We start from the raw sequence: 55956 nt of genomic DNA, 5'->3' as shown, positions 1-55956 counted from the left end.
TAGCGGCACGGCGTTTTGATTTGTTGCGTAATCCGCGTGCATGGGCTGCCATCCTAGTGATGTTGCTGATTGTCTCCCCCAACGTGTGGTGGAATTGGCAACACGGTTTTCCGACGTTTCAGCATACCGCTGATATTGCCGCCGGTAGTACGCAAGGTGTTTTGCATTGGGATGAGCTGGGGGAATTTCTCGGTGGGCAGTTCGGCGTATTCGGTTTGCTGTTGTTTCCATTGTCGGTATGGGTGGTGTGGAAAGGACAAGTGGCGCATAAAACGCTGCTATTGAGTTTTGCGTTACCATTTTTGCTGATCATTACGGCGCAAGCATTATTTGGGCGGGCGAATGCGAATTGGGCTGCCCCCACGTATGTGGCGGCAACGTTGCTAATGGCGGCGTGGTTGTATGCAAAGTGGAAAACGCTCGCTGTGGTACTGGTGTTGAATATCGTGCTGGGTTTGTTGGTTTACCACCCCGCACCGTTGAATCAGGTGTTGGGGGGGGATTTGCATAAACGCCTGAAAGGGTGGGATGCTCTCGGTGCGCAATACTTGGCGTTGCAACAACAATACCCTCACGCGCTCTTGTTGGCTGATGGACGAGACGTGCTGAGCGAGTTGGCCTATTACGCTCGTCCTAATGGTTTGCAAGGGGTGAGTTGGAACCCACGGCAGCAGCAGCGCCACCATTATGATTTGATAACAACATTGCATGATAAGGTAGGGCAGGACTTTTTACTGGTAACGGCTAACAGCACCTTGCCGGTTGGGATTGAAGGGTACTTTACAACGGTGCGAGCGCTCGCACCGTTGCACGTTGAGGTTCATTCTACCTATAAGCTGAATTACCATACGTTTTTGCTGGCAGGTTTTAAGGGGCTGGTGTTGCAATGAAATTAGGGGGGCAATACCCACAACTGTGGTTGTGGTTCAATGTTGTGGCTGCGTCTACGCTAGTGTTTTGGTTGTCTGATTGGGATTTAACCGTTGCTGCCCTGTTTCAGCAAGCGGGTTATTGGCTTTTGGATGACTTCCCGCTGTGGAAGGCGTTGTTCTACGATGGTGTGCCCTATATTGCGGGCAGCGTGCTAATCGTTAGTGTGTTGATTATAGTGTCTAGTACCGTCTTGCGGCGTTGGTATCGTATGCGTTTGTATGCGGCGTATGTGATATTGGTCTTTCTGATTGGCCCCGGTTTATTGGTTAATAGTGTGTTTAAGGATAATTGGGGTAGGCCACGTCCTGTGCAAGTCGTGCAGTTAGGAGGGGAAGAGACCTATGTGCCGCCGGGGTATTTCGTGGCGAATGGCAATGGGCGTTCATTTCCCAGTGGGCATAGTTCGATTGGATTTGCGTTTGTGGCGTTCTGGTTTTTGTGGCGTAAACGTAAGCCGCAATGGGCAAGGGTTGCTTTGGTGTTCGCGTTATTGTTAGGTGGCGCTATTGGCGTGACGCGCATGGCAGCGGGGGGGCATTTCCTCTCTGACGTGATGTGGTCAGGGTGGGTGGTGCTATTCGCTGCGTGGTTGTTGTATTACCCTCTCATGCGCATTGCCGAACGTGAGGCGCGTTATTTGGTTTAACTGTTCCCCGGTTGCACATCAATGCGGGTCACTTCACCGTCTGCATCGATTTCAATGGAAAGTTGAATCGGGTTGCAACAGACTTGGCAGTCTTCGATATAGTCTTGGCTACCTGCGATAATGTCAATTTCGATGGGGGATGCGGAATGGCAATAAGGGCAGGTGATGTCAGTGTGTGTTAGAACCTGCGACATGGTGATTAATCCTCCAAAAATAGTTGAATAACCCGATTCAGGAATTGCCAGCCGGTTGCCGTTGGGCGCACATAACCGCCCTCAACGTCTAGCAAACCGCGCTGTAATGCCTGTTCTAGCCCCGCCTTGATATAATCGCTTGCCAGTCCTGTGCGTTCTGTAAACAGAGCGACTGGAAAACCGTCCCGTAAGCGCAATGCATTGAGCATGAATTCAAAACCCAGATCGGCAGCAGCCAAGCGCTCTGTGCCGCTGCGTGCTGTGCCTTGCATCGCTTGCTGCATGTACTCAGCGGGTTGGCGGTAGTTGTGGTAACGGGTAATACTGCCATCAGCGGGGTTGGTCAGTTTGCCATGCGCACCAGCACCAATTGCCACATAATCACCGAATTCCCAGTAGTTCCGGTTATGCCTGCACTCAAAACCTTGTCTGGCATAGGCGGAGACTTCATACTGAGCATAGCATGAACGTTTGATGAAATGTTGCCCGTTTAACTGCATGTCTGCGACTAAATCATCGTCTGGCAGCACAGGCGGTGATTTGTAAAACAGCGTATTGGGTTCAAGGGTAAGCTGATACCAAGACAGGTGGGTGGGGTTGAGCGCGATGGCTTGCTGCAAATCCTGCATCGCTTGTTCTAAGGTTTGTTGCGGTAGACCAAACATCAGGTCAAGGTTGAAATTATCGAATCCGGCAGTACGGGCAATGTCAGCGGCGCGTAACGCTTCCTCACGGTCATGTACCCGTCCCAAGGCTTGCAAATGTTCTGGGTTGAAACTTTGGATACCCATTGACAGGCGGTTAATGCCAGCTTCACGGAAACCCCGAAATTTATCCTGCTCGAATGTGCCGGGGTTGGCTTCGAGGGTGATTTCAATGTTAGGGCGAAACGGCAAGAGGGCACGGATACCGCACAGCAGTTCGTCGATGCTTTCCGCCGAAAACAGGCTGGGTGTGCCGCCGCCGATGAAAATGGATTCGAGTTTGCGTCCCCAAATGTGGGGAAGTTCGTTGCTTAAGTTGGTGAGCAGGGCTTGTGTGTACTGCTTTTCCGGCAAGCCGTTCGAAGCTGCATGAGAATTGAAGTCACAATAGGGGCATTTACGAATGCACCAAGGAATATGGATGTAGAGGGAGAGGGGGATGTGGGTCATACGTTTTCCTGAATACGAGTTACTTGACACAACAACGACTTAAACGGCGGAAACCCACTGATCGGGTCAAGCTGGGTATCGTCTGTCAACTCATTGATATTCGCTTCATTCCACCCGTGGAAACAATGCACCACACCCGGTTTCATCATATCGGTCACTGCTGCCCGAAACGTCACCGCGCCGCGTCGTGAACGGATTTCCACCGCATCCCCCTCCGCAATGCCCCGTGCCGCTGCATCGTCGGGGTGAATTTGTACCCGTGGATACGGGTCATGCGCCAGCATCGCGGGGATATTGTGCTGCTGTGAATGCGTGAAAAATTTCTGCCGCCCACCCGACGTTAGCACCAAGGGATAATCTGCCAGCAATTCCGGCGTAGACAACGGGCTTTCCGCCGGTTCGCGGTAAGTCGGTAAGCCGTCGTAGCCATGCGCTTTCAACTCCACCGAATCGAATTCGATTTTGCCCGTGGCGGTGCGGAAGCCGTTGATGCGCCATTGCCGATCCGCATCCAAAAAGCCCATTTCCACCAATTCTTCGATCACGGGGCTGTAAACGGTTACGCCCGCCGGGTTTTCCCACGCTTCTTTGCGGATGTCGGGCGGCAAGCCTTCGCCCATTTCTTCCCACGATGCCGCAAGGTTGCCGTGCCAGAATTGTTCCGCCATGCCGAGTTTTACGCCGAGTTCGAGGAAAATTTGCCCGTCAGGTTTGGCTTCGCCGCGAGGAGGCAGGGCTTGGTGGCGGTATTTTACTTCGCCCTGATACGCGCAGCCGGGGTAGGCGATCAGCGCGGTGCGTTCCAAACTGGTTGCTGCTGGCAATACGATGTCGGCTTGCAGGGTGGCGGGGTTGTGGAAAAAGTCGGAGACGGCGAAAAATTCCAGTTCGCCCAAGGCGCGTTCCATGCGTTTGGAATTTGCCCACATCGCAGTATTAATGCCCATCGCCAGCAGTGCTTTGAGCGGTTGCGGCTTGCCTTCGAGGATGCAGTCCGGCATCAACATGCTTTGCGCGGCAGGCCAATATTTTGTCCAAATCGGGAAGACTTCATCGCCAATGCGCGGCGGTAATTCGTTTTTGCACACATCGAATAGCTCAATCGGCTTGGGCAATACTTTGTCGTTGAAAAAGCGGTTGCCGCCTTCGCGGTCGATATTGCCCGTGACGGCGGAGAGCAAAATCATGGCGCGGTGATTCTGGAAACCGTTGCTGTGTTGCACGGTGGAGGTAGGTGACATGGCAATTTGTGCGGGGCTGGTGGTGGCGAACATTTCCACCGCTGCGCGTAAATCGGCTTCGCTAATGCCGCAAATCGCCGCCACCCGTGCGGGTGGAAATTCTTGGATGTAGTCGCGGAAAGCGTCCAGCCCGTTTGCCCATTCGTCCAAAAATGCCTGATCTTGCCAGCCATTGGCGAAAATCAGGTGGTGGAAGCCGAGGGCGAGTGCGCCATCTGTACCTGGGCGGATTTGCAGGTGAATATCCGCCAGTTCCGCTGTTTCGGTGCGGCGCGGGTCAACCACGATCATCTTGCGCCCTTTTTTACGGCTGGCAAGGTGGTGGTTTTCAAACGGGGGAATTGAGCCTGTCGCGTTGGTTGACCACACCAACACGCATTGGGTTTTGGGCGATTCGACGGTGGAGGTGGTTTTGAGTTTGTAACCGTAGGTGAGTTTTTCCGCTACCATCGTTGCCGAGAAGCAGCAGCCGGATTCGGTGAGGTAATTCGGGCTGCCGAAAGCGTGCGCAAGGCGTTGCAATTGCGGGCGGGCTTCTTTGGTGTATCCGGCGAAAAACCCCACGGTGGGTGCGCCGTATTGTGCCTTGGTTTTTTGCAGGGCGGCGGTAATGGTGTCGAGGGCTTCTTCCCAACTGATGCGCTCGAATTCGCCAGAGCCTTTGACACCGACGCGCTTGAGCGGGTAGAGGAGGCGGTCGGGGTGGTATTGGCGCTCTAACTGCAATTGTCCGCGTGGGCAATTCGGCAAGCCTTCCACCTTAATGGCGCGACCGCTGGCGTCAATGGTGACATCAAACAGGCAATTGGCATCGCATTCGTAACAGGTGGTGCTTTTGACCACGGTGTCGGTATGGGCTGGGGCTGTCATGCGGGTGAATCTCGTCAGACTAAGAATGCCGCGAGTTTAGCGTATATTGTGCAGTGCGTTTGAATGCCCTATACGCGCAGTAGGGTATTTGTCTGCAAGCGCGTCCTGACACTACTATCCATTTTCACCGAGGAGGAGAGAGATTATGTTGAACTGGAAAATCGTATTGGCATTCGCAGATAACGGCAACCCCGCCCCTGAGCGCACTGTCACCAAAACCGATGCCGAATGGCGCGAACAATTGAATGCCGAGCAATACCACGTCACCCGCAAGCATGGCACGGAACGCCCGTTTAGTTCCGAGATGTGCCATTTGTTCGAGCCGGGGCAATACGCTTGCGTGTGTTGCGACACCTTGCTGTTTGATGCGGCAGAAAAGTTTGATTCCGGCACAGGTTGGCCGTCATTTACCCAGCCGGTGGCGGATAATGCGATTGCCTACCAAGTAGACCGTTCGCACGGCATGACGCGGGTAGAAACCACCTGCAATACCTGTGGCGCACACTTGGGGCATGTGTTCCCCGATGGCCCCGCACCGAGTGGCTTACGTTATTGCATGAATGCGGTGGCATTGCGCAAGGTCAAAGCGTAATATTCCCCGCATGAAAGAACGCATCCAAAAACTCCTCTCTCGCGCTGGTTACGGCTCACGCCGTGAAATCGAGCGCATGGTCAACGCTGGCGAAATTCTGGTGAACGGTCAACGTGCCGCTTCCGGTCAAGCCATCGACGAAAACGATCAAGTGACCTTGCGCGGGCAACGCCTGCACTTGAGTTCCCGCGTCAATGCCACCCACAAAGTGCTGATGTATCACAAGCCTGCGGGCGAAGTGTGTACCTTGAGTGACCCGGAAGGTCGCCCGACGGTCTTTGACAGCCTGCCGAAAATTCGCGCTGGGCGTTGGATTATGGTCGGTCGTCTCGACATCAATACTGACGGCTTATTACTGTTCACTACTGATGGTGAGTTAGCCAACAAACTCATGCACCCATCTTCCGAGATCGAGCGCGAATACGCTTGCCGCGTGTTGGGCGAAGTTAACAATGAAATGCTGATCCGTTTGCAGGAAGGCGTGGAATTGGAAGACGGCAAAGCCAACTTCATGCGCATCAAAGATGCTGGTGGCGAAGGGGTTAACCACTGGTATCACGTCGTGCTTGCCGAAGGTCGCAATCGCGAAGTGCGTCGCTTGTGGGAATCGCAGGGCGTGAAAATCAGCCGTTTGATTCGGGTGCGTTACGGCAACATTATGCTGCCGCGTTACTTGCGCAGTGGGCATCACAAAGAGCTGGAAGTGCGCGAATTACGCAAACTCTACGGCTTGGTGAACATGGCGTTTGAAGATGGTTCGGATTTTACCGCTGAACGCCCGGAACGCCGTTCCGGGGCAAGGCCGGGGATGAAATCGGTGGACAGTGGGCGCACGGCGATTGGTGGGAGTCATCCATCGGCACGGCGTTCGAGTTTGGCACGCCCGGCTCGTCCGAGTGTCGCCAGTCGCCCTAGCGGTGCAGGCAAGCGCCCGCCACCGCGTGGACGTGGCTAAGACGCTTATCTATGTTGCGGGTTCTCCCAGAATTGATGGCGACATTGGCGGCAAAAACAGAGTGTTTTGTTGCCACGCAAGAAGCGCTGCCACCATGTGCTATTCCGTTCGACTAATAGTACGCTACCACAACTAGGGCAGGGGCTTTTTGTCCAATAGGTGGCGTTTGTTTGAGTATGGGGTGAGTACATTCCTTGGTAGGTCAATGGCCTGTTCACGATTTACCTCTTGGACTATCCTTGTCGCTGATGTTGATCATCTCTTGAAGTGTAGATCAGTTTTGCTGTTTTTTGCTGCAAATCAGCCTATGAAAAAGCATGTTTGAGCAATTACGAAAATTGTTACGAAATATTTCTTAAGACAATCCATTTCCGTTATTATCCGTATCTATCAAGACTTCTTTTAGACGTGGGCTAGTGGGCTAAGGAAATCGTTTATAAAATGGCAATCATAAATGTTTGTACATGTTCGCATTGTTTGTCGGCGGCACGGCGCGTCCGTGTTGGTTGGTGGCGTCGCTTGTTTGCAGGAGGGAAGACATATTACCGCTGCTATAACTGTGAAAATCGCTTTTGGACAAGAGGTTAGCGATGGGTCAGCAGCTATTCCGCCGCTGACCCTACGCCTTTCAAATAATCCGGCGGACGTATCGCTACTACGCACACGACCTTGGTACACAGCCGCCCGTTGCTGTCGTGCAAACCGTATTCAAAACTCGGCGTAGCCCGTCCTCGCCGCAGCAATTCCGCCCGAATTTCTGCTTCTTTGTCTGCGGGGAAATCGAAGCGCAATTCCATGTCAGTAATACCGGGGCGAACAAAATCAACGCTCAAATGCCGCGTCCACACATGGTAGTCAGGGAAGACTTTTGAGCAAGCCAACGGCGCAATGGGGTCAGCCAGCGAGGCTTGAAAGCCACCGAACATACTGCCTCCCATATTGCGAGAAGCCCATGTTAACGGTAGCCGGATACGAATATGCCGCCACTCATTTTCTAACGCAAGTACCTTAATGCGCATCATCCACCAGGGTGGGTAGAGTTCCAGCCGCCGACTGTCGGGCAAAAACTTTAGCCAGCGGCGCGAGAATTTGACAATATTAAATGCCATCAGCCGACCAGTGCATCCAGCAATGTTTTGTGCTGCTGGATTTGGGGAGCGAGTTTCAGGCGTGCGCTATAAAAAATACAGGTGAGTTCTGCCAGCGCAGTGTCAAAATCGTCGTTGATGATTAGGTAGTCGTATTCAGGGTAGTGCGACATTTCGCTTCGCGCATCCCGCATCCGCCGTTGGATAGTTTCCTCGCTATCTTGCCCACGCCCATGCAGGCGCTGATTTAAGGCTGCTACACTGGGAGGCAGAATGAAAATGCTGGTGACAGCTTCCGCACATTCACGGACTTGTTGTGCGCCTTGCCAGTCGATTTCGAGGATCACGTCTTTGCCTGCATCGCGTAACGCATCCACTGACAAGCGTGACGTGCCGTAGTAATTGTCGAATACTTGTGCGTATTCCAGAAAGTTACCGTCTGCGACTTGCTGGCGGAATACGTCAATTGGGGTGAAGTGATAGTGCACGCCGTCTTGTTCGCCGGGGCGGGGTTGGCGCGTGGTGTGCGATACTGATACCACTAGATTATCCACGCGCTCAAGCAAGGCATTCAGTAAACTGGATTTGCCAGCACCAGAAGGTGCTGAAACGATGTAAAGCTGACCTGTGCGTGTGTTCATCTGAAAATCCGCCCGATGTGCTGATAAAAATGCGATTATAGAGCAGTATGCACTATAGTCGAGTAGCAGAAATCAAGAGTTAAGGTGGTGTGCCATGATACAAGTAACCCCAGTACCCGCATTTACGGATAATTACATCTGGTTGATTGGTAATACCGATAGCCAAGATGTTGCGATTGTTGACCCCGGTGATGCTGCTCCTGTGCTGGAGGCGCTGCAACGTATGGCAAAGCAGCCCGTGGCTATTCTGATTACACACCACCACCGTGACCATGTGGGTGGTCTTGATAAACTGTTGCAAGCCTACCCCGGTTTACCGGTCTATGGGCCAGCCAATGAAACGATTCCATTCCTCAATCGACCCCTCACGGAAGGTCAAGAAGTGTATCTTGAATCATTGGGTTTGACCTTCCACGTGATGGAGTTGCCGGGGCATACCGCTGGGCACATTGTGTATTACGGCGAAGGCAGCCTGTTTTGTGGGGATACGTTGTTTGCCAATGGTTGTGGGCGGGTGTTCGACGGTACATTGCATGACCTGTACCATTCGTTGCAACGCATTGCCACGCTACCGGCAGCGACCCAAGTGTATTGCACTCATGAATACACCGTGGATAACATCGGTTTTGCCAAGTGGGTTGAGCCAGATAATGCGGCCCTGGATGCACGTTTGGAAGAATCCTGGGCGTTGTTGGATGCAGGACACCCGACTGTGCCTTTTGAATTAGGGCGAGAATTTGAAACTAACCCCTTTTTGCGCACGCATATTCCTGAAGTTATTGCCAAAGCCGAAGAAATTGCAGGGCGTGAAACGCAAACACCGGATGATGTGTTCGCGGTGTTGCGTATTTGGAAAGATACCGAATACGATTAACGCAGGGATTCGTCTGCGGTTATCTCTCGCAGTAATTTGAATAATTCCCGGCTGCTTTTCGGTGGTTTATTTTGCTCTTTTTCTTTGTGAGCGTTGCGAATCAGGCTGCGAAAATGCTGTACGTCGGTTTCGGGGTATTCTTTCAACCACTCACCTAACATGTTTTCATCGTTGATCAAGCGATCACGCCAGCGTTCCAAACGGTGCAAACGCGCCGTTTCGGCTTTGCCACCCCGATCCCATTCGGCAAGTTTGGCCTCGATGGGTTCGAGAATTTCAGTGCGCATCAGTTTGCCGATGAACTGACGTTGGCGGCGAATTGCGCCATTAGCTGTCAAACGTTGTGCCAGCAAAATAGCGTCGTAGAGCTTTTCCGATAAATCCAGTTGATCAAGCTGTTCTTTGCGTAGGGTAATCAGGCGTTCGCCCAAATCTTGCGCGGCTTCTGCTTCACGCTTGAAGTGGCTTTTGCTGATGTAATCATCGTCTTCATCGTCGTTTTGGTAATCAATCACGGGTGTTCTATCCTTTCAACATGCCCAGACCCACGGTCAGGGAGGGGTACTGTAACCGGATGCCTAATTCAGTCAACAGTTTATCATTACGAATACGCCGGGATTCTTGCAAATACGAGAGCATTCCGGCACTCATCGCCGCTTGTGCTTCTGCCATGCTGACTTGTGGGGGGCGGGGGAGTCCGGCGTAATCCGCTACTTGGTTAAAATAGTCGGTCATGGTGGATGGATGCCCATCCGTCGCATTGTAAATCGCACCGGAAGGAGCCATTTCCATCGCCCGCTTGCATACCATGGCTAAATCATCGGCGTGAATCCGGTTTGTCCAAGGGGCTTCGGCTTCATACAACACCGGTTCGCCGCGTTGGAGGCGTTCCAACGGCAGGCGGTCGGGGGCGTAAATACCAGGGACGCGCAAAATCACGCTTTCGCCGCCGAAACGCGCCACCCATTCTTGCACGGCATGTTCCGCATCGACGCGGCGTTTGGCACGGGCGGCAATGGGTTTCAGCGGTTCGGATTCGTCAATCCAGCGCCCGCCGCAATCCCCATACACGCCGGTAGTGCTGATTAATACCACGCGCTGGGGTGCTGCATCCATGCCTTTGAGGAAACGGCGTAAGCGGTCATCGCTTTCCCCGTTCGGTGGCGGTGGCATGAACCAGTACACTAATGCTTCATCCAATGCAAAAATGGAAAAGTAGCTGCCTTTATCCACGTCACCTTTACGCATGGCGATACCTTGTGCCAAGCCTAATTGCAAGGATTCCTCGCTGCGAACCCAACCTATAGCCTTCGTACCCTCGTTTTGGTATAACCGTGCGACACGGCGACCAATGTCGCCACAGCCCATAATCCACACATTTTGGTTAGATGCACTCATGAATAACTCCCGACTCGATGCTGGCAGTATAAACGAAATCAAGCCCGGAAAGATGAAGCGTGTTGACGCAGGCAACGGCAAGCGCATTCTGATCTGTCACGTAGACGGCGAATTTTACGCGGTAGATGATATGTGTACCCACGAAGATGCGTCGTTGTATCTTGGTTGTTTGCACGGGGATCGGGTGCAATGTTCCCTGCATGGTGCGGAATTCAGCGTCAAAACGGGTGAGCCAATGGCTGAGCCTGCTGAGATTCCCTTGAAAACCTATGCGGTTAGTATCGAAGACGGGCGTATTTGGGTAAAGGTGTAAGCACTTTATGCGCCATGTGATGCGGTATTTCGTCTGGCTGTTTTTGTTATGCCTGATTCTTTATCTGGGGTGGGATGGGTATCAGCGTTTTATTAAACCCCCCGCATCCCTGATACCTCCTCCTGTTACGATTATTCCGCCGCCAGTGCTTAAGCCCCCAGTGTCACCACCGCTGCTAGAGCCAAAACCGCCAGCGCATGTCAGGTCGTTGCTGGATTCGGTATACCAACAGGTGAAAGTAACCCGTTCTTATGATCCGGCTTATGTGAATCTGAAATATCCTGGCGGCGATGTGCCGGAATCCACAGGGGTGTGTGCTGACGTGGTGGTACGGGCGTTCCGTGCTCAGGGTATTGATTTGCAACGTGAATTGCATGAGGATATGCGCAAAGCCTTCCATGAATACCCACGTAAATGGGGGATGAAGCGTCCCGATACTAACATTGACCATCGCCGAGTCTATAACCTGATGCGTTTTTTTGAGCGTAGGGGCGCATCCCTGCCGATTACCCAGAATTCAGCCGATTACCAACCGGGTGATGTGGTGGCGTGGGACTTGGGTAAAGGGCAAGCACACATTGGCATTGTGACCCATTATGTCACCCCAGAGGGGCGGCCCTTGATTGGGCATAACGTGGCCTATGGCACAAATATCGAAGATGCCTTGTTCTTCTGGCCGGTCATCGGACATTACCGCTACTTCAACCAGTCAAGACTCCCTGAGGATTTGTAGCCGCACTACTGTTTGCTTTCGTGCAAATCAATATGGTTGGGGTGGTTATGAAAATCGGTGCGGTTATCGGTCAGGTATTATTAATCACTGGCTTATCTGCTTGTGGTGGTGGCGGTACGGGTTTGGGGGGCTATACCGTCGCGAATACAACGAATAATAGTCAAAATACTGCGACGACTAGCTCTGGCAGTGGTGTAACCTTATCCAATATTAGTACGTCAACCAGCACAAGTGGGGGGGTGTCTTTCTTGAATGCCCAAGGATTGTGGCGTGGTAGCAGCGATACCAATCGGGGGGTAATCAGCCTGATTTTGGACAATACCTTTTACTGGGTACTTTATTCCGCAGCAGGTGATAATAACAGCCTGGCCGGTGTTGTTGTTGGTAATAGCGTGTCGACTAATGGGGTGGCTACTTCTAGCAATGGAAAAGATTTTAATTTTGAAACTGGCGATTTATTCCCGCTCACATGGCAGGGTAGTTATGTCGCGGGTTCACGGTTGCAGGCTATTCTAACCTACACCGACATCCCTGGTGCGATTGTGACGTTAAATACGGCATACGATAATCACTACAATGCTGCTCCCAATATTGCCAGTCTTAGTGGTCGCTACACAGGGTCTAGCACTAGCTTGACCAACGGGCGTGTAGACTCAGCATTTACTATTTTTGCGACTGGGCAAATCAGTGGCAGCCGGGTTGATGGTTGTACCTTCAGCGGGGTTATGTCACCACGTACCAGTGGTAATGCTTACACCGTATCGTTGAGTTACGGCACGGGTTGTTCAGAGCGCAATATAGGCTCAAGTTCTGGCAGTACTGGCTCAGCTTACTTTGACCCAAATAATGGGCAACTATATAGCGTTACGTTGAACAGTACTACCAGAGATGTATTGGTGTTTGTGGGTAATAAACAATAAGTACTTATAAAGGTTGATATTTAATGCACGGGTAGACGTGAGCGCAACGCTTCGCGATCGTACCACCATTGGCCTTCTACAATCGCATCAATTACTTGCCCCAAACGTGGCAGAAACACTTTGGGGTCTAGCAAATCTAAGCGATTGAGCCACAAGTTCATCGCTTCTTGCGAATTCACATTGCTGTGGCGTTCGGCAACCTTACCTAGCATGGCACTGGTTAGGAACATCATACTGTCACGTTTTTCACCCTCCAGACGTAAATCGGCAATATAGTGCGCCACGGTGGCGGCTACTGCTGCCCCATCCGCTTTAGGTTGGGTGGCGTCAATCAGATGATTGAGCATCAGAATTGTCACTTCCGGGGCGATTGGGTAAGTGACCGCCAGCCACAAACCATTGCCCAGCGCGGGTACGGAAGCGGGTAGCTCACAACGGTACAGCACATCACAGCAGCGCACGGCATCTTCCCAAGATTCGTGATCACGGTAAATCTCGAACGACTCACGGGTCATGCCCCATGCGGCTTCACGCATTCCTGGTTCATCCAGTTCTAGCATGATTTCGGCAATCTCGTATTGCACGTTAGCACGTTCCAACGGGTCACTGGCAGGGCTGAGTTGCATCAGTTGTGCTTGGCGTTGCGTGAGTTCGGTTTTCAGCAATTGTCGGGAGTCATTGCTGGCGGTAAATTCAACTGGAGTGCTATCGCTCATGGGGAATGCCTAATTATTTAAAATTGTGTAAGCATAATAGCCTAATGACCGCCATACAATAATTCACTGAAACATTAAGGTAACGTTAAAGTAGTCTTGGTTAGGCTGTTTATTATCCAATAATGGGTAGGGTGAGTTATTTGGCAAGGATCAGCTAAAGGTATTTACATTATGATTTATGAGCTTAATAAAATAATGAAATCGCTAATTACTAATTTAATGGATTCATTACTGTTTCTATTAATCGTGTTTTTCTATGGGTTAAGCGTATTGCAATTGCCAATACCGGAACTTGCCCATATGTTTTTACTATTAATAGTATTTTCTTTTGTTATTAATATGATTTTATCATCAAGTGGCAAACACTTCCCTTTATCACGCTAATAGGGATTTCCTGATTACGGTTGTACCATTAATAAGATTTGCCCGTTGTGAGCGCCTTCAGCCGTTTGCAGCTTGAACTCGAATTTATAAGGCTCTTGCACTAATGTATCGGTTTTAATCAAGGTAAGTAGCGCTTCATGCCCCGTACCTTGCTCTACTTTGCTCCCCGCAATGCCTTCTCCCGCATGATTACGCGCATCATATAACCATAATTGATAAAAAGTACCGGCTTTAGGTTTTGGCAAGTCACGGATACGCAAAACACCTTGTTGTTGTGTGTTATTCCAAACAATATCACCTTGCACATCTTTTACGATAGGGTTCAGCGTCCGTAACCAGTTGCCGCTAACACTGGTGGGGTCAGCTAATAAATTTTCACGCAATACGGCTAAATCCGTTGTCGATGCCGTGTCTGCCTGCACCTTACGAAATTGCGGTATGGTGAAAAATAATACGGTTAATAGCGCCACGCTTATAAGCAGGATAATTAACCAATTTGTATGTGAAGTGCCACTCCGTGACATATAAACTCCCTTGTCGCCTGTTTTTATATCGGGACTACAACAAGTTGCCATCATAATATCCCCTGATTATACCGAATAATAAGACGCCTGTTTGTGCAGTGCGCTAAAATGATCCATTAATGTTTGACGAATGATCACCAACCGAGTTCCCCTCATGTCTGCACAAACCTTTATCCCCGGCAAAGATGCCGCACTGGAAGCCTCTATCGCTGCGATGCAAGAGAAGCTACAGCGTATCGGCTTTCACATCGAGGAAGCCTCATGGCTTAACCCGATTGCGAATGTCTGGTCAGTTCACATCCGTGACCGTGATTGCCCCCTGTTATTCACCAATGGCAAAGGCGCGTCGCAGAAAGCCGCGTTGGCGAGTGCGCTGGGTGAATATTTCGAGCGTCTCAGCACCAACTATTTCTGGGCAGATTTCTATCTGGGTGACGCTATCGCTAATAGCCATTTTGTTCACCACCCTGAGGAAAAATGGTTTGCCTTGGATGACACGGGTCAATTGCCAGCAGGTTTATTGGATGAGGCTACCTTGGGTTTTTACGATCCTGAGTCCACCTTGGATGCGACTAAATTGGTCGATTTAAATTCCGGTCATGAGGAACGCGGCATTTGTGCCTTGCCTTATGTACGCCAACAGGATGGGGAAACGGTATGGTTTCCGGTCAATCTCATTGGCAATTTGTATGTTAGTAATGGCATGTCGGCTGGCAATACCAAAACCGAAGCACGTACCCAAGCATTATCGGAAATCTTCGAGCGTCACATCAAATTCCGTATTATTGCGGAAGGAATCTGTCTGCCCGATGTACCGGATGAGGTTATTGCACGTTATCCGCACATTCAGGCGGGTATCGCTGAGCTACGTGAGGCAGGTTTTGGTATTTTGGTGAAGGATGCGTCATTAGGGGGGCAATACCCAGTGATGTGCGTGACCTTGCTGAACCCGGAGGATCAGGGGGTGTATGCCAGTTTCGGGGCGCATCCGCGCTTTGAGGTGGCATTGGAACGCGCCTTGACAGAGTTGTTGCAGGGCAGGGCATTGGATCGTTTGGCGGGCTTTTCCGAACCCAGTTTTGAGCTGGACGACGTTGCCAGCCCACAAAATTTGGAAACGCATTTTATTGATTCGAGTGGGCCAGTTCATTGGGATTTTCTGTGGAATGAGCCTGATTATGAATTCACTGAATGGAATTTTAGTGGTACGACGGAGGCGGAATACCAGTTCTTGCTGGAACAACTTCATGCGGAAGATTTTGATGTTTACATCATGGATTTTGAGCATTTGGGTGTGTATGCCTGCCGTATTATTGTGCCTGAAATGTCGGAGATTTATCAGGTAGAAGATTTGGAGTGGGACAATAACAGCACAGGAAATGCGGTGCGTGAGGCTGTTCTGCATTTGCCGGATTTGGAAGATGAGGAATGTACCGAGTTATTCGACACCATTGAAGAACTCGGCTTGGATGATCATCAACCGGTGGCAGCCTTGATTGGCTTAGCCCCTGACGCGGGTTCGTTGTGGGCAGATTTGCGGGTCGGGGAGTTGAAAACCTTGCTGGCTTTGGTGATGGATGATGAAGATGCGATCCGTGAGGGTTGTCAGTGGATTCGTCATTTCGAGCAAATCAGTGATGAACGCCGCCGTGTGTACCGTTGCATCGAAGCCTTGCTGGATATGGATGATGTGGCGGGTTATGCACCAAATATTGGTTTGCTGTACGGCGAGAAGGCATTGCAACAGGCGCAAGCCTTGCTGGATGGCAGCTTACGGTTCTGGGGAATCGAGGCTCCAACCTTGGAATTAAAAGGGTGCGACACCCACCAGCGTTTGCTGGCGGCTTACCGTAAGGTTTTCCCGGCTTTGGCGACGGCGTAGTTTAGCTCTGAATATAGTGCTCTAACTGAGCAATAATATACTGTTGCTCAGAAATGATTTCTTTCACCAAATCACCGATGGAAACCAGCCCGACCAATCCGCCATCTTGCATCACCGGTAAGTGGCGGATGCGGCGGTCGGTCATGATTGCCATGACTTCATGAATCGACTGGTCGGGTCTGGTGACCACGACCTGCCGGGTCATAATGTCTTGCACCAGCATTTGCTCGGCATTAAGGCAAGTTAGTATGACCTTGCGGGTGTAATCTTGCTCTGAAATAATCCCTTTGAGCTTGCCTGCCTCTAACACGACTAATGCACCGACTTTTTGGTGTGCCATGGCTTTTACAGCATCAATGACGGATGTGGAAGGTGTGATACTAAGCACTTCAGTGCCTTTCTTGGCGAGTATGTCTCTGACCGTTTTCATCATTCTCCTCCTTAGCTTACGTTGCCTGTTCTTATAATGTTAGCTTGTTACCTTGCAACTTTTTGATAAAACAGTAAAGAAGACGTGTTTGTTATGTTAGAAATCCTATACCGCGATGAACATTTGGTGGCAATCAACAAACCCTCAGGCTTGTTGGTGCATCGCAGCCTGATCGACCGCTACGAAACCCGTTTTGCGATTCAGCTCACCCGTGACCAGATCGGGCAAAAAGTTTACCCGGTGCACCGGCTCGACAAACCAACCTCCGGTGTGTTGCTGTTTGCGCTCGATAATGACACGGCTCGTTTGCTGACCGAACAATTCACCGCAGGGCAAGTGCAAAAAACCTATCTGGCAGTCGTGCGCGGGCATACCGCTGAACAGGGGGTGATTGATTACCCTTTAACTGAAGAACTCGACAAGATTGCCGATGCCAATGCGGATCAACATAAACCTGCACAGGCAGCAATTAGCCATTATTGTCGGGTAATGACATTTGAACTGCCTTATGCAGTAGACCGGTATCCCACCAGTCGCTATTCCTTATTAGAGCTATGCCCCAAAACAGGGCGTAAACATCAATTACGCCGCCACTTGAAACACATTTCCCACCATTTGATTGGCGATACGACACACGGTAACGGCAAGCATAACCGTTTTTTCCGTGAACAATGGGATTGCCAGCGCTTGTTGCTGCACGCCGCCAGCGTAGTGTTTACACACCCTTATACCCATGAAGCCATCACGGTGAATGCAATGCCACCGGAAGATTTCAGTAAAGTGGTACGCTTATTGCTACCTTTCCGGCAACCATCAATAAATAGCGTATTACTACCCAGAGGCTTCTATGGAAAGGCATTCACCATTGACAATGGAGCAAATTCTTAATCGTTTAGCGAATGTTATCGGTTATAAGCAGACCGGAACATTTTATATAGCGACGGATCACAACACCTCTTGCCGTTTTGCCGTTAATAATGGAAAACTCACACATTGCACACATCGGCGCGATCAAGGTCAGGCGGCATTGCTCAGTTTACTGGAAACCGGTGGCGGCTCCTGTTCATTTTCGGAAAATCAGTCGATTCCTTTTCGTGCCGATGCGGCGATTGAGCATCAGGCCAGTCTCACGTTATTGGGGATCACCCCGCTTGTGCCACTGAAGCCGGTGGTGAACGCACTACCAGTGAGAATACCGCCGGAAAAATCTAAGCCAGCACCTGTCTCTACAGTTAATAATCGTTTTTACCGAGGCGGTGGTTAGCACCCAACCATGCTGCACCACGCACGCCGCTCGAATCCCCAAAATGGGGCGCAACCAAACGGGTACTAACCTGATCAGAAAATACGTATTTCCCCCAGCGCTGTGGCACGTTAGTATACAGCCGTTGGATATTCGACATTCCTCCGCCTAAAACAATTACCTCTGGGTCAAGGATATTGATGACGTGAGCAAGGCTTTTCGCCATGCGCTCTTCGTAGGCCTGCATGAGTTGTTCCGCTTGAGCATCACCTTGGGTAGCCAATTGCACAATTGTTGCTGCGTTGTGAGAAATCCCGGTCGCTGTGGCATATTCCGCCTCAAAACCGGAGCCGGAAAGCCAAGTTTCGATGCAGCCGTGTTTGCCGCAATAGCAGGGTTTACCCGGTAATTCTGTTGCCTCAGGCCATGGGAGTGGGTTATGCCCCCATTCGCCTGCAATCGCGTTGGCTCCGGTCAAGACCTTGCCATGTACCACGATTCCCGCGCCGGTGCCGGTGCCGACAATGACCGCGAATACCAGGTTTGCTCCGGCAGCGGCTCCGTCAGTGGCTTCGGAAAGTGCCAGACAATTGGCATCATTTTCAATCCGCACTTGACGTTGCAACAGGTGTTCCAAGTCGCTATGCACGGGTTTGCCATTCAATACCACGGAATTGGCATTTTTCATTAAGCCCGTGGCGGGGGAAATCGCGCCGGGTGTGCCGATACCCACGCTGCATGGTTGCCCCGCGTGTTGTTCTGCGTCAGTGACGAGTTGTTTGATGGTTTGCAATATAGCGTCATACTGACCTTGTGGGGTTGGCAGGCGTTTACGAAAGGCTTCTCGCCCTTGCGCATCCACTAACAGTACTTCAATTTTGGTTCCGCCTAAGTCAATGCCGATATGCACACATTCCTCCGTTAATTCCAGAAAGCTGCGTTAAGTCATGACAAGTGTCCGCAAAATAATGTTAAATTACGCGAAACCCGTTGAACATAAACGAAAATGGCAGGCGTTACCATGCAATTTGCAGACATTCTTACCCGCTCCCCCCTGATGGAATCGGTATTGCGTTCCGCACATTTGATCGCGCAAACGGATGCGAGTGTGCTGATTACCGGCGAATCCGGTACGGGCAAGGAATTGGTAGCACAAGCCATGCACGCCATGAGTCCGCGTCGCCAGCAGGCATTTATAACGGTCAACTGTGCCGCTTTGCCGGAAACCTTGGCTGAATCCTTACTGTTTGGGCATCGCAAGGGAGCCTTCACCGGGGCGGATCAGCCCCAAGTCGGGTTAATTGGCGCGGCAGATGGTGGCACGTTGTTTCTGGATGAAATCGGTGAGTTGCCGCTGAATTTGCAAGCCAAGCTGCTACGTTTCCTTGAGTCGGGCGAGATTCAACCCTTAGGTGACACGCAACCCAAACGGGTGAATGTGCGGGTACTGGCTGCAACGCACCGCGATTTGTATAGCATGGCGCAAGCAGGCGCATTTCGTCACGATTTGTTCTACCGCCTCAATATTGTGCCGGTGGAATTACCCGCGTTGCGTGAGCGTAAGGAAGATATCGACTTGCTGAGTAAACATTTTTTGCAACAATTTGCGGCGCAACACAAGTTGCCAGTAGCGACCCTCAACAAAGAAGCACGGGTACAATTACAACGGCATACTTGGCTTGGCAATGTTCGGGAGTTGCGTAATCTGTGCGAACGCTTAAGTATTTTGTTGGCAGGGCGTGAAATTGCGTTGAGCAATTTGCCGTTGGAGGTTCGCTCTGGCAGTGCTGCAACTACTGGCAAGCCGTTCAGTTTGCCTGAAACGGGTGTGAATCTAGAGGCGCTAGAGCGTGATTTGCTGAGCCAAGCCTTGGAACGTACCCAAAATAACAAGACTCATGCCGCCCGTTTGTTGGGCATTAGCCGTGATGCTCTTAACTACCGTTTGAAAAAACAATTACTGGCTTAATGAGAGTATTCCCAAGCGCAGACTAGCGTCTATTTCAAGCCTCCAGTCGGGAATGTTCGGTATATTGCTGTTCGCTGTGCCAAAACCTTTAGGGTGATGAGTGTTTGCGAAGGAGTAATATATGTGGAGTCATAACCAGTTAGCGGTAAAATATGCCGTATTGGGTTCAGCCGTATTAACCATGGCGGGTTGTAGCCTGAACCCACGGGTGGCAGATGTCACCCCGATACCAAGCATCCAACCCGACAAATCTCCAAAACCTCAGGCTACTCAGGCAGTGCGAACCCCGCACACGGTCTCTATTAAACCGCAGCGTGTGGCTACCAACAAATCCAAACCGAGTTCAGCGACGCCATCGCTGGATAAAGTAGCCTTGTGTGCCCTTAAGCAATGCGGTAAAGGTTATTGCTGGGGCGGGAATTCTCCCCTGAAAGGTTTTGATTGTAGCGGTTTGACCCAGTATTCCTTTGGTAAAGGCGCAAGTGTCAACATTCCACGCACTGCTGCGGCTCAGTACAAGGTAGCCATGAAAATTCCACGTGAACAAGCTGGGCGCGGTGATCTGGTGTTTTTTAAAACACGGGGGCAAAAGGTTAGTCATGTGGGAATCTATCTTGGGGAAGATAAGTTTGTTCATGCGCCGCGTACTGGTAAGGCGATTACCATGACGAAGTTGGAAGGTTACTGGAAACGCAAGCTAGTGGGTTTTGGGCGGATTCCGGGAGCAGCGCAGCCTATTATGCCCAAAAGCGTGGTTTAACGCGTTTCAGCGGTAAAAATAGGGGCGCTCTGTAACAGTGCGCCCCGCGAAAAGACAGGCTAAGCGATATTGGGGGAGGTCAGTGGGCTTGTTGGTTCATGCTGCCCATGTGACCACTGCCGCTAGGTGGGGTTACATCCTGAATGGGAGCCTCCACAGTTGTAGTACTGCCATCTTCAAAGGTTAGGGTAAGTTGTGCTGTTTCGCCCACTTTCAGATCTTTTGTCAAGCCGATCAACATCACATGTAAGCCGCCCGGTTTCAATTCGGTACGCCCTTTGGCTGGTACATCAATTTGCGGTACTTGACGCATTTCCATCACACCGTTGTTATTGGTGTGAGTATGCAATTCTACTGTAGTAGCAACTGGGCTGGCAGCCGACTTGATGCTATGGTCACTATCAGAACTGTTGACTAACGTCATGAATGAGGCACTGTTTGGCTGGCCCGGAGGTACGGCGCGAGCAAAGGCGTTTTCCACTTGTACGCTGTCAGCGGCTGTTTTACTGGTGTTTTGTTCAGCAGCTTTATTTTCAGCTTGGCAAGCTGCGGTGACGGAAATGAACAGGCCGAGAATGGCAGCATTTAATAAACGTTTCATGGTGTTTTCCTGTACGAGATCAAAATTCAGTTTCGAGTTTTAGCCATGCAGTACGGCCGACTTCATTAACACGTTCAATCGTACCGTTTAAGTCCAAATTGCGGCGGCTAACGTGTTCAGCATAAGTTTTGTCGAGGAGGTTATCCACCCCGAAGCGTACCTTAGTCGTTTTGTTAAGGCTATAACGTCCGTAAGCATCAATCACGCCGTAACCTGCACTTTCGCCCACTTCGGTTGCACCGACCATTTGGGTGTCAATGCGGTCTTGCCCAGTGGCAAAACGTACCCGTGTGCCACCGCTCCATTTGCCTGCATTGTAGTCCAATTGCACTTTACCGTTGACGGGCGGGGTTTGCGCAATCGGGCGATCATCGGTGGTGTTGGTGCGCTTGACGTAAGCCACATCAGAGGCAAGGCGGAGTTTGTCGGTTAATTTGGTTTCTGCACCCAGTTCTGCACCGAGGATTTCAGCATCGACGTTGCGGTAGATTTGTGCACCGGTTTGTGCGCCCGTGGCTACTTTGTCCCGTAGGATGTAATCGTCTACTTTATCGGCGAAGATGGTGCCTGTCCAACGTACCTTGCCTTGTTGCTGGCTGACGCCGAGGTCAAGTTGGGTGTGTTTTTCGGGGTTGATATTGGGGTTGCCGACCCAACGATCCGGTGCGGTCATGCCCCATTTGCTGATGTAACGTTCGGTTTCATCGGCGGTACGCACGGTGCGGCTGACACCTGCAAACGCGGTGGTGGTTTCATTGAGAGCTTTGTCATAGCGTAGCAAGCCGCTGACATTGGTTTCTGCTTTGTCGGTTGCGCCATAGCCATAAACGGCGGTGTAGTTTTGGTTGGCTGTGCGCCCGCCTGCCACAACATTCGCTTTCGCAGCGCTAGCGTCTACTTGGTCAACCCGCATCCCGTACTTGAGTTTGTCGCCGGTGCTGAATTTGCGCGTGGCTTCGGCGAAAATGCCGGTTTGATCGGTGCTGGCTTCTGGCCACATGAGGTTGGTGGTGGGTGTGCCGGGGGCGGACATGTTTTTCATGGCGGCATTGCGTTCACGGTTTTGCACGTTCAGCCCGTAAGTGATGTCGGTGTCGCCAGTGCTGGAGGTGAGCGCCAGTTTGCCGCCAACGGTATCCGAAGTGGTGGGTACTGCCATTTTGGTGCCGGTTTGCGGGCGCAGGCTGTAATTGTCCATCAAATGATCAACATTGCTGGTGTAGACGTCGGCTTCAATATTGTTGATTTTGCCGTCAAGCTTGTCTTGGTATTTGAGGCGTTGGATGGAGCCGGATTCTTCGGGGCTATCCATGCTTGCGCCGGGGTACAGTGCATCAGAAAAGTCGTTGTTTTCGTAGCTGTATTCGAGCAAACGGTCTTCCGTTGGGGTAAGACCCAGCACGATACCGGCTTGTTTGTGTTGGTAAGAGGCGCGTACTTCGTTGCCATCGCCGTCTTCGTAATTGTCAGCTTCTCTGTCCTGTGTGAAAACACGCGCATAGCCTTGTTGGAAAGCTTTAGTGACATCGGCCGAGACATCGTGTTTCACGCCATTGCTCATGGTGGTGGCGGAGGCTTTGCCACTCCAGCCGTCTTCGGGGTCAAGAATGCTGCGGGTGTCGCGCTCGAATAGCACCGTGCCGCCACTACCGCCGGAACCGTGTTGCAAGGTTTGTACGCCTTTTTCGACTTTGACATTTTCATAGGTTTCCAGAGCTGCCCAACTGGCGGGCGGATCCATGCGATTGGGGCAACCGCCATGCACGTAAGCGCCGTCTAGCAACACATTGAGCTGGGTTTGGGATTGCCCGCGAATGATCGGCTCAATGCCGCGCCCACCAAAGCGACTGCCGGATACACCGTTCAATTGCTTGAGGAAATCGCCACCATCGGCAGGCAATACCGCGCTGCGTTCAGCGGATAGCGGGGTAGCAGCATTGGGGGAAGGAGCCTGTTTCTTGGCCTTGATGTCGATAGTCAAAGTGTCGGCGGCAAAGGGAGTGGCGCTCAAAATCAGTAAAGAGCTGAGCAGTGTCAAGCGGGCTAGGCTGGGTTGCATGGTTAAACCTTTCAAAATCTGTTACTTATGTAGTGGTATAGCAATTAGCGTACCAATTAATAAGCAATTGATTTACAATGTAATTATGTAGTTATTTGCTTATGAATCCGCGTGGAATTACACAACAACTGTGTGATTTCACGCTATCATTCGCGCCAACGTGTAACCGGATACCAATGCCTCATGATGCCTAACCGTACTGAACGCCCTGATACGAACCGCCGTGATTGGCACAACTTGAAATCGGTCTTGCCCTTTCTGTGGGAATACCGAGGGCGGGCGTTGTTTGCGCTTGCCTGTTTGATTGCCTCAAAAGTGGCGAATGTGGGTGTGCCGCTGTTCCTCAAGGATATTGTGGACAGCTTGCAAGGTAAGCCGGAGCAGGTGTTGGTATTGCCGGTGATATTGCTGCTGGGGTACGGGGCGTTGCGGTTGGCGAGTGCGCTGTTCAATGAATTGCGCGATACGGTGTTTGCGCGGGTGCGTTACCACGCGATGCGTAAGATGTCAGTGCGGGTGTTGGAACATTTGCATAATTTGTCGTTGCGCTTTCATCTCGAACGCAAAACCGGCGCGATCAGCCGCGATTTGGAGCGTGGCACGGCGTCGGTCAGTACCTTAATGAATTTCATGGTGTTTAGCATTATTCCGATTGCGGTGGAATTTACCTTGGTGGCGGTGATTTTGCTGGGGAATTATGCGCCTGCGTTTGCGTTGGTGACGTTTGCCACCGTGGCGGTGTACGTGATTTTTACCATCAAAATTACCGAGTGGCGCATGGATCATCGCCATGAAATGAACCGTTTGGATTCGCAATCCAGCAATCAGGCGGTGGACAGTTTGATCAACTACGAAACCGTGAAGTATTTCAATAACGAAAAGCTGGAGTTGGCACGCTACGACGCTACCTTAGGTCAGTGGGAGGACGTGGCGGTAAAAAGCCAAACCTCGATGTCATTGTTGAATTTCGGGCAGTCTTCGATTATTGCGATTGGTGTCACCATCATTATGTTTTTGGCGGCGAATAGCGTAGTGAACGGTACGATGAGTATTGGTGATTTGGTCATGGTGAATGCATTTATGCTGCAATTGTTTTTGCCGTTGGGGACGCTGGGGATTGTCTACCGGCAAGTGAAATACACGCTGGCAGACATGGACATGGTATTTCGTTTGCTGGAAACCCCGCAGGAGGTGCGTGATGTGCCAAACGCGAGCGCATTGCAGGTGACGCTGGGTGAAATCCGTTTTGAGCAAGTCGATTTCGGTTATCAGGCGGAACGCCAAATCTTGCGCGGGGTGAGTTTTCGTGTGCCTGCCGGAACAAAACTTGCGGTAGTGGGGCATAGCGGCGCGGGTAAATCTACTTTGTCACGCTTGATTTACCGTTTTTACGATATCACGGGCGGGAGGGTGCTGATTGATGGGCAAGATATTGCGCAAGTGACGCAAGCCAGTTTGCGCAAGGCGATTGGAATTGTGCCGCAAGATACCGTGCTGTTTAACGATACGATTCGTTACAACCTGCAATACGGCAACCCGCAAGCGACACAGGTGGAGATTGAACGCGCCGCTGACATGGCGCACATCCGCACTTTCATTGAGAGTTTGCCGGATGGTTGGGAAACCGTGGTGGGTGAACGTGGTTTGAAACTATCCGGTGGTGAAAAGCAGCGTGTGGCGATTGCGCGGGCGATTTTGAAACAGCCCCCGATTCTGATTTTCGATGAAGCGACTTCTTCGCTGGACAGTGCTACCGAGCAGGCGATTCAGCAAACCTTGCACGAAGTGGCGGGGCATCACACCACGTTGATGATTGCACACCGGCTTTCGACGATTGTGGATGCTGATCGGATTCTAGTGCTGGATAAAGGGCAAGTGGTGGAGCAGGGGACTCATGCTGAGTTGCTAGCACTGCATGGGCAGTACCAGCGAATGTGGGAATTACAATTGCATGAAAAGGATTAACCAGCCTCAACGGTAGGCGCGTAGTGCCAACAGGTTGTGCGGGGTAGGTTCTTCTTCACCCGCCTCTTTGATCGGTTTCAGGTTGCCAATTTCAGCAAGTTTGGTAACTTCGGCTTCTTGAATGGGGGAGGTGATGTCATTGGCTTCGTCGGTATTGGAGGCATCCAGCGGCTCTTGTACCAGCTTGATTAGGTTAGATTCGTCTTCGTGTTGGGGGGCTGGTGCATCGGTCGTGGGTTGTTTGCTTTCCAAACTAGCCGTTACGTGTTGTACGGCAACTTCCAGCGAGAACAACAGGTCACGGGCATTTTCCATGCCTTTGTGTAAATCGGTCGACATCTGTTCGGTCAGATCCAGCGTTTTGGCAATACGTTCCACGCGAATGTGGTCGATTTGCTCAAATTGCTGATGAATGCGGCGGCTTAGGTCGTTGCTTTGCTCTTCGCGGCGGCGCATGGTTTCAAGGTGCTTACGGCTTTCTTCCATACCAGAGGTTAGCTCGTGGCGTGCCAAGTCAGTGGTTTGGAACAAGGTGCTGAAGTGTTCACTGGCTTGCGATTCCAAGCCTTCCATTTCGGTGTTGAATTTCAAGAACACAGTATCAGCGTCTTGTTGGTAGCGTTGCATTTGTTCCAGTAAATGACTGGATTCTTTGAGCATGGTTTCCAAACGGTTGTGGACTTCGGCGGAAAGGCGGGCATTTTCTTGCTGATTTTGCGATTGTTCGTGGTGATGTTCTATCAGGCGGCGAGTAAAACCTTGCGCCATTTTTTCTTGTTCACGCAAGCGGGTCAGGCTGTCATCAACTTGGGTAAGCCCTTCGTGTAATTTGCTGCGGATACGTTTGACACTTTCCACAGAATCACCGAGTTGTTCATCCCAGTAAGTTTGTAAGTGTTGTAAACGATCGCCTAGTTGGCTGGATATATCACGGATTTCCTGTTCGGCAGTGGTTACCCGTTCGATGATCCGCTCTGCCTGTTCGGCACGTGCTTGGCTAGCTTCGTAGCTACGTGTGGTTTGTTCTACTTGGGATTTGAGTTTGCTTAACAGTGACTCTGCATCTTGTGCGCCATGCTGTGTGATTTCTAGCGCATCAGCCACACGCTTGCGATCCGCTTCAGCTTGTAGACGGATAACCCGAAGCTCTTGGGTTTCCTGGCTGGTAGTTTGTGGCAATAGCAGTAGCACTGCACCGATGGCAGCTAAGAGCGCAACCAAAATGATGATCCAGTCAATATAACCCAACATAAGCAAAAACCCTGTGTCTAAATCAATAATTTATTCTGTTTAGTATAGCTTTGGATGTCAAAATTGCCCGTGCAGTTCAACCCCCTGAAAAAAATTATAGTTCACTGTGTAAAGATAAATAACTCACTTGTGAACTATAAACATTTTTCATCTTGCATGATTTTACTACACTTGTCACGTATCGTTAGTCCCGTTAAGTGTTAGGCTTAGCCGGGTTTACTTACCAGTAAAAAAGTACGATGTAACCCCGATATAGCGTAAGCGGCTGATTCAGCATGATTACCGATACCCATGTATACGTCGAAACGGCCATTACCCTGAATAGCACGCCCATGATCTTGAGCGAAGAGTAGACGCCATTCGGTTTCCCCAGTACGTTGACCTTGTGCATTAACACGCGGTAGTTCTGCTAGCAATACCGACCCATGTGGAATATAGCGGCTATCCACTGCAATCGTATGCCAAGGGACTACTGATGCGCCTGATGCCGTTTTTGGTAAGCCTTTGGTTTCGTGAAAAAAGATGTAGCGCGGATTATGTAACAGCGCTTCACGCATGATCGTGGGGCGCTCATTTAACCAGCGTCCAATATTATCATGGGTAAAGCGACCAACATTGTATCCTTTGGCTTTCAAATAATCGGAAACAGATTGGAATGTTTTACCATTATTACCCGCATAGTCCAATGTACTGACTGTGCCATCAGTAAAATGGATCTGCGCTGAACCTTGCACTTGCGCAATGTATAGCAGATAAGGGTCATCTACCCAAGCGACTTCTAGATTTTTTGATGCTAATGCTCCCTGCGCAATCTGAGCGTGGCTTAGCTGGCTGCTTTTGCCTTTGGGCATACGGTAAACCGGCACATTAAAACGTGCGGTACGTGTGCGGCTGCCCACTAACGTAGGTGTGTAGTAGCCGGTAAAGTCACCGGCCTGTGGGTGTTTCTGTGAGGCAATGGGGATGAGATTAAAGCGTTGTTGTAGGGAGTTGGGTGATAAGTCACCTTGCCAATACAGGAGCTGTGCAACGGTATCTTGCAAGGTTTTATTGGCAATATTAACGCCTAAAGGCGCTTGACGCTCCCAAAGTTTTTTATTTCTAAGCAAGTTGGCTAAGTCACGCAAACCTGCTTGAACGGGGCTGTTGTTGTGAGTGATGGCTGGTGCAGAATACGTCGCTAATTGTATACGTGGTTGCATAAACCCCGTGCGACTAGGTGCAAACTCCCCACGTTGTGTCTGTGGCTGCGCCCAAGATTCCCAGATAGGCACGTCAGCCAATGACGGCGCATTAACGCTGATGAGCACGCTCATGAGAATAGTAGTCGCTAAACGACGTGGTTGCATATTGACACCCTTGATTATTGTTATGGTTATTTGGGTCAGAAGACTGTCAACATTATGGGACTAGTCAACAGGTGCGTGAAGGCGTGAACGGTAGATTCAGATGGGCGGGTGTTAAATGCTAGAATTAACTATGCTTATTAAGTATGATTAATTCCATAAGCTACGTATCAACGTAAACTTGATCAAAAAATAAAGATAAACAATGCTGGGGCTGGTGATGAGAAAACTATGGCGCAATAGACTCAAGTTATTGAGCATCTTGTTGATTACTTTGTGTAATATCACGGCAGTTCAGGCTGCTCCAGCGTATAACCCGAATGCAAGTCCTTCAGAGATAGTGGCAATCTTGGATGGGCCGGGCTTGTCAGTTAGCAATTTCTCCATCACACGTGGTGCTACGCAACAATACGGGGTGTTTACGCAGGGTGGCTCTGTATGGGCAATTGATGTTGGGGTTTTTTTGAATACAGGTAATTTGGGGAGTATCCAAGCGCCTAACAGTGGCTCAGCGTATTCTCACAATACCAAAGGGCAGTATCTTGACCCTGATTTGAGCAGAATCAGTGCTAAAGCCAAATATGACCCTGTTCTTATGGAGTTTGACATTAACCCTCAAGGGGATCGTGTTAACTTTGTCTTCGCATTTGGCTCAGATGAATATCCTGAATATGTGTGTAGCAGTTTCAATGACGCATTTGGCCTGTTTGTGTCAGGGCCGGGGTTGAATGGGGTTAGAAATGCAGCATTTGTGCCGGGTACTGGCGATGCCATTGCGGTGAATAATGTGAATGCAGGCAGTCCTGGCATAAATGCTGACGGTGCCGCTTGTAATTTGAATAATGCTACTTACTTTGTGAACAATGGGAATAGCAGTGCTGCGACACAATTAGATGGCTATACCCGCCCAATGACAGCCTCCTTAGAGGGGTTAATACCGGGTCAGACTTACCACGTTAAGTTGGCTTTGGCGGATGCGGGTGATCCGGCCTATGACTCAGGAGCTTTTTTCAAATGGTTAAGTAGTACGAAATCACAGCCAGTGGATCTTTCGTTAAACATATCCACAAATCAGGTTGCTCCTGCTTGGAACAGTGAAGTGGAAATCAGTTATACAGTTGAGAATACTTCGGCAAATGCGACGAGTTTGGTGCAGGTGGGGTTGGTATGGCCTGCTGGCCTTGTTTGGGTGGGTGATGATTCGGCGGGAAGTTATAATTTAGCAACGGGTATTTGGGATGCTAATGTGATTCCTGCCAATGCGTCCAAGACACTTAAAATACGTGCTCGTGTAGGTACTGCCAGCAATTATCGGCTCGATGGTGAAATTCACTTTGCGTTTAATCAAGACCCTGACTCGACACCGTTTAATCGCAGCAGCCACCCGCATGAAGATGATACTGCTGCGTTGATGCTATACCCTATTGATAAACCGGTTAATAGTGCACCAATGATTACGAGTTATGAGGGGGCAGCAAGTGCGAATATCAGTACACCCGAAAATCAGCAGGCAGTGACTACGATTACTGCGGAAGATGCCGATGGTGATGCTGTTACTTATCGTCTTGGAACGGAGGTCGATGAGCACTTATTTCAGATCAATACCAATAGTGGTAAATTGGCGTTCATCAAGCCTCCCGATTATGAAGATCCTAAGGATGCAAATCAGGATAATTTATATATTCTTACTGTGATTGCTACCGATGGAGTGAACGAAACCACGCAACTGCTGTTTGTTACCGTAACAAATGTGCTTGAGAATTCACCTCCGAAAATCGTTAGCGAGGCAGGGGAACCTGGTACTACTTTGAGCATGTTAGAAAATCTGCAAGTTGCTGCCACAATAACAGCAGAAGATGCAGATGGAGACCCTATTGCCTATAGCATTAGTGGTGGCTTAGATGCAGCTTTGTTTCAGATCAGTAATAGCGGAACGCTGAGTTTTACAACAGCGCCGGATTATGAAAGTCCACAAGATTCGAATAACGACAATGTCTATGTTGTTATTGTGACAGCTAACGATGGTTTTTATAGCGTTTCCCAGACGATGAATATTATGGTGCTAGATGTATTTGAGAATTTAGCACCATCGATTATCAGTTATTTAGGGGCTGACGCCGTAACCTTGCCAATACCAGAAAATAAAAAAGAGGCAGGCGTGGTGACGGCGATTGACCCTAACAGTGAAACCCTTTCCTACAGCATTAATAGTGGTGCAGATGCTGCACTATTTAATATCAATCCGACTACAGGAGCCTTGGACTTCGTGATTGCCCCTGATTACGAAAATCCCAAAGACAGTAATCGTGATAACAGTTATGTAGTCGAGGTTAACGCTAAGGATGCTGGTGGGTTAAGTGCAAGCCAAACCCTGACAATACAGGTGATGGATGTGGATGATATGCCCTTCGTCAATCTGAATGTGCGCGTATTTTTGCAGGGTGCTTACAATTCGTCGAGCAAGATGATGCGTAATGATTTACACCGCCAAGGATTAATACCTACTATGCAGCCCTATGGTGAGTTGAAAACGGCTTTCGGCTATGCGTCTTCTTCTGACATTGTGTCACCATTCGATTATAAGGGTAAGGAAATGGTTAGTGCTGCGGTGTTGGGTACTGATGGTGGTAATGCCCCTGTTGATTGGGTATTGGTGGAAGTACGTGATGCTTCTGATCCCGGTAAACGTATCGGAGTAGCGGCTGGGCTCTTACAGCGTGACGGCGATATTGTGGATGCCAAGACGGGTACGAATGTATTATCAATTTGGAATGTAATCGAAGATACCCCTTATTACGTTATGGTACGTCATCGTAATCATTTAGCTGTTATGACGGCAGCACCGTTAACACTGAGTCGCAGCCCTACCGTGGTGGATTTTACGCTGCCTACTACGCCGGTATATGGTGGATATAGCTCACGCTTAGAAAGTGGGGATATAGCCTTGATGTGGACGGGAGATGCTAACAATAGCAATACGATTATCGCTAATGGGCCGGGTAGTGATAGTAATGTGTTATTAGGTGCAGTTTTGGTTGCCCCAGAAAATACTAAAGTCAATGCAGGATTTCGGCTGCCTGGTTATTATTCCACTGACTTCAATATGGATGGTGCAACATTGTATGCTGGTCCGAACAATGACATCAACTTGATGTTAGGCAATATTTTGCTGTACCCCGGTAACGCCAGTGTTAGTGGTAATTACATCATTCGAGGTAACGCGCCTATCTGACGTTGGGGTTCAGGTTGCCAGCGGTAAGCGGCTTACACTATAGTAAGCCGTTAATAGATTACCCCGGCACTAACGGAGAAACCATGTCGCAGGCTGATTCCATCCATACCCTGTCCTTGAAGGGCATTCACGACGGGGTGCATACGGGCAAATTTTCTGTCATGGAAGCCACCGATGCGTATCTTGACCGCATCGAACGCTTCAACCCTGAATTAAATGCCTACATTACCGTCACCCGCGAGTCTGCCCAAGCGCAAGCCGTGGACATCGACAACCGTATCCGTAAGGGCGAACTGACCGGTGCAATGGCGGGTGTGCCGTATGCACTCAAAGATTTATTCTGTTCGGAAGGCGTGCGTACCACCTGCGCTTCCAACATGTTGTCGAATTTCATCTCGCCTTATGATGCGCATGTGGCGGAAAAGCTCAAAGCCGCAGGCGGTGTCTTGCTCGGCAAGAACAATATGGATGAGTTTGCGATGGGGTCTTCCAACGAAACCTCGGCGTTTGGGAATGTGCGTAATCCGTGGGATACCACCAAAGTACCGGGCGGTAGTTCGGGCGGTGGGGCAGCAACGATTGCGGCACGGCTTGCACCAATGACGTTGGGAACCGATACCGGCGGCTCGATTCGCCAACCGGCTTCCTTCTGCAATATCACTGGGATTAAACCGACTTACGGACGCATTTCGCGCTACGGCATGATTGCGTTTGCGTCCAGCCTTGATCAGTGTGGGCCGATGGCACCGTCGGCGGAAGATTGCGCGATTACGCTGAATGTTATTGCCGGTTTGGATAGCCGTGATTCCACCAGCGTCGATTTGCCGGTGCCGGATTACACCGCTAACCTTAATGATTCGATTGAAGGCTTGCGGATTGGCTTGCCGAAAGAATTCTTTGCAGAAGGGTTGGATGTGCAAGTCGGTGCCGTGATTGACCGTGCGATTAAGCAATTCCAAGCCAAGGGCGCGATTATTAAGGAAGTGACCCTGCCGAACAGCCACCTCGCCGTACCCGTGTATTACGTGGTTGCCCCGGCGGAATGTTCCTCGAATCTGTCGCGTTTTGATGGGGTACGTTTCGGGCATCGTTGTGAGAATCCCAAAGATTTGCTGGATTTGTATGAGCGCAGCCGCTGGGAAGGTTTCGGTGATGAGGTGAAACGCCGCATTATGATCGGTACTTACGCCCTGTCCGCCGGGTATTACGATGCCTATTATCTGAAAGCTCAGCAGGTTCGTCGGCTGATCAAACAGGATTTTGAAGCTGCATTCAAGGATGTGGATGTGATCATGGGGCCGTCTTGCCCGACCACCGCATTCGGTATTGGCGCGAAAAAAGATGACCCGATTGCGATGTATCTTGAAGATTTGTACACCATTCCGGTCAGCTTGGCTGGGTTGCCAGGGATGACGTTCCCGATTGGTTTTGCTACGGACGGTTTGCCCGTGGGGATGCAATTGGTCGGTAATTATTTTGAGGAAGCGCGGATGTTGAACATTGCGCATCAGTACCAACAATGGACGGACTGGCACACGCAAGTGCCAGCCCAGTTCGCATAAGGAAGGAAGCAGAATGGAATGGGAAACCGTTATTGGTCTGGAAATTCACGCCCAGCTTGCCACCAATTCAAAGATATTTTCGGGCTCATCGACAGCTTACGGCGCAGAACCGAACACGCAAGCCAATCTGGTCGATTTGGGGATGCCCGGTGTTTTGCCGGTACTCAACAAAAAAGCAGTGGAATTGGCGATTCGCTTAGGTTTGGCGATTGATGCTGACATTGCACCGCGTTCGATTTTCGCACGTAAAAACTACTTTTACCCGGATTCGCCTAAAGGCTACCAAATCAGCCAGTACGAGCTGCCGATAGTTGCTAATGGTCACATGGACATTCAATTGGAAAACGGCGACACCAAGCGCATTGGCATTACTCGCGCCCATTTGGAAGAAGATGCAGGCAAATCACTGCACGAAGATTTCCAAGGACAAACCGGCATTGATTTGAACCGTGCCGGTACGCCGTTGCTGGAAATCGTTTCTGAGCCGGATATGCGTAACGCCAAAGAAGCGGTGGCTTACATGAAAAAGTTGCACGCGCTGGTACGTTACCTCGGCGTGGGCGATGGCAATATGCAGGAAGGCTCGTTCCGCTGCGATGCCAACGTGTCGGTACGTCGTCCCGGTGCAGAATTCGGGACTCGTGCCGAGATTAAGAACTTGAACTCGTTTAAGTTTATTGAACGCGCCATTAACCACGAAGTGGAGCGCCAGATCGACATTATCGAATCCGGCGGCAAAGTGGTGCAGGAAACGCGCTTGTACGACCCGGACAAGGACGAAACCCGTTCGATGCGCAGCAAGGAAGATGCTAACGACTACCGTTACTTCCCCGATCCCGATTTGTTGCCCGTGGAGATCACCCCAGCGGATATTGAAGCGGTACGGGCTACCTTGCCGGAATTGCCGGATGCGAAAAAACAACGTTTCATGGTGGAATACGCGCTGAGCGCTTACGATGCCAGCTTGCTGACACTCAGCCGTGAAGTGGCGGATTATTTCGAGGCAGTGGCGCAAGGTTGCGGGGATGCGAAACTTGCGGCGAACTGGGTGAACGGTGAAGTCAGTAAAACCTTGGCAGACAACGAGATGGAGATTGCTGCCATTCCAGTGAGCAGTGCGGCACTGGTCGAATTGCTCAAGCGCATTCAAGACAATACCGTGTCCAACAAAATTGCCCGCGATGTGTTTGCGGCGATGTGGAACGGCGAAGGCTCTGCTGATGCGATTATCGACAAGAAAGGCTTGAAGCAGATTACCGATACCAGCGCGATTGAGGCAGTGATTGACGAGATCATTGCCAAAAATCCGGGGCAGGTGGCGGAATACCGCAGTGGTAAAGACAAGCTGTTCGGCTTTTTTGTGGGGCAGGCGATGAAGGCTTCCAAAGGCAAAGCCAACCCTAACACCTTGAATGATATTCTGAAGCAGAAGCTGGAGGGCTGAGCATGGCAATTTCGGAAGCTGAAGTGAAAAAAGTGGCACGTTTGGCGCGTCTGGCAGTGCCGGATGAGCGTTTGGCGGCGTATACCCAAAATCTGTGTAATATCCTCGATTTAGTCGATCAGTTGAGCGCAGTGGATACCACAGGTGTGGAGCCAATGGCGCACCCACTGGAGATGATGCAACGCCTACGTGAAGACGTGGTGACGGAAACCGATCATCGGGAAAAGTATCAGGCGGTCGCGCCGGAAGTGGAAGACGGCTTGTATCTAGTACCAAAGGTTATCGAATGAGTGATTACAACCCCTACGAGCCACCTAAGGCGGATTTAAAGCCTTCTCCTGAGCCGGTTAGTCAGTTAGTACTATTGCCTGAGCCGCGTTCTTTACCGCTAAGTGCGGGTATCACGTTTTGGTCAGCAAGCTGGAGTATGGTCAACAGTAACTTGGGGATGTGGGTACTCATCACGGTGTTGTTATTCGCGTTGCAAGTGGTTTTAGGCTTTGCTATTTCACAAACCCTGTTGTGGGGTGGTTATCTGTTAGTTTTGATGGTTGCTTCGATTCTTTCAACCGTATTAACGGGTGGTATTTTGATCGGTGCGCGAGCAGTAGCAGACGGGCAGCCTTTGCAAATTGAGCATTTGTTTGCAGGGTTTGGGCGTAGCCTGAAGCCATTGGCTTTCTTGGGTGTAGTGAGTTTCGGGCTTTCTCAGTTGGTTGAATACCTAGTGAAGGCGGTGATCGGCATTGATATGGATGGCCTTGCGAATGGTACTGTCTTACCGACGGAAATACTCAGTGGGATAGCACCAGAACAGATTGCCTTAGTGGTGATTTTGTACTTATTGGTGATTATGCTGTCGTGGTTTACAGCGCCGTTAGTGGTTCTGAATGATGTGCCGGTACTACAGGCGTTTGTGTTGAGCTTTAAAGGTTGCTTACGTAACCCGTTAGCCTTGATTGTGTATGCATTGGTGTTGATGCTACTGCTTGTACTTGGGGCGATTCCCTTAATGTTGGGGTTATTGGTGGTGATTCCGTGGTGGTTTGCTAGCATGTATGTTTCTTATCGACAGATTTTCTTAACTTAACTACCCTGAATTAATGTGCTTATCATGGTAAAGAAACCCGCAATTAGCGGGTTTTTTGCCCTCAATGCAATCAATTTATTTTATTAAGGATGGGTAAAGTTGTTCTGGCTTATTAATAGGCGGCAATTATTCAAATTAAAATGCTGCTTACACGAGGGGCTTAGGACATGCGCATTCGAGCGTGGGGAACACTTTTTGCACTTGCAGTTGCTATTGGCACATCAGGGTGCAGCCAAACTATCCATACGGCTAAAGACGATGACAGTGATGATTTACTGTTTGGGTATAATAAATCCACTGTAGCTAAAAAAAATACCAAGATCCAAAAAGCTCAAGGTTCACAAGGTGGTCGCAAACAAGCGGCAACTCAACGTCAGACTTATGCTGCGGTTAATGAGGTTTCTGAGTCAGGAATGCCACGATTGTCCAGTAACGAGTTACTGTTGATTGCGGATCGTATTTTTAAAAATGAAAGCGGTGGTGATCCTGATAAGTTAGTGCATTGGAATGATGGGGAGAACTTTGCCTCGATGGGGCTAGGGCATTTTACCTGGTATCCCGCTGGTCGTGCTGCGCGTTTTGGCAATACGTTCCCGGACTTGCTTGGGCATTTGCAATCGAATGGGGTGCAGTTACCCGTATGGGTACAGCAAGCCCGTTACCAAGGTGCACCGTGGCGTACCAAGGCTGAGTTGATGCAGGCTAAGCACACCGGGCAAGTACGTGAGTTACAAGACTTGTTGTACCAGACTCGCTTATTGCAAGCTGCCTATATTGTGGAACGTACGCGCCGTGCCATGCCTAAGTTGGTGAATGCTGCGCCTGCACATTCACGTGCTCGTGTTGCCCAAAACTTGAATGCCATTGCCAATACCCCCGGTGGTTGGTACGTGCTGGTGGATTACGTTAACTTTAAAGGTGAAGGGTTGAATACCTCCGGTGGTTATAAAGGTCAAAACTGGGGGCTGTTGCAAGTCTTGGAAGACATGCAGCCTAGCCAGCCGGGACAGCAGTCATTGCACTTGTTCGCAGATGCTGCTAATCGTGTGCTAGCGCGTCGTGTGCGTAATTCGCCGCCTGCACGTAATGAAGCACGTTGGTTAGCGGGTTGGTCAAATCGGATTAATACCTACCGTTACCCGAACGTTTAATACCCTTGGTTAGCGCTCGTCGGGTAATCTGACACGACGAGTGAAATTACATTATAGTCCCATTAAATAAATAAAAATAAGAGGGATTAATTGATGAAAGCAAAAGCCGTTATGGCATTGGCAGCTATTGCCAGCATTGGCTTGTCTGCGTGTAGCCCTAGTTCTCAGGCGATCAGAAGTTCTGGTAATGGCGCAATGTCGCAGGGGAATGGAGTAGGATCTACACAAAATACCTTCACCATGAATAATCCGGCAGCACAAAGTACCTCGTATTATAGTTCTCAAAATCTTCAGCGTCCTCGCCAATACACGGGCAATGACATGCCGGAATTGTCTTCGGTTGAGTTGCAGGTGATTGGCGACCAGATTTTTAAAAATGAAGGTGGCGGGGATATTAGTAAGCTCGTGCATTGGAATGATGGTGAAGATTTCGCCTCCATGGGGATCGGGCATTTCACTTGGTATCCGGCGGGGCGTAATGCCCGTTTTGGCAGCACTTTTCCTGAGTTGTTAAGTTATATGCAGTCGCGTGGTGTACAAGTACCCGCTTGGTTGCCGCGTGAAGGTTCACCTTGGCGTAGCAAAGGGGAGTTGATGCAGGCTAAAAACACGCCACAAGTGCAAGAGCTACAACATTTTCTTTACCAGACCCGTTTATTACAAGTGCAATTCATTGTGGATCGCACTCGCCGTGCGATGCCCAAACTAGTCAACAATACCCCGGATCAGCTTCGCCCGCACGTGATCAATAATTTGAATGCAGTGGCGAATACGCCGGGTGGTTGGTATGCACTGATCGACTACACTAACTTCAAAGGTGAAGGGTTGAGCCGCAGTGGTGGTTATAACGGTCAAAACTGGGGGCTGTTGCAGGTTTTGGAAGACATGCGCCCTTCACGCCCCGGTGAACAGGCGTTACATGAGTTTGCGGATGCAGCAATGCGGGTATTGGAACGCAGGGTGCGTAACTCACCGCCTGCCAATAACGAGCGTCGTTGGTTGGCAGGGTGGTCTAGCCGTGTGAATACCTATCGCCGTTTGCTGGTCTAGTCCAGAAATGCATTCACGACATCACTGAACTCGGCTGGTGTCTGCACATGTGGCAGATGCCCCGCTGCTGCAATGGTGGTTAATGCCGCCAGCGGGAATACTTGCTGGATACCTTCTATATCGGTGTCTTGCACATAATCCGATTGAGCGCCACGCACAAACAATGCAGGCTTAGGGAATACGCCAGCAGGTGTTGGGAAACCCGAAATTTTTAAATAATGTTGCGTAATTTCCGGCAGGTTACATTGCCAATAGAATCTCCCCTCTGCATTGCGCCCCAAGTTTTTCAGTAAGAAACCCCGCTCGAAAGGGTGCTTAACGGTAGCGCTTAACCATTCATCCGCTTGTTTGCGGCTCGTTAGGGTTGCCAGTGGCATGGCTGACATGGCTTGTAACAACGCTTGATGGCGTGGCGGATACATTTTGGGGGCAATATCGACGACCAGTAAACGCTGAATCCGCTCAGGGTGTTGTAAGGCCAGTGCCATGGCTACTTTGCCCCCCATAGAATGCCCCATTAAGTCACAGTGCGGAATAGCCAGTGTGTCTAAGACTTCCACAATATCCGCCACCATTTGCCGATAAGACATGCCCGCAACGTGGGGTGAATCACCGTGATTGCGCAGGTCAACGGCCAATACGGTGCGTTTGCCTGCTTGTCCCTTGGCAAATGTTTGCCAGTTATCCAGCGAACCCAATAAGCCGTGTAGCACTAACAAGGGTGGGCTGCTGTCTAATGTTCCAAATAGCCGGTAATTCAGCACGCGAAGTTACGTCCCATCGTGGCAATATCTTCCAATATAGTCGTGCGAGCCTCTGGCGTTAGCGAGGGTACATTGTAGTAAATACTGTGGCGTACATCTTTGATACCACAGAAGGCTAAGGTACCGTCCGTGACTGGGCGGTAGATTAGATGTTCTGCGTCCGTTTGGCGAAAATAGTCTTCTGTGCCACCCGCTGTGATCAGAACCAAGGCGCGTTGGTGTTTCAGCAAGCCTTTCACGCCTTCCTGTGAATATTCAAAGGCCGTGCCATTGGTTAATACGTGATCAAACCAGCCTTTCAGAATAGCGGGGCGGTCAAACCACCACAGGGGGTAAATGAAGACTAAGCCATCCGCCCATAACAAATCTTGTTGCTCGCGACTGATTTTGTCGGGGATAACGCCCGTTTGCAGTACAGCTAAGTCAGTAGCACGTAATACGGGGTCGAAATCTTCTGCATATAAGTCTTTGATTCGTACTTCATGACCGCCTTCCAGCAAGCCTTTACGACAAGAATCCAGCATGGCATGGTTAAAGCTGCTGGGATTAGGGTGAGCGTAAACAATCAGAACGCGCATGAGTTTTCCACTTGTAAAATTAGGAATCGGTTAATGTAAGGTATCATTCGTTGGCATCGCTGACTTGAATAATAACTCAGTGTCGATGGCATCCAGTGTATAATTGGCATTACAGAATTCACAAATGATCTCAATTTTTCCCTGTTCTTCGAGAATGGTTTCTGCTTCTGTCTGACCGATGGAGCGCAGCATGGTTTCTACGCGCTCGCGGCTACAGCTACACTGAAAGCGGATATCTTTGGCATCAAATAGGCGTACATCTTCTTCATGGAACAGACGGTAAAGCAGCTCTTCAGGTTCAAGATGTGCTAATTCTTCAGCCGTCAGGGTATCCAGTAATAGAGAAGCGCGTTGCCAATCGTCTTCGTTGTGTTGGGCGTGGGGGAGACGTTGCAATAAAATTCCAGCGCTTACGGTATCGCTTGACAGTAGCCATAAGCGTGTTGGCAATTGTTCGGAACGGGCAAAATAGGCTTCTAATGCAGCGCTTAGCGATTCACCTTCTACCGGAATTAGGCTTTGGTAACGTTCATTGCTTTGGTTCGATTCCAGTGTAATGGCAAGTTGCGCCTCGCCAAAGAGGGCGGGTAGGCTCGTGCCATCGGCTTCACGACTCCATTGTGCCAGCCCACGTACCGTGCCGTGTGCAGTGGCTTGAATGACCAGTAAATGGATGGGGCCATTTCCCCGAATCTGCAAGGTGAGTGACCCGTCATGCTTAATGGTAGCTGCTAGCAAGACTGCGGCGGTTAGTGCTTCACCTAGAATGGTTTTTACAAAAGTGGGGTAAGTTGCCCGTGACAAAACGTCTCGCCAAGTTTGGTCGAGGTGTAACCACTCACCACGAACATGTGCCTGTTCTAGCATAAAACGTCTTAATGTATCTGCTGACATATTTTCTATTAACCTCACGCGGTGAGAATTGCTTTCTAAATGCGGCTTAATCTGCTAAAAAGCACCCATTTTAGCCGGAACGTGAACTTATCACACAAGTCGGCTTGCCCAAAGTAGCGGCGGTTGTTACATTTAGCGAATTATTTTGGGGCTGCCCAGAGGTTAGCCTGTTCGCGGAAAAACGACAGTCACACAGGACGTGTTCAAGTACTCCCTTTTTTAGCTTTAAGCCGGATTGATTAGATTATGTTCAGAGCCTTATCAGGTTTGTTTTCCAATGATATTTCCATTGACTTGGGCACAGCCAATACCCTGATTTATATGCGTGGCAAGGGCATCGTACTGGATGAACCTTCTGTTGTCGCTATTCGTCAAGATCGTGGGCCGGGTGGCCCTAAGTCCATTGAGGCGGTGGGAACGGAAGCCAAGAAAATGTTGGGGCGCACCCCAGAGAATATTACCGCGATCCGCCCGATGAAAGACGGCGTTATTGCCGATTTCACCTACACCGAAAAGATGTTGCAACATTTTATTCGTAAAGTGGATGCTGGTCGTATTTTGCGCCCAAGCCCACGGGTGGTAATTTGTGTGCCGTGTGGAGCAACGCAAGTTGAGCGCCGTGCGATTAAAGATTCTGCACTAGGGGCTGGTGCTCGCAAAGTTTACCTGATTGAGGAACCCATGGCGGCAGCCATCGGTGCAGGCATTCCGGTGGATGAGGCGATTGGTTCCATGGTGCTGGACATTGGTGGTGGTACTTCCGAAGTGGCGATCATGTCATTGCGCGGGATTGTGTACTCGGCTTCGGTACGTATTGGGGGTGACCGTTTGGATGACGCAATCATCAGCTATGTGCGCCGTAATTACGGGATGTTGATTGGTGAAGCCACCGCTGAGCGCATTAAGTGCGAAATTGGTTCTGCTTACCCCGGTAAAGAATTGCTGGAAATTGAAGTCAAGGGGCGTAACCTGTCTGAAGGTGTGCCACGCAGCTTCACCTTGACGAGTAATGAAATTCTTGAAGCTTTGCAAGAACCCCTGTTCGGTATCGTCAGTGCGGTGAAAACAGCGTTGGAGCAAACGCCACCAGAATTGGCTGCTGACGTTGCAGATCGTGGGATTGTGCTGACGGGTGGTGGTGCTTTGTTACGTGACCTTGACCGTTTGTTGATGGAGGAAACAGGTATTCCGGTTGTTATTGCTGATGATCCATTGACTTGCGTGGCCCGTGGTGGCGGCAAGATTCTGGAAATCATGGAAGAAGAAGGCGTTAACTTCCTCGCTACCGACTGATGATCAAGCTGTATGACAAACAGCAGCGGAGGCGATTATTAACGACACAAACTATCATGCTACGCCGGGCTTTTCTTTTCGGTTCATGGTATTGATCTTAGGGGCATTGGTGTTGATGGCCGTGGATAATCGTAATCCTGCGGCATTAGCGCCCGTGCGCACGTTTGCGACTATGATGGCTTACCCGCTGCTGTATGGCGTTGACTTTCCGCAGCGTGCTTATCAACGTTCTAGTGGTTTTTTTTCCGCGCAACGTCAATTATCAGAGGAAAATATCAGCCTTAAGCAGCAAGTGCAGGTGTTTTCTGCGCAACAGCAAGACCTGAATAGGGTATTGGCTGAGAACCAGCGTCTACGCACTATGTTGAATGCTGCTCCCCGCGATACTTATACTTTTTTGATGGCAGAAATCTTTAAGGTTGCTCAAGACCCTGTACGGGGGTTGGTTACTCTGAATAAGGGAAGCCGTGATGGTGTGAAGGAAAGCCAAGTTGTCCTCGATGGTAATAAAATTTATGGACAGGTGGTGAATGTTACCCCCTTTGACTCCAGCGTTATGCAACTTATCGACCGTGAACATTCTATTCCAGTACAAAATCAGCGTACCGGTGAACGTGGCTTGGCAAATGGTCATGGGCGAGGAATGCCTTTGGAAATCAAAAACTTGCCTGCAAGCAGCACCGTCAAGGAAGGTGATGTGTTTGTGTCATCTGGTTTGGGTGGTTTGTTCCCTGCCGGTTATGAGGTGGCGAAAGTACTGCCCAAAGGGGTGGAATTTAAGCAAGGTGATTTGTTTGCAACGGTGTGGGCTATGCCATTGGTTGATTATGAAGCAGTGCGAGAGGTTTTGTTAGTGCGAGGCAAGGCCAGTGACGAAACTGTGCAGCCAGCAGGGGGGAATTAGATGCCCGTTAATGACCCACGATTTCCTGGTGCGGTATTGCTGACGCTTATTCTAGCGATAGTGTTGTCAATCATTCCCTTAGGGGAGTCTGTGGCTTTTTGGCGACCAGAATGGGTGGCATTAACGTTAGTACACTGGGCACTGATTATTCGTGATCGCATCAGTCTGGTGATGGTGTTTGCTATTGGCCTAATAGTTGATGCTTTATACGGCTCTTTGCTGGGGCAACATGCTTTAGGTTATGTGTTAGTGACTTATTTGGCTGTGCGTCTCAGTTTGAGGATGACACCGGAAGCCTTTTTACAACAGTTGGCGCTCTTGTTCGCTATTTTAGGTGTGTATATGTTGGTGAACCTGTGGATGCTGCGGGTAATCAGCAGCGGTGGTGCTCTGGGTTGGATTTACTGGGCCTCATTGCTGAGCAGCATTGTTATCTGGCCGGTTTATCACTCCCTGTTGGGGTATTTCCATGTGCAGCGTAAAGCCCTTTAATCAACGCCTGCTCTAGGTAAATTGTCACTGTGTTGGGTGTTTTGTTACTGTGGTAGTCATAACGCCAAGCCGTGACTAAGAGGAATTCACATGATGTCTACAAATGCCTGCCAGGAATTGCCCTGTGCGGTTGCCGCTATGCCGGATGTTGCCAAGCAACCCCTTGCAGGTGCTAAAGGAACGCTCAACTGGGTAGGAATGAGCCAGATTGAGTTGCCCGTTTTTTTACGTAGTGCCAAAGGCGATCGGGTGCAAACGTTGGCGCGGGTGCAAGCTTACGTCAATCTCATCGACCCGAATAGCAAGGGTATCCACATGTCGCGCTTGTACGTGGCACTCGATACCATCCTCGGCATGAATGATCTGACCCCTGAGGTTTTACGCGGAACCATTACGCAATTTGTCGATACTCACGGTGGCTTAAGTGATGCCGCTTATCTGGAATGCCGGTTTGACTATTTCGAGCGCCGTAATTCCTTGTTGAGCGATAACAGCGGGTGGAAGAATTACCCCGTTAAAGTAGCGGCTACCTTGCGTCATGGGCAGATTGATACCGAAGTCAGTGTGGAAGTGCCTTATTCTTCTACTTGCCCGTGTTCGGCGGCATTAGCGCGGCAGTTAATTCAGGAAGGTTTCCGCGAAACGTTCGGCGATGCTTCAGTAGTGGATGCAAACACCGTTTTCGACTGGTTAGGAACAACCAATGGGATTCGGGCGACCCCGCACAGCCAGCGTAGCATTGCACAAGTGCGGGTAAAATTGGCAGAAAAAGTGCGCACACTGCCCATTACCAGCCTGATCGACCAGGTGGAAGAGGCGCTCAAGACCCCGGTACAAGCTACGGTAAAACGCGAAGATGAACAAGAATTTGCGCGTTTGAATGCGGCAAATCTGATGTTCTGTGAAGACGCGGCACGTCGCTTGAAAAATGCCCTGAACGACGATATTTCGGTGCGCGATTTCTGGTTGCGTGTCAATCACATGGAAAGCTTGCACGCTCATGATGCCGTAGCGGTTGTCGTTAAAGGTGTGGAAGGGGGCTACCGTGACGATCCACGTGAATACGTCCACCCGACCTGATAGCTGGATGGAACACGTGGTGTTGGTCGATCAGCATAATGCGGTGCTGGGGACTCTGCCGAAAAGCCAAGTGCATACGCTGGAAACCCCGCTGCATCGGGGATTTTCGGTGTTTATTTTTAATCGGGAAGGTGAGTTGTTGCTGCAACAGCGCAGTTTCAACAAATTGACATGGCCCGGTTTCTGGTCAAATTCCTGTTGTGGGCATCCCGCCTTAAGCGAATCGGTCGCAGAGGCGATTCAGCGGCGTGTAGCGCTGGAGTTGGGGATGCAGGTGTATGATTTGCACGAAGCCTTACCCAATTTCCAGTACCGTTGTGAATACGGTGGTGTGGTTGAGAATGAAATCTGCCCGGTATGGTTGGCGCGTACCCGCGATGAACCCATGCCTAACCGGTTAGAAGTAGCCGCCACTCGCTGGATTCCATGGAAAGATTTCAAGCAAGTGTTGGCGGCTGACGCTGCCGGGCGTTATTCGCCCTGGTGCAAGTTAGAAACCACGCTGTTGGATGCGGTGGTAGAGACGCAAAATTTTGTGTCTCTACGCTGACAGGTCGCGATCTAATTCTGCCAGGCGTTCGGGTGTGCCGATATCCCGCCAGTCGCCGTCAAAGTATTCCCCACTGACTTGTGCGTTTTGCATTGCTTGGCGTAATAAGGGTGCGAGTGGGTGTTTGCCTTGAGGCAATCCGGCGAACAGTTCAGGGCGGTAATAGCCAATGCCACTGAAGGTGTAACGGGGTTCGTCGCTGCTGCTAATACGCCCTTGCTTTAGTGCAAAATCCCCTTGTGGGTGGTGTGCCGGGTTGGGAACCAGCACCAGATGCGCCAGATCGTGTTCCGCCAAGTGGAAGGGATGGCACGGGTAATCGCACCACACATCACCATTCACTACCAAAAATGGCTCATTACCCAGCAAGGGTAGTGCTTTGATAATGCCGCCAGCGGTTTCCAGTGCACCCTCTTGCTGCTCGTCAGAATAGTGTAAGTTGACGTTCCAACGTGAACCATCACCTAGGGTGGCGGGGATTTTCCAGCCCAACCACGCTAGGTTGATCACTATGTCGCGAAAACCCGCACGGCTGAGTTTTTCGATGTGCCACACGATCAACGGTTTGCCGCCAGCGGGCAGCAACGGTTTGGGGGTATGGTCGGTCAAGGGGCGCATCCGTGTGCCGTGCCCGGCGGCGAGAATCATGGCTTTCATGGTAGGCATCAATCAGGAATGTGGACAGTGCCGATGCGTTCAGGAATGCCTGCGCGGCGCATCCATTCGATCAGTTCACTGGTTTCCGGGTAACGTGAGCCTACATGCAGCACATAACTTAGTACCAGTGGCAAGTCGTTAAGGTAGCCCGGTTTGCCGTCACGGTGATTGAGGCGGGCAAAAATCCCCAGCACTTTGAGGTGGCGTTGCAGCCCCATCAGGTCAAACCATTGCTGGTAGGTTTGTTGGTCAACGGGAGGCAGGATACCGGCAGCAATGGCTTCTTTGCGGTAACAATCGACCCACCATTCCACCATTGATTGTGGCCAGACAATGTAGCAATCGCGTAACAAGGAAACTAAGTCGTAGGTCGTAGGCCCCAGTAGTGCATCTTGATAATCAATAATGCCGGGATTGTTGTCGGGCGTCACCATCAGGTTGCGGCTGTGGTAATCGCGGTGTACAAAGGCGACGGGTTGACCGATGGCTGCTTCAATCAGGTCTTCAAAAGTTTGCTGAATTAGTTCGTGTGGAATTTCTTCTTCAGTGAAGCCTAAATGCGTTTTCAGGAACCATTCAGGCATCAGCTCCATTTCACGGCGCAAGATACGTTCATTATAAACGGGCAGGTGGTCACAGTCGGCTTGCTGGAGTTGCAAAAGGGCGTGCAGGGCATCGGCATACAAGTCTTTAACCGTTTCTGGTGTCAGTTGGCTGAGGTAGCTGGTATTGCCTAAATCTTCCAATAGCAGAAAACCATCCAGCAAATTTTGCGCTAATAATTGCGGCGCATGGACGCCCGTAGCACTCAGTAAGTGGGTGACTTCCACAAACGGGCGGATGTCTTCTTTATCGGGAGGGGCATCCATGCAAATGGCTGCGCCTTCCGCCCCACGGGCACGAAAATAGCGGCGGAAACTGGCATCGGCTGAGGCGGGTTCCAGTACGGCGTGTTCCCACTGGGGTAGGCTGTTGACCCACTGAGTTAATTGTTCAAGACGTGTATCCTGTGTCATAAACCTCGGCGTTTCCTGTCTCGTTGGTAGGCTATTAAAGAGTGTATCCTAACATGCTAGGCTTTCTGTAAATTGAATAATAAAGTGGCAAATTATGATGAATCATGCTGAAGATTTGTGGCCTTCTGCGGCGTATTACCAGCAAGTAGAGCAATTGCGTGGCTTGATTGGGCAGCCGTTGTATGTGGTGGAAATTGACTCGACTGAAATCAATGCCGGTGTGAGTTTCACGGGTAAGCCTTTTGTATTGCTGGCGATTGTGGATTTTCCCCGACCTGACCCGTATCGGCAATTATGCCCACATTTATTGGTGCTGGATGATGGGCGTGGGGTGAATTTAGGGCGGGTGGCGCGTATCAGTCGTGAGCGTGCATTCGCACCCGCAGCGGAGGATATTGTGTTTAGCAATCAGGAGTTTGTGGAAAACGTATTGTTTGCGCCGCGCAAATTGAGCCGTGCATTGGTGGCGGCAACGTCGCGGCTGGCGTTGGGGGAGATGCTGGGGAAACAGCCTGATACGCTGCTGGAGAAAATGTAGAGTGAACATCCAGCTCACAGCAAATTCGGTTGTAAAAATGAGGATGCGTCAATCAGATAGCATTGACAGCAATGCAGGCAATAACTACATTAAACTGTATTGTTGAACGGAGATAAAGTGTTATGGCTACGTTAAGTATTCGCAGTTTGCCTGATGATATTCATGCCGCTTTACGTGTCCGCGCTGCTTTGCGGGGGCGCAGTATGGAGGCGGAAGCCCGCCAAATCTTGATCCAAGTGTGTAAGCCGCCACCGAAATCGGCCGATTTTGCACAACTACAGCAATGGGTCGATCAGATGTACGGCGATAAAAAACCCACCCAAGTCGTCGATACGTTGATAGCTGAACGCCGTGCGGAGGCAATGCACGAATGATTGTCCTCGACGCTTCTGCGCTATTGGCGTTTATGTTCAAGGAAACGGGGCATGAAATCGTCGCGGGTTATTTGGATGATTGCTGCATTTCCAGTGTTAATTTGCTGGAGGTCGCGTCCCGTTTCAGCCGTGATGGTTTGCCTGTCGCCCCTGTGTTGCAATTAATCAGTAGCTTGGGGATAGCCATCATCCCATTTGAGGAAACCCATATTTTACCCGTGGCAATGTTGGCAACAGTGGGTAAGGAATACGGCTTGTCGCAAGCTGACCGCATTTGCCTTGGGCTGGGTCTGTTTCTGGATTTGCCCGTATTGACAGCGGATAAGGTTTGGCAGGATGTGGGGCTGGGTATGGAGGTTGTTGTATTCCGCTGATGATGGGATACAGGAGCCTCATGAAAGTGAGTACCATACCCCACGCCCCGCGCCATATTGCTTGATTTGCCCAGCCTGTACGAGCTTCTGCAAATGCGCCTTGACCGTGTTTCGGTTTGCCCCGGTAGCAGTCACAATTTCATTAACGGTTACACGACCTGTATTTTTCGTCAGTTCGAGAATAGCGAGTGACAAGGCAGGCAATGCCGCCAATACTATTTTTTCATGAGCCACTTTCTTTTCTAAGGCGATGACTTGAGAAAGTAGCGAACGCAGAAAAAACACTATCCACGGTTGCCAGTTGGGTGAATCGGTTCTAATAGTGCCTTGCGTTTGTCTAAGGGCTACATAGTAAGCCTGTTTGTTTTGCTCTATGACTGCTTCGAGCGAGCTATACGGCACATAAGCATAACCCGCTTTGAGGAGTAGCAAGGTTGTCAGGACACGGGAAAGCCTACCATTTCCATCTTTGAAAGGATGTATTTCGAGAAAAACCACCACAAAAACCGCGATGGCAAGCAATGGGTGTATGTTCCTTTCCTGTTGTTCCCGGTTGTACCAGTCCACCAGCTCTTGCATAAAACGGGGGGTATCAAATGGGGTGGCTGTTTCAAATACTATCGCCACTTGCTCCCCTTTTTCATTGAAAGCCCCAACGTGGTTAAAGGTGGTCTTGTAGTTGCCCCGGTGATTATCGTCTTTGTTGCTGTACTGGAGCAAATCACGGTGAATTTGTTTGATATGATTTTCTGTTAGGCTGATGTGTTGCCACGCTGAAAAGACTAACTCCATGACTTGAGCATAACCCGCCACCTCCTGTTCATCACGCGTATCAAACCGCTTGATTTCCAGACGAGCAAGCAGCGTTTGAATGTCTTGATTTGAAAGTTTGCTCCCCTCAATACGGGTAGACGAGCCAATACTTTCAATAGTGGCAACCCGACGCAGGGAAAAAAGCCGATCAGGGGCGAGTGTGCCGAATGACAGCCAAGCCCCCTTGAACTCGTCGATTTTGGCGATGAGATCAAGGATAGTAGTATCTATGGTGAGGGTATGAATATTGGGCATATCCATTTATATAGCCATTTATATCCATTTCGCAAGTTTTTCTCTTCAGTAGATAGCAACTCAACGCATGTTCATCCCCCTCCTGATCAAAAACGTGATACCGTGCAACAGCACTAAATTCCTAAAATCCATCCATCACCCCCACCATTGGTAATGCCAGCACTGCAACGGCAACAGCCCCCGCCGTGCTGAGGCACAACGCCAACGGGGATGCCGCACGCCGCCAGTAGAACCATTGCAATACGGCTGCACCCACGACTTCCAGCATCGCAATCCCTCCCGCTGGCATCAGCATAGCCCAAGCGCCCGTCGGGGTTGCGTTGGCTTGCCACACTGATAGGCTGGAACTCCCCACCAGAAAAGCCGCCAGCAGCAGAGAAACCAGCAAAATCAACCACAAAACCCAGAAACCTGCGTGGCATAACGGTGTGTAGTGGTGTTGGTGTGAATTCATGGTTTTTCCATTGGTATCGAATTATGCAGCGCAGGCTAACCAGAAACGCGATGCGCGGCAAGCCACAGGATGGCAAGGCTAACGGGCTGCTACCGTGGGTAGCAGATAACGCAACTTCATTTTTCTGCTGAACTTTTGTTTAGGCGCTAACGTCGAAGCCCTGCAATAAACAACACAAAGGAAACACAATGAACACCACCCACCCACTTACCTTGCAAACATGGCTCAAGCTGGGGCTTGCCTGTGCGGGGTTTGCTGCCATTGCCTCTTCATTCTGGATGCTTCTTCAGGTTTTCAGCGGTGCTTTTATCGGAGAAACTACCCTCAGTGAAGCCTTGGGAGAAGACCGCACCGTTTTTTTTATGGGAGCGATCCAGACATGGATAGCCCCTGCATTGCTGTCCTTGATGGGTGTTTACTTGCTGATCCGCACCAATTTGCTGGCACATTTGCCCACCTACAGACGGATAATCACGCTTGGGCTGGCACTTGCAGCATTACAAAGCCTGCTGGGCGGGGGCTGGGTATGGTTGCTGGCATCATTGTTTGAAGAAAATGGTCTGGCAACAGCAGGCTTAGGACTGGGGATCACGGTTTTGTCCATACTGCCAACGGCAATCGCCATCATGCTGAGTGGCTGGTATGCCAGCAGGGTAGTAGGTACGCCATGAAAAAAACCTTACCCATCCTTTTTCTTGGCGCATCATTGCTCGCAGGCTGTATTTCCTCATCTCCTGCCACGATGCCGCTTCCCACCACTTCTCAACTACTTACGCTCAACCATAAAGTAGCGGGTGATATTGCGTACTTTCTCAAAAACCCGCCTAAAACCAGCCAAGAACTGAAAGCTAATCTTAATGTCGGCTATTATCAGGAACTCAACACCCGACTCCAAACCGCCAACCCGGAAGCAGATGCGCGTGCTGCCATTGCCCGTGGTGAGCGTTACCTGTTGGGAATACTGAACGACAGTGCCAACAACGGCAAACTTGCCGCAGCTTATCGCCCTTGGCAATTCTCCCCCCATGTGGCTGTTATACCTTACATGGGGCGAGCATTTCGTGACGCGATAGAAAATCAGCCACCTTTCGAGCCAATTCTTCCCCAATTACTGATGGACAAATGGGCTAACCGTGATTGCCCCATCAAACTGCTGGAAGGGGCAAACGCTATGGATGGTCGCTATCAAGTGCCGGGGACAAATATTGTGAAGTTTCACCTGTTGGAAGAATTGCCGGGGCGTTTCGTCCCGTTGAATACGGGGGAGGACATTATGAGCGGGGATGTGAAAGACGGAGTGGACATAGCGGGAATCCTAATAACCTATATTCACACTACAACATTTGACTATGGCAGCCGCTGGAATGAAGCCATGTTATCCGTATGCCATAAGGGAACTGCACCATGAAAAAACACATTATCGGCATTGCCACACTGATTGGCTTCATCATCGGCTTGGGGGCAAGTTTCGCACTCATGTTTGGTGGTTGGGCTTCCGCAGGGCTTTACAACCTTTCTTTAGGGTTTGTCGTCGATGCACTGCCCTTACCAGGCGAATCGGGATGGGTTGTTGCCCCTCTTTTCTTTGTGGCGGTATATACGCTGTATGGTGCGGCGTTTGGCTTCCTGATCAAGAAATTTGGGCGAAGTTCATGAAAAATATTCCCCCTTTATTGTTTGCTTGCAGCTTGTTTCTGCTGGCACAGGGCGCAATCGCTGATGGGCTACCGTTGACCAAAGGGCATTATGCGGACGGCGAAGTGCTGACCCTTACGCTGGATGAAGGGCAAAAGGGTTTCATTGAAAACCTCAGAAATTGCCATTTGGAAGGTGAATGGGAAACGCTCAACGAATTCCACCTAACCGCCGAACAAGAACAACGGCTGAAGCAGAAAGCGGGCTTCAGCCCCGCCGCCTTCCAGTTATACGAAACGTATCGGGGTGACAAGGATGTTGCCGATTATTCCTATGCCTACTGGAACAGCGTGCTACGTGTTTCGGAAGATGAAATAGAAATCCCACTCAAGTTGCTCACCTCTGACACGCAGGCGCAGGCAGACCACGACAAGCGCGGTTGGAAAAAACCACCTCCCTGTCTGGGGCGGTTTTGGCGAGCAATGGATGATGAGTCCGCCGAAGTGGTGACGGATTGCCTGTACTCGACGACCGATGATGTGGGGGAATTTGGCAGCAAGGGCAGTTGCGGCACGCTGGATAAAACCGGGCTATTGCACTTCAACCAACCCGCACTCGATAAGGTGGATTGGCGCAATTTTTATGGCATGGACTGCATCCGCGTCACCACCAACAAAAAAGCCAGCAGCGGCTGGTATTTCCTGACGCAAGAAGGGCTAGGGCGCAAAACCGTTGCGGCTGACAATGGCTGCTTGCCGTTCCAGAAAGGCTTGGCGGTGGGCTGGGTAAATGGCAAAGTCGCCTACTACGACCGCATGATGAAGATTGTCCACCAAACGGATTACGTCTGGTCAGATGACTTCCGCACCGGCTACGCGCAGGTTTGCAAACGCAAGGGGGACAGGCGTGATTACCTTGACTGCGGTTATATCGACACCAACATGAAGGTAGTGGTAGAGACAAAATACCCGGCTGCGGAAACCCCAACACCCAAAGGAAACAATTAATGAAAAAATCCATTTCCCGCCATTTGCTGTTACTGGCACTTGTTGCTGCCACCCAGACAGGTTGTGCACAAATTGTCATGGGTATCTATTGTTCGGGAAAGGAGGGCAATATGTTATGCCCCTCTCCAGACCGGGCGAAAATACTGGGTGAAACGTATTCAGGTGAAGAACTAATCAGGAGGATATTCCGACCCAACAAGAACGATGCAGGCGAAGAGTGGTCATTTGACCCACAGTTTTTTGCCCAGCAAGCGTTGGTATACCAGCTACAAAAAAAACCTGCTGACCCTGCCTATACAAAATTGCGCCAGATTGCCTTGGATGCCCACTATCAATCGGATGTAGGAGTAGTCGGTAACATTCTTGCACAAACAGGCACTTGCGCCGCCATGAATATTGCCGTGGAAATGGTTGCCTCCTCATGGAAAGGCACTCCTACCGCACCACCGCTGCCTGTTCAAGCCCAAGCCCCATCTGGTTATGACTACCCTCCAGACCCACCTCCCACCAGAAAAACCATCCGAGAAACGGGATACTGGGTATTAAATAGTATCAGTTCATCTTCAGATAAAGCCTGTCTGCAAAAGGTGCGCAGCCAGCTTCCACCACCACCGTCCGGCTGGGAAGCCATCCCATGAAACAAGGGCGGCAATCACACAAGATAAAGGGGGGGCTGGCTTATGCTTAAAAAAGCCCTTTTCACCCTGCTAAGCCTCGCACTCATTGGCGCTGGATTGGCACTGTTTTTCCCCGACAAGACTGCAACTGTGATGGATTACCTCAAACTCAAAACCAGCGGCAAATATTCCGTGGCACAACGGCTGGAGCAATTCGGCACGGCTGCGACCAACCGCCTTGCCCCGCATTTCCAGCAAGCAGGCGTGGCATTCCCACCCACCGCGATCACCTTACTGGCATTCAAAGACAGCAAGCGGCTGGAACTCTACGCCCGTGACCCGCAAGGCGCGTGGCAACAGGTACAAACCTACCCCATCCAAGCCGCCAGCGGGGTATTGGGACCGAAGTTGCGCGAAGGCGACCGCCAAGTGCCGGAAGGCATTTACGCCATCGAATCGCTTAACCCCAACAGCCTGTTCCATGTATCGTTACGGCTCAATTACCCCAACGCTGTTGACCGCGAATGGGGGCTGGCTGACGGGCGTGAAAAGCTGGGGTCGGACATTATGATCCACGGCAAAGCCAAATCCATCGGCTGTCTGGCAATGGGCGATGTGGTAGCGGAAGAATTGTTTGCGCTAGTGGCGTGGGTAGGCAAGGAAAACGTGCGCGTGATGATTGCCCCGACCGATTTCCGGTTAGCAGCATCAGCAAACGTACCAACCGCGAACTTGCCCTCGTGGACAGAGGGTCTTTACCAAAACCTGCGTACAGAACTCGCCCAATACCCGTTGGGAAAATGAACCGATGGGACATGACACCTAAGCGATGGTGCGCTCGATATGCGTTTCAAATTCCCAGCAGATGAACAACAAACCTTCTCCAAATTGTGCGAATACTGGCGGCAACATGCAGTAGGAATCTCCTTCCTTTAGGGAGGGGAGGATGTCAAAGCGTGAAATAACAGCAGGAAAAACCCCTCTCGAAGCGAGGAGAGGGGCTGCGAGCTAAGAGCTTACTTGTTTTCGCGGCAGTCGATCAGGTTATCCACCACGCTTGGGTCAGCCAATGTGGACGTATCGCCCAGACCATCAACTTCATTCGCAGCAATCTTACGCAGAATCCGGCGCATGATTTTACCGGAACGGGTCTTCGGTAAGCCCGGAGCCCACTGAATCAGGTTAACCTTCGCGATTGGGCCGATTTCTTTACGTACCAAATCGCCCAGTTCTTTCTTCAGCGCATCCGTACCCTCTTCGCCCGCCATCAAGGTGACGTAAGCGTAGATGCCTTGACCGGTCAGCTCGTGCGGGTAGCCAACAACGGCTGCTTCGGCGACTTTCGGGTGCAGTACCAACGCAGATTCGATTTCCGCCGTACCGAGACGATGCCCGGAAACGTTCAATACGTCATCCACGCGCCCGGTGATCCAGTAATAACCGTCTTCGTCACGACGTGCGCCGTCGCCAGTGAAATAGTAACCCGGATACATCGCGAAATAGGTTTCATAGAAACGCTTATGATCGCCGTAAATGGTGCGCATCATCGAAGGCCAAGGGGCTTTGATACACAGCAAACCTTCTACGCCATTGCCTTCGATTTCCACGCCTTTGTCATCCAGCAGGCACGGTTGTACACCGAAGAATGGGGTAGTCGCAGAACCCGGTTTCAACGCGGTTGCACCCGGCAATGGGGTCAGCATGTGTGCGCCGGTTTCAGTCTGCCACCAGGTATCCACGATCGGGCAACGACCACGACCGACGACACGGTTGTACCAATGCCATGCTTCGGGGTTGATGGGTTCGCCGACCGTACCCAGCAAGCGCAACTTGTCGAGTTTGGCGCGGTTAACCAGCTCTTCGCCTTGCCCCATCAACATACGGATAGCCGTTGGCGCGGTGTAGAAAATGGAAACGTCGTGCTTGTCGCACACATCCCAGAAACGCCCCGCATCCGGGTAAGTGGGGATACCTTCAAACATCAGCGTGGTCGCGCCGTTGGTCAGCGGGCCGTACACAATGTAAGAGTGACCTGTTACCCAGCCTACGTCAGCCGTACACCAGTAAATTTCGCCGTCTTTGTAGTCAAACACGGTTTTGTGGGTCATTGCTGCTTGCAGCAGGTAGCCGCCAGTGGTGTGCAATGCGCCTTTAGGCTTGCCGGTAGAACCAGACGTGTAAAGGATGAAGAGTGGATCATCAGCGTCCATGTCTTCCGGTGGGCAATCCGCATCAGCAGCAGCAACCGCTTCGTGATACCAAACGTCACGGGTGTCGTTCCATTTAACCGGATCGCCACCGCGTTGTACCACGATGCAAGTGTGAACGGTTGGGCATTGATCCATCGCTTTGTCAGCATTGCCTTTCAATGGCACTTTCTTGCCGCCACGCATGGATTGGTCAGAGGTAATGACCACGCCGCATTCCGCATCTTGGATACGGTCACGCAGCGCATCCGGTGAGAAACCACCGAATACGATGGAGTGCATTGCGCCGATACGCGCACACGCCAGCATTGCTACGGCTGCTTCTGGGATCATTGGCAGGTAAATGGATACGCGGTCGCCTTTTTTCACGCCACGGCCTTTCAGCACGTTCGCAAATTTAGATACTTCGGTATGCAGTTCGCGGTAAGTGATTTTGCGGTCTTCGTTCGGGCTATCGCCTTCCCAAATGATCGCCACTTGGTCGCCACGGGTGTCGAGGTGACGGTCAAGGCAGTTATAAGAAACGTTGAGTTTGCCGCCGGTGAACCAGTTGATATGCAGGTCATTCGCACCAAAGCTCCAGTCGAGAACCGTGTCCCACTTCTTTGACCAGCTTAAATATTTTTCGGCTTGTTCGCCCCAGAACGCTGACGGATCGTCAACCGATTGCTGGTACATCGTGGCGTATTGTTCGGCATTGATGTTTGCTTGGGCAGCAAATTCGGCGGGTACTGGGAAGATTTTCATTTCTGTCATGCTGGAAGACTCCTCATCTCTAGTCGGGTAATTCTGCTGCGGTGTTAAATCCAGTGGCTGATGCCACCTTATTATTGGGTCATATCTTTATACAATCTGGGGCAAGTGTCCAGCCGAATGGTAGAAAAAGCCTATAATTGTCAACAATTCAGGTTTTTTCCAAACCATCGCGTATCAATGGCTGCATCGCAGTTAACAAGCTCTTGAACAGGTTAGTATTTTGCTGCTCCTCACCTGCCAGCAATTCTTTCATGTGTTGACGTTGGGTTGGCATATCGAAACACATGGGGCAATTTTCCACAATCACCGGCAAGGCAGCGGCTTTGGCGAAATCGGCGGTTTGGCGTTCGCGTGCCATCACCAGTGGACGGATGACGCGCAAGTCTCCCGCATCAATGCGGTAATGCGCTTTCATGGTTTTGAGTTTGCCGCCGTGAAACGCTGACATGAGAAAACTTTCTGCCAAATCGTCCAAATGTTGCGCCAGTGCCAAGACGTTATAGCCGTGTTCGCGGGCGGTACGGTACATCAAACCGCGCTTCATACGCGAACAAAACGCACAATAGGAACTGTTATCCATGTGGGTTTCCGCCAACTTCACAATCGGTTCGCGCACGTAATGGTAGGGAATGCCCAGGCTTTCCATGTACGGAATTAGCGGTGACGGGTCAAACGTGTCGGCTTGTGGGTCAATCGTGACCGCCGCAAATTCAAATTTGATCGGCGCGTGGCGCTGAAAATGGTTGAGCAAGTGCAGCAAAGCCAGCGAGTCTTTGCCGCCGGATAGCCCCAACAAAATGCGGTCGCCTTCACGGATAAGCTGGTATTCGCCGATGGCTTTGCCGACTTTGCTCAGCAGGGATTTGGGTGGTTTGACAAATTCATTCATGTCAGAAACATAAACGATTGCAAGAAAATATGCTACCGCATTGAGGTATCGTTCTAACGACGACCACGGCCTTTGGCTTTGGGTTTATCGTCGCTTACTTTAAGCGGGTTATCGAGGAAGGTTTTGCCATTCAAACCGCCCATGACTGCACGGGCTTCGTGGCCTTCCATGTCGATCAGGGCGAAGCCTTTGCATTTGCCACTGAAAATATCGCGGGGCATTTCCAGTTTACGAATCGTGCCGAAGGGTTCGATGAGGGCGCGAAGTTCTTTTTCAGTTGCTTGAGGCGCGATATTGCCGATGAAGAGTGTTTTCATGGTGAGATCCCCGAATGGTAGGGTGAATGAGTAGGCTGGGCAATGCTAGTACCCAATAGGAAACGGGCTGGCTGCTGTTACCCGCGAGAGGTGGAGGCAAGCCAGCCCGGATGCTGAATAAGCGCTAGGCTGAAAGCTTATTGGGGAACGACGTTGCTGGCTTGTGGGCCTTTGTTGCCTTTTTCTACGTTAAAGCTAACGGGTTGGCCTTCTGCCAAGGTTTTGAAGCCTGAGCTTTGGATAGCGCTGACGTGAACAAATACGTCCGGGCCGCCATCGTC

Annotated in this window: 61 protein-coding genes (2 of these 61 running past the window's edge); 35 read left to right on the top strand and 26 right to left on the bottom strand. The window is 50.6% G+C overall.

Annotation, left to right across the window (positions count from 1 at the left end):
- Together BLV87_RS08705 and BLV87_RS08700 are read left to right on the top strand one after the other, a co-directional pair.
- On the top strand, positions 1-890 hold the 3' portion of the coding sequence (locus tag BLV87_RS08705) for an ArnT family glycosyltransferase (protein WP_093067529.1). Its footprint begins 541 nt before the window's first position; 890 of the gene's 1431 nt are visible here — the last part of the coding sequence; its start codon lies off the left edge, out of view; the stop codon is at positions 888-890.
- Positions 887-1579, top strand: coding sequence for a phosphatase PAP2 family protein (locus BLV87_RS08700; RefSeq protein ID WP_093067526.1), 693 nt, complete (start codon positions 887-889; stop codon positions 1577-1579). The genes BLV87_RS08705 and BLV87_RS08700 overlap by 4 nt, the downstream gene beginning before the upstream one ends.
- Here the strand turns inward: BLV87_RS08700 and BLV87_RS08695 are convergent.
- Genes BLV87_RS08695 through BLV87_RS08685 form a run of 3 tightly spaced genes read right to left on the bottom strand, consistent with a single transcriptional unit; the run spans position 1576 to position 5038 of the window.
- Positions 1576-1773, bottom strand: coding sequence for a CPXCG motif-containing cysteine-rich protein (locus tag BLV87_RS08695; RefSeq protein ID WP_093067524.1), 198 nt, complete (start codon positions 1771-1773; stop codon positions 1576-1578). The genes BLV87_RS08700 and BLV87_RS08695 overlap by 4 nt on opposite strands.
- A 5-nt stretch (positions 1774-1778) precedes the next feature.
- Entirely contained in the window at positions 1779-2927 is a 1149-nt protein-coding gene (gene hemW, locus BLV87_RS08690; RefSeq protein WP_093067521.1) for a radical SAM family heme chaperone HemW, read from the bottom strand.
- Positions 2924-5038: a molybdopterin-containing oxidoreductase family protein gene (locus tag BLV87_RS08685; RefSeq protein ID WP_093067518.1), complete on the bottom strand. Its 2115-nt coding sequence runs from the start codon at positions 5036-5038 to the stop codon at positions 2924-2926. Before BLV87_RS08685 ends, hemW begins: the two co-directional genes overlap by 4 nt.
- Before the next feature lie 145 nt (positions 5039-5183).
- Between BLV87_RS08685 and msrB the strand changes: the two genes are divergently transcribed.
- Together msrB and rluB are read left to right on the top strand one after the other, a co-directional pair.
- On the top strand, positions 5184-5630 hold the full coding sequence (gene msrB / locus BLV87_RS08680; protein WP_093067516.1) for a peptide-methionine (R)-S-oxide reductase MsrB: 447 nt from the start codon (positions 5184-5186) through the stop codon (positions 5628-5630).
- A 10-nt stretch (positions 5631-5640) separates the two neighbouring features.
- Entirely contained in the window at positions 5641-6585 is a 945-nt protein-coding gene (gene rluB, locus BLV87_RS08675; protein WP_093067513.1) for a 23S rRNA pseudouridine(2605) synthase RluB, read from the top strand.
- Between the two features lie 602 nt (positions 6586-7187).
- On the opposite strand, the gene BLV87_RS08670 is transcribed toward rluB, so the two are convergent.
- Positions 7188-7694, bottom strand: coding sequence for a PaaI family thioesterase (locus tag BLV87_RS08670; protein ID WP_093067511.1), 507 nt, complete (start codon positions 7692-7694; stop codon positions 7188-7190).
- A complete protein-coding gene (gmk, locus tag BLV87_RS08665; protein ID WP_093067509.1) occupies positions 7694-8314 on the bottom strand; it encodes a guanylate kinase in 621 nt (206 codons plus the stop codon). The genes BLV87_RS08670 and gmk overlap by 1 nt, the downstream gene beginning before the upstream one ends.
- A gap of 94 nt (positions 8315-8408) precedes the next feature.
- Here gmk and gloB point away from each other — a divergent pair, with 94 nt between their 5' ends.
- Complete coding sequence (gene gloB / locus BLV87_RS08660; protein ID WP_093067506.1) at positions 8409-9188, top strand: hydroxyacylglutathione hydrolase; 780 nt, start codon at positions 8409-8411, stop codon at positions 9186-9188.
- Here the strand turns inward: gloB and yjgA are convergent.
- Positions 9185-9703, bottom strand: coding sequence for a ribosome biogenesis factor YjgA (gene yjgA, locus BLV87_RS08655; RefSeq protein WP_093067504.1), 519 nt, complete (start codon positions 9701-9703; stop codon positions 9185-9187). The two genes, gloB and yjgA, sit on opposite strands and share 4 nt — an antisense overlap.
- Positions 9704-9710: 7 nt before the next feature.
- The gene (locus BLV87_RS08650; RefSeq protein WP_245706966.1) at positions 9711-10586 is read right to left on the bottom strand and encodes an SDR family oxidoreductase; all 876 of its coding nucleotides are present in this window, start codon (positions 10584-10586) and stop codon (positions 9711-9713) included.
- Between BLV87_RS08650 and BLV87_RS08645 the strand changes: the two genes are divergently transcribed.
- The 3 genes from BLV87_RS08645 to BLV87_RS08635 are packed head-to-tail and all read left to right on the top strand — an operon-like array spanning position 10585 to position 12552.
- On the top strand, positions 10585-10899 hold the full coding sequence (locus tag BLV87_RS08645) for a non-heme iron oxygenase ferredoxin subunit (protein WP_093067501.1): 315 nt from the start codon (positions 10585-10587) through the stop codon (positions 10897-10899). The genes BLV87_RS08650 and BLV87_RS08645 overlap by 2 nt on opposite strands.
- 7 nt (positions 10900-10906) lie before the next feature.
- A complete protein-coding gene (locus BLV87_RS08640) occupies positions 10907-11632 on the top strand; it encodes a DUF1287 domain-containing protein (RefSeq protein WP_175517891.1) in 726 nt (241 codons plus the stop codon).
- Between the two features lie 47 nt (positions 11633-11679).
- Positions 11680-12552: a hypothetical protein gene (locus BLV87_RS08635; protein WP_139282148.1), complete on the top strand. Its 873-nt coding sequence runs from the start codon at positions 11680-11682 to the stop codon at positions 12550-12552.
- Positions 12553-12572: 20 nt separating this feature from the next.
- Here BLV87_RS08635 and BLV87_RS08630 read toward each other — a convergent pair whose 3' ends face one another.
- Both BLV87_RS08630 and BLV87_RS08625 read right to left on the bottom strand, forming a co-directional pair.
- A complete protein-coding gene (locus tag BLV87_RS08630; RefSeq protein ID WP_093067495.1) occupies positions 12573-13268 on the bottom strand; it encodes a hypothetical protein in 696 nt (231 codons plus the stop codon).
- A 398-nt stretch (positions 13269-13666) separates the two neighbouring features.
- Positions 13667-14122: an anti-sigma factor gene (locus BLV87_RS08625; RefSeq protein ID WP_139282147.1), complete on the bottom strand. Its 456-nt coding sequence runs from the start codon at positions 14120-14122 to the stop codon at positions 13667-13669.
- Positions 14123-14330: 208 nt separating this feature from the next.
- On the opposite strand from BLV87_RS08625, the gene ycaO reads away from it, so the two are divergent.
- On the top strand, positions 14331-16058 hold the full coding sequence (ycaO, locus tag BLV87_RS08620; protein WP_093067490.1) for a 30S ribosomal protein S12 methylthiotransferase accessory factor YcaO: 1728 nt from the start codon (positions 14331-14333) through the stop codon (positions 16056-16058).
- Between the two features lies 1 nt (position 16059).
- Here ycaO and BLV87_RS08615 read toward each other — a convergent pair whose 3' ends face one another.
- Positions 16060-16488: a CBS domain-containing protein gene (locus BLV87_RS08615; RefSeq protein ID WP_093067487.1), complete on the bottom strand. Its 429-nt coding sequence runs from the start codon at positions 16486-16488 to the stop codon at positions 16060-16062.
- Positions 16489-16581: 93 nt separating this feature from the next.
- Between BLV87_RS08615 and truC the strand changes: the two genes are divergently transcribed.
- Complete coding sequence (gene truC, locus BLV87_RS08610; protein WP_093067485.1) at positions 16582-17376, top strand: tRNA pseudouridine(65) synthase TruC; 795 nt, start codon at positions 16582-16584, stop codon at positions 17374-17376.
- Positions 17360-17752, top strand: coding sequence for a DUF4388 domain-containing protein (locus BLV87_RS19030; RefSeq protein WP_139282146.1), 393 nt, complete (start codon positions 17360-17362; stop codon positions 17750-17752). Before truC ends, BLV87_RS19030 begins: the two co-directional genes overlap by 17 nt.
- Here BLV87_RS19030 and BLV87_RS08605 read toward each other — a convergent pair.
- A complete protein-coding gene (locus BLV87_RS08605; RefSeq protein WP_093067482.1) occupies positions 17721-18641 on the bottom strand; it encodes an ROK family protein in 921 nt (306 codons plus the stop codon). The two genes, BLV87_RS19030 and BLV87_RS08605, sit on opposite strands and share 32 nt — an antisense overlap.
- A 111-nt stretch (positions 18642-18752) precedes the next feature.
- Between BLV87_RS08605 and BLV87_RS08600 the strand changes: the two genes are divergently transcribed.
- Positions 18753-19700, top strand: coding sequence for a sigma-54 interaction domain-containing protein (locus tag BLV87_RS08600; protein ID WP_093067572.1), 948 nt, complete (start codon positions 18753-18755; stop codon positions 19698-19700).
- 121 nt (positions 19701-19821) lie between these two features.
- Entirely contained in the window at positions 19822-20460 is a 639-nt protein-coding gene (locus BLV87_RS08595; protein WP_245706965.1) for a C40 family peptidase, read from the top strand.
- Between the two features lie 79 nt (positions 20461-20539).
- On the opposite strand, the gene BLV87_RS08590 is transcribed toward BLV87_RS08595, so the two are convergent.
- Positions 20540-21061 (bottom strand): copper chaperone PCu(A)C, encoded by a 522-nt coding sequence (locus tag BLV87_RS08590; protein ID WP_093067480.1) that lies wholly within the window; start codon positions 21059-21061, stop codon positions 20540-20542.
- A 19-nt stretch (positions 21062-21080) separates the two neighbouring features.
- A complete protein-coding gene (locus tag BLV87_RS08585; RefSeq protein ID WP_093067477.1) occupies positions 21081-23120 on the bottom strand; it encodes a TonB-dependent copper receptor in 2040 nt (679 codons plus the stop codon).
- 183 nt (positions 23121-23303) lie between these two features.
- On the opposite strand from BLV87_RS08585, the gene BLV87_RS08580 reads away from it, so the two are divergent.
- Complete coding sequence (locus BLV87_RS08580) at positions 23304-25085, top strand: ABCB family ABC transporter ATP-binding protein/permease (protein WP_342719370.1); 1782 nt, start codon at positions 23304-23306, stop codon at positions 25083-25085.
- A gap of 6 nt (positions 25086-25091) precedes the next feature.
- Here the strand turns inward: BLV87_RS08580 and BLV87_RS08575 are convergent, their stop codons facing one another.
- Positions 25092-26336 carry a coiled-coil domain-containing protein gene (locus BLV87_RS08575; protein ID WP_093067475.1) on the bottom strand — a complete coding sequence of 415 codons (1245 nt, stop codon included), beginning with the start codon at positions 26334-26336 and terminating at the stop codon, positions 25092-25094.
- Positions 26337-26542: 206 nt separating this feature from the next.
- On the bottom strand, positions 26543-27685 hold the full coding sequence (locus tag BLV87_RS08570) for an MltA domain-containing protein (RefSeq protein WP_093067472.1): 1143 nt from the start codon (positions 27683-27685) through the stop codon (positions 26543-26545).
- 202 nt (positions 27686-27887) lie between these two features.
- Between BLV87_RS08570 and BLV87_RS08565 the strand changes: the two genes are divergently transcribed.
- The 7 genes from BLV87_RS08565 to BLV87_RS08535 all read left to right on the top strand — a co-directional run bounded on the left by BLV87_RS08565 (position 27888) and on the right by BLV87_RS08535 (position 37211).
- Positions 27888-30914, top strand: a complete 3027-nt coding sequence (locus BLV87_RS08565) for a choice-of-anchor L domain-containing protein (RefSeq protein WP_093067470.1) — start codon at positions 27888-27890, stop codon at positions 30912-30914.
- A gap of 83 nt (positions 30915-30997) precedes the next feature.
- Positions 30998-32476: an Asp-tRNA(Asn)/Glu-tRNA(Gln) amidotransferase subunit GatA gene (gene gatA, locus BLV87_RS08560; RefSeq protein ID WP_093067467.1), complete on the top strand. Its 1479-nt coding sequence runs from the start codon at positions 30998-31000 to the stop codon at positions 32474-32476.
- A gap of 13 nt (positions 32477-32489) precedes the next feature.
- A complete protein-coding gene (gene gatB, locus BLV87_RS08555) occupies positions 32490-33920 on the top strand; it encodes an Asp-tRNA(Asn)/Glu-tRNA(Gln) amidotransferase subunit GatB (protein WP_093067465.1) in 1431 nt (476 codons plus the stop codon).
- A gap of 2 nt (positions 33921-33922) precedes the next feature.
- A complete protein-coding gene (gene gatC / locus BLV87_RS08550; RefSeq protein WP_093067462.1) occupies positions 33923-34210 on the top strand; it encodes an Asp-tRNA(Asn)/Glu-tRNA(Gln) amidotransferase subunit GatC in 288 nt (95 codons plus the stop codon).
- Entirely contained in the window at positions 34207-35010 is an 804-nt protein-coding gene (locus tag BLV87_RS08545; RefSeq protein ID WP_139282145.1) for a BPSS1780 family membrane protein, read from the top strand. The genes gatC and BLV87_RS08545 overlap by 4 nt, the downstream gene beginning before the upstream one ends.
- Before the next feature lie 167 nt (positions 35011-35177).
- Entirely contained in the window at positions 35178-36161 is a 984-nt protein-coding gene (locus BLV87_RS08540; protein ID WP_093067457.1) for a hypothetical protein, read from the top strand.
- Between the two features lie 93 nt (positions 36162-36254).
- Complete coding sequence (locus BLV87_RS08535) at positions 36255-37211, top strand: hypothetical protein (RefSeq protein WP_093067454.1); 957 nt, start codon at positions 36255-36257, stop codon at positions 37209-37211.
- On the opposite strand, the gene BLV87_RS08530 is transcribed toward BLV87_RS08535, so the two are convergent.
- The 3 genes from BLV87_RS08530 to hslO are packed head-to-tail and all read right to left on the bottom strand — an operon-like array spanning position 37208 to position 39447.
- Positions 37208-37975, bottom strand: a complete 768-nt coding sequence (locus tag BLV87_RS08530; RefSeq protein ID WP_093067451.1) for an alpha/beta fold hydrolase — start codon at positions 37973-37975, stop codon at positions 37208-37210. The genes BLV87_RS08535 and BLV87_RS08530 overlap by 4 nt on opposite strands.
- Entirely contained in the window at positions 37969-38553 is a 585-nt protein-coding gene (locus BLV87_RS08525) for an NAD(P)H-dependent oxidoreductase (protein ID WP_093067449.1), read from the bottom strand. Before BLV87_RS08525 ends, BLV87_RS08530 begins: the two co-directional genes overlap by 7 nt.
- Positions 38554-38583: 30 nt before the next feature.
- Positions 38584-39447: an Hsp33 family molecular chaperone HslO gene (hslO, locus tag BLV87_RS08520; protein WP_093067446.1), complete on the bottom strand. Its 864-nt coding sequence runs from the start codon at positions 39445-39447 to the stop codon at positions 38584-38586.
- Between the two features lie 246 nt (positions 39448-39693).
- On the opposite strand from hslO, the gene BLV87_RS08515 reads away from it, so the two are divergent.
- The 5 genes from BLV87_RS08515 to idi all read left to right on the top strand — a co-directional run bounded on the left by BLV87_RS08515 (position 39694) and on the right by idi (position 43766).
- Positions 39694-40740 (top strand): rod shape-determining protein, encoded by a 1047-nt coding sequence (locus BLV87_RS08515; RefSeq protein ID WP_028489619.1) that lies wholly within the window; start codon positions 39694-39696, stop codon positions 40738-40740.
- A gap of 34 nt (positions 40741-40774) precedes the next feature.
- Positions 40775-41644 carry a rod shape-determining protein MreC gene (mreC, locus tag BLV87_RS08510; RefSeq protein ID WP_342719377.1) on the top strand — a complete coding sequence of 290 codons (870 nt, stop codon included), beginning with the start codon at positions 40775-40777 and terminating at the stop codon, positions 41642-41644.
- Positions 41645-42136 (top strand): rod shape-determining protein MreD, encoded by a 492-nt coding sequence (gene mreD, locus BLV87_RS08505; protein ID WP_093067441.1) that lies wholly within the window; start codon positions 41645-41647, stop codon positions 42134-42136.
- Between the two features lie 90 nt (positions 42137-42226).
- Complete coding sequence (gene folE2 / locus BLV87_RS08500; protein WP_175517890.1) at positions 42227-43216, top strand: GTP cyclohydrolase FolE2; 990 nt, start codon at positions 42227-42229, stop codon at positions 43214-43216.
- The gene (idi, locus tag BLV87_RS08495; RefSeq protein WP_139282144.1) at positions 43182-43766 is read left to right on the top strand and encodes an isopentenyl-diphosphate Delta-isomerase; all 585 of its coding nucleotides are present in this window, start codon (positions 43182-43184) and stop codon (positions 43764-43766) included. Before folE2 ends, idi begins: the two co-directional genes overlap by 35 nt.
- Here idi and murU read toward each other — a convergent pair.
- Both murU and BLV87_RS08485 read right to left on the bottom strand, forming a co-directional pair.
- Entirely contained in the window at positions 43758-44423 is a 666-nt protein-coding gene (gene murU, locus BLV87_RS08490; RefSeq protein WP_093067432.1) for an N-acetylmuramate alpha-1-phosphate uridylyltransferase MurU, read from the bottom strand. The genes idi and murU overlap by 9 nt on opposite strands.
- 8 nt (positions 44424-44431) lie before the next feature.
- On the bottom strand, positions 44432-45439 hold the full coding sequence (locus tag BLV87_RS08485; protein ID WP_093067430.1) for an aminoglycoside phosphotransferase family protein: 1008 nt from the start codon (positions 45437-45439) through the stop codon (positions 44432-44434).
- 94 nt (positions 45440-45533) lie between these two features.
- Between BLV87_RS08485 and BLV87_RS08480 the strand changes: the two genes are divergently transcribed.
- The 3 genes from BLV87_RS08480 to BLV87_RS08470 all read left to right on the top strand — a co-directional run bounded on the left by BLV87_RS08480 (position 45534) and on the right by BLV87_RS08470 (position 46725).
- Positions 45534-45977 carry a hypothetical protein gene (locus BLV87_RS08480; RefSeq protein ID WP_245706963.1) on the top strand — a complete coding sequence of 148 codons (444 nt, stop codon included), beginning with the start codon at positions 45534-45536 and terminating at the stop codon, positions 45975-45977.
- A 122-nt stretch (positions 45978-46099) separates the two neighbouring features.
- On the top strand, positions 46100-46351 hold the full coding sequence (locus BLV87_RS19325) for a FitA-like ribbon-helix-helix domain-containing protein (RefSeq protein WP_175517889.1): 252 nt from the start codon (positions 46100-46102) through the stop codon (positions 46349-46351).
- Complete coding sequence (locus tag BLV87_RS08470; protein WP_093067428.1) at positions 46348-46725, top strand: type II toxin-antitoxin system VapC family toxin; 378 nt, start codon at positions 46348-46350, stop codon at positions 46723-46725. Before BLV87_RS19325 ends, BLV87_RS08470 begins: the two co-directional genes overlap by 4 nt.
- 18 nt (positions 46726-46743) lie before the next feature.
- Here BLV87_RS08470 and BLV87_RS08465 read toward each other — a convergent pair whose 3' ends face one another.
- Together BLV87_RS08465 and BLV87_RS08460 are read right to left on the bottom strand one after the other, a co-directional pair.
- On the bottom strand, positions 46744-47799 hold the full coding sequence (locus tag BLV87_RS08465) for a Fic family protein (RefSeq protein ID WP_093067425.1): 1056 nt from the start codon (positions 47797-47799) through the stop codon (positions 46744-46746).
- Between the two features lie 115 nt (positions 47800-47914).
- The gene (locus BLV87_RS08460) at positions 47915-48247 is read right to left on the bottom strand and encodes a hypothetical protein (RefSeq protein ID WP_093067422.1); all 333 of its coding nucleotides are present in this window, start codon (positions 48245-48247) and stop codon (positions 47915-47917) included.
- A 188-nt stretch (positions 48248-48435) separates the two neighbouring features.
- Between BLV87_RS08460 and BLV87_RS08455 the strand changes: the two genes are divergently transcribed.
- From BLV87_RS08455 to BLV87_RS08430, 6 genes are read left to right on the top strand one after another with little or no spacing between them, the layout of a single operon-like run.
- Entirely contained in the window at positions 48436-48918 is a 483-nt protein-coding gene (locus BLV87_RS08455; RefSeq protein ID WP_093067419.1) for a hypothetical protein, read from the top strand.
- Complete coding sequence (locus BLV87_RS08450) at positions 48915-49655, top strand: hypothetical protein (RefSeq protein ID WP_093067417.1); 741 nt, start codon at positions 48915-48917, stop codon at positions 49653-49655. Before BLV87_RS08455 ends, BLV87_RS08450 begins: the two co-directional genes overlap by 4 nt.
- Positions 49652-49903, top strand: coding sequence for a hypothetical protein (locus BLV87_RS08445; RefSeq protein WP_093067415.1), 252 nt, complete (start codon positions 49652-49654; stop codon positions 49901-49903). The genes BLV87_RS08450 and BLV87_RS08445 overlap by 4 nt, the downstream gene beginning before the upstream one ends.
- Positions 49900-50889, top strand: a complete 990-nt coding sequence (locus BLV87_RS08440) for a WG repeat-containing protein (RefSeq protein WP_093067413.1) — start codon at positions 49900-49902, stop codon at positions 50887-50889. Before BLV87_RS08445 ends, BLV87_RS08440 begins: the two co-directional genes overlap by 4 nt.
- Positions 50889-51527 (top strand): hypothetical protein, encoded by a 639-nt coding sequence (locus BLV87_RS08435; RefSeq protein WP_093067410.1) that lies wholly within the window; start codon positions 50889-50891, stop codon positions 51525-51527. The genes BLV87_RS08440 and BLV87_RS08435 overlap by 1 nt, the downstream gene beginning before the upstream one ends.
- 42 nt (positions 51528-51569) lie before the next feature.
- On the top strand, positions 51570-52310 hold the full coding sequence (locus BLV87_RS08430) for a L,D-transpeptidase family protein (RefSeq protein ID WP_093067407.1): 741 nt from the start codon (positions 51570-51572) through the stop codon (positions 52308-52310).
- Between the two features lie 212 nt (positions 52311-52522).
- Here BLV87_RS08430 and acs read toward each other — a convergent pair whose 3' ends face one another.
- From acs to BLV87_RS08410, 4 genes are all read right to left on the bottom strand, one after another.
- Positions 52523-54469: an acetate--CoA ligase gene (gene acs, locus BLV87_RS08425; RefSeq protein WP_093067405.1), complete on the bottom strand. Its 1947-nt coding sequence runs from the start codon at positions 54467-54469 to the stop codon at positions 52523-52525.
- A 148-nt stretch (positions 54470-54617) separates the two neighbouring features.
- Positions 54618-55358 (bottom strand): PP-loop family protein, encoded by a 741-nt coding sequence (locus tag BLV87_RS08420; RefSeq protein ID WP_093067403.1) that lies wholly within the window; start codon positions 55356-55358, stop codon positions 54618-54620.
- Between the two features lie 53 nt (positions 55359-55411).
- Positions 55412-55675, bottom strand: coding sequence for an RNA recognition motif domain-containing protein (locus tag BLV87_RS08415; protein WP_093067400.1), 264 nt, complete (start codon positions 55673-55675; stop codon positions 55412-55414).
- Between the two features lie 137 nt (positions 55676-55812).
- Positions 55813-55956, bottom strand: partial view of a cold-shock protein gene (locus BLV87_RS08410; RefSeq protein ID WP_093067397.1) — the 3' portion only. 60 nt of this gene lie beyond the right edge of the window; only the last 144 of its 204 coding nucleotides appear in the window; the start codon falls outside the window, past its right edge; the stop codon is at positions 55813-55815.

Source organism: Thiothrix caldifontis (genome assembly GCF_900107695.1).
GTDB lineage: Bacteria > Pseudomonadota > Gammaproteobacteria > Thiotrichales > Thiotrichaceae > Thiothrix > Thiothrix caldifontis.
Note: the sequence above shows the minus strand (reverse complement) of the source record. Positions and strands in the feature narration are given on the sequence as shown.

Coding starts and splice junctions, on each gene's coding strand:
- BLV87_RS08700 (WP_093067526.1), top strand. CDS start 887: ATGAAATTAGGGGGGCAATACCCACAACTGTGGTTGTGGTTCAATGTT.
- BLV87_RS08695 (WP_093067524.1), bottom strand. CDS start 1,773: ATGTCGCAGGTTCTAACACACACTGACATCACCTGCCCTTATTGCCAT.
- hemW (WP_093067521.1), bottom strand. CDS start 2,927: ATGACCCACATCCCCCTCTCCCTCTACATCCATATTCCTTGGTGCATT.
- BLV87_RS08685 (WP_093067518.1), bottom strand. CDS start 5,038: ATGACAGCCCCAGCCCATACCGACACCGTGGTCAAAAGCACCACCTGT.
- msrB (WP_093067516.1), top strand. CDS start 5,184: ATGTTGAACTGGAAAATCGTATTGGCATTCGCAGATAACGGCAACCCC.
- rluB (WP_093067513.1), top strand. CDS start 5,641: ATGAAAGAACGCATCCAAAAACTCCTCTCTCGCGCTGGTTACGGCTCA.
- BLV87_RS08670 (WP_093067511.1), bottom strand. CDS start 7,694: ATGGCATTTAATATTGTCAAATTCTCGCGCCGCTGGCTAAAGTTTTTG.
- gmk (WP_093067509.1), bottom strand. CDS start 8,314: ATGAACACACGCACAGGTCAGCTTTACATCGTTTCAGCACCTTCTGGT.
- gloB (WP_093067506.1), top strand. CDS start 8,409: ATGATACAAGTAACCCCAGTACCCGCATTTACGGATAATTACATCTGG.
- BLV87_RS08645 (WP_093067501.1), top strand. CDS start 10,585: ATGAATAACTCCCGACTCGATGCTGGCAGTATAAACGAAATCAAGCCC.
- BLV87_RS08650 (WP_245706966.1), bottom strand. CDS start 10,586: ATGAGTGCATCTAACCAAAATGTGTGGATTATGGGCTGTGGCGACATT.
- BLV87_RS08640 (WP_175517891.1), top strand. CDS start 10,907: ATGCGCCATGTGATGCGGTATTTCGTCTGGCTGTTTTTGTTATGCCTG.
- BLV87_RS08635 (WP_139282148.1), top strand. CDS start 11,680: ATGAAAATCGGTGCGGTTATCGGTCAGGTATTATTAATCACTGGCTTA.
- BLV87_RS08630 (WP_093067495.1), bottom strand. CDS start 13,268: ATGAGCGATAGCACTCCAGTTGAATTTACCGCCAGCAATGACTCCCGA.
- ycaO (WP_093067490.1), top strand. CDS start 14,331: ATGTCTGCACAAACCTTTATCCCCGGCAAAGATGCCGCACTGGAAGCC.
- BLV87_RS08615 (WP_093067487.1), bottom strand. CDS start 16,488: ATGAAAACGGTCAGAGACATACTCGCCAAGAAAGGCACTGAAGTGCTT.
- truC (WP_093067485.1), top strand. CDS start 16,582: ATGTTAGAAATCCTATACCGCGATGAACATTTGGTGGCAATCAACAAA.
- BLV87_RS19030 (WP_139282146.1), top strand. CDS start 17,360: ATGGAGCAAATTCTTAATCGTTTAGCGAATGTTATCGGTTATAAGCAG.
- BLV87_RS08600 (WP_093067572.1), top strand. CDS start 18,753: ATGCAATTTGCAGACATTCTTACCCGCTCCCCCCTGATGGAATCGGTA.
- BLV87_RS08595 (WP_245706965.1), top strand. CDS start 19,822: ATGTGGAGTCATAACCAGTTAGCGGTAAAATATGCCGTATTGGGTTCA.
- BLV87_RS08590 (WP_093067480.1), bottom strand. CDS start 21,061: ATGAAACGTTTATTAAATGCTGCCATTCTCGGCCTGTTCATTTCCGTC.
- BLV87_RS08585 (WP_093067477.1), bottom strand. CDS start 23,120: ATGCAACCCAGCCTAGCCCGCTTGACACTGCTCAGCTCTTTACTGATT.
- BLV87_RS08580 (WP_342719370.1), top strand. CDS start 23,304: ATGATGCCTAACCGTACTGAACGCCCTGATACGAACCGCCGTGATTGG.
- BLV87_RS08575 (WP_093067475.1), bottom strand. CDS start 26,336: ATGTTGGGTTATATTGACTGGATCATCATTTTGGTTGCGCTCTTAGCT.
- BLV87_RS08570 (WP_093067472.1), bottom strand. CDS start 27,685: ATGCAACCACGTCGTTTAGCGACTACTATTCTCATGAGCGTGCTCATC.
- BLV87_RS08565 (WP_093067470.1), top strand. CDS start 27,888: ATGCTGGGGCTGGTGATGAGAAAACTATGGCGCAATAGACTCAAGTTA.
- gatA (WP_093067467.1), top strand. CDS start 30,998: ATGTCGCAGGCTGATTCCATCCATACCCTGTCCTTGAAGGGCATTCAC.
- gatB (WP_093067465.1), top strand. CDS start 32,490: ATGGAATGGGAAACCGTTATTGGTCTGGAAATTCACGCCCAGCTTGCC.
- gatC (WP_093067462.1), top strand. CDS start 33,923: ATGGCAATTTCGGAAGCTGAAGTGAAAAAAGTGGCACGTTTGGCGCGT.
- BLV87_RS08545 (WP_139282145.1), top strand. CDS start 34,207: ATGAGTGATTACAACCCCTACGAGCCACCTAAGGCGGATTTAAAGCCT.
- BLV87_RS08540 (WP_093067457.1), top strand. CDS start 35,178: ATGCGCATTCGAGCGTGGGGAACACTTTTTGCACTTGCAGTTGCTATT.
- BLV87_RS08535 (WP_093067454.1), top strand. CDS start 36,255: ATGAAAGCAAAAGCCGTTATGGCATTGGCAGCTATTGCCAGCATTGGC.
- BLV87_RS08525 (WP_093067449.1), bottom strand. CDS start 38,553: ATGCGCGTTCTGATTGTTTACGCTCACCCTAATCCCAGCAGCTTTAAC.
- hslO (WP_093067446.1), bottom strand. CDS start 39,447: ATGTCAGCAGATACATTAAGACGTTTTATGCTAGAACAGGCACATGTT.
- BLV87_RS08515 (WP_028489619.1), top strand. CDS start 39,694: ATGTTCAGAGCCTTATCAGGTTTGTTTTCCAATGATATTTCCATTGAC.
- mreD (WP_093067441.1), top strand. CDS start 41,645: ATGCCCGTTAATGACCCACGATTTCCTGGTGCGGTATTGCTGACGCTT.
- folE2 (WP_175517890.1), top strand. CDS start 42,227: ATGATGTCTACAAATGCCTGCCAGGAATTGCCCTGTGCGGTTGCCGCT.
- murU (WP_093067432.1), bottom strand. CDS start 44,423: ATGAAAGCCATGATTCTCGCCGCCGGGCACGGCACACGGATGCGCCCC.
- BLV87_RS08485 (WP_093067430.1), bottom strand. CDS start 45,439: ATGACACAGGATACACGTCTTGAACAATTAACTCAGTGGGTCAACAGC.
- BLV87_RS08480 (WP_245706963.1), top strand. CDS start 45,534: ATGATGAATCATGCTGAAGATTTGTGGCCTTCTGCGGCGTATTACCAG.
- BLV87_RS19325 (WP_175517889.1), top strand. CDS start 46,100: ATGGCTACGTTAAGTATTCGCAGTTTGCCTGATGATATTCATGCCGCT.
- BLV87_RS08470 (WP_093067428.1), top strand. CDS start 46,348: ATGATTGTCCTCGACGCTTCTGCGCTATTGGCGTTTATGTTCAAGGAA.
- BLV87_RS08465 (WP_093067425.1), bottom strand. CDS start 47,799: ATGGATATGCCCAATATTCATACCCTCACCATAGATACTACTATCCTT.
- BLV87_RS08460 (WP_093067422.1), bottom strand. CDS start 48,247: ATGAATTCACACCAACACCACTACACACCGTTATGCCACGCAGGTTTC.
- BLV87_RS08455 (WP_093067419.1), top strand. CDS start 48,436: ATGAACACCACCCACCCACTTACCTTGCAAACATGGCTCAAGCTGGGG.
- BLV87_RS08450 (WP_093067417.1), top strand. CDS start 48,915: ATGAAAAAAACCTTACCCATCCTTTTTCTTGGCGCATCATTGCTCGCA.
- BLV87_RS08445 (WP_093067415.1), top strand. CDS start 49,652: ATGAAAAAACACATTATCGGCATTGCCACACTGATTGGCTTCATCATC.
- BLV87_RS08440 (WP_093067413.1), top strand. CDS start 49,900: ATGAAAAATATTCCCCCTTTATTGTTTGCTTGCAGCTTGTTTCTGCTG.
- BLV87_RS08435 (WP_093067410.1), top strand. CDS start 50,889: ATGAAAAAATCCATTTCCCGCCATTTGCTGTTACTGGCACTTGTTGCT.
- BLV87_RS08430 (WP_093067407.1), top strand. CDS start 51,570: ATGCTTAAAAAAGCCCTTTTCACCCTGCTAAGCCTCGCACTCATTGGC.
- acs (WP_093067405.1), bottom strand. CDS start 54,469: ATGACAGAAATGAAAATCTTCCCAGTACCCGCCGAATTTGCTGCCCAA.
- BLV87_RS08420 (WP_093067403.1), bottom strand. CDS start 55,358: ATGAATGAATTTGTCAAACCACCCAAATCCCTGCTGAGCAAAGTCGGC.
- BLV87_RS08415 (WP_093067400.1), bottom strand. CDS start 55,675: ATGAAAACACTCTTCATCGGCAATATCGCGCCTCAAGCAACTGAAAAA.